The following is a 57,270-nucleotide window of genomic DNA, read 5'->3' as shown; positions in this document are numbered from 1 at the left end:
CTGGCGGATTCCGGCGCCACGGCATTGGTCACGGCCAACGCCCTGCGGTTGCTGAAAAAGCGGGATTAATCCTCGGGTTGACGCCCGGCTCCACGGGCGTCATGACGCGGGCCGCGTCTGCTGCATCGCGCGGCCAGGGAATCAACCCCCTTTGCGCAGTAAATAGCGATAGGGCAATTGCTCGATTGCCTGCGCCAGCAGGTGATGCTCCATATAACGGCAGAATCCGGGAATATCGCGGGTGGTCGCCGGATCGTCCGCCAGGATCAGCAGCGTTTGTCCGGTTTCCATTTGGCGTACCGCCTTGCGCACCATCATCACGGGCTCGGGGCAGCGCAGTCCCTGTGCGTCAAGGGTTTTATCGGGATTGGCGAAAGGATCGGTCATCAACGTTCTCTGTGATTAGCGGGTAATAAAAAAACCGCCATAGTTTACGCCGTGGATTTTCAGGCGCAAGCGACGACAACGTTTGCGCAAAAAACAACCATTGCATTGCCGGCGTAAATGCGTATCATGCGCCCGCGCCGTAATAAAAAACCGCCGCCCGCGGCGTTCCAGAAGGATGGCGGGCAAGGCAAGACGATTCTTGGGTTCCCTCACCCCAATAACCAAAAAGGTCACATATATGTATCGATTTACTCCCCAACAGCGGCTGACGGCGCTGGTATGGCTTTCGTTATTTCACATCCTGATCATTACTTCCAGTAATTATCTGGTTCAGCTCCCGGTATCGATTTTCGGTTTTCATACCACCTGGGGGGCTTTCACCTTTCCGTTTATTTTTCTGGCGACCGACCTGACCGTACGGATTTTCGGCGCGCCGCTGGCTCGTCGCATCATTCTGACCGTGATGTTGCCCGCGCTGCTGGTTTCGTATCTGGTCTCCGTGCTGTTCTATCAGGGATCATGGCAATCGTTCAGCGCGTTGGGGCAGGTAAACATTGTGGTTGCCCGCATCGCCAGCGCCAGTTTCATGGCGTACGTGCTGGGGCAAATTCTGGATGTACACGTTTTCAACCGGCTGCGGCAGCGCAACGCCTGGTGGGTGGCCCCGGCGGCATCCACCGTCTTCGGCAACTTCAGCGATACGCTGGCCTTTTTCTTTATCGCCTTTTATCGCAGCAGCGATCCTTTTATGGCCGCCAATTGGATTGAAATCGCCCTGGTGGACTACACTTTCAAACTGCTGATAAGCATGCTTTTCTTCCTGCCGATGTATGGCGTGATGCTGAATATGGTGCTCAAGCGTCTGAGTGAGCAACCGCTCGACATGCCTGGCTTATCCGTTGCGAACCGCCGCTAAACGCGGTTTTGCCTTTGCCGCCCGCAGACGGCGGCGAAACACGGCATCGCCAGAGGCCCGGATTTATGGTTTGTGACAACAAACCGCTTGTTTTTACATACAGAATAGCGTGCGATAATGTCTTAATCTGTTCCAACGAAAAGAAAGGGAACCCTATGCCGAATGTGGTGAAATATCTCGGAATGAGTCTGCTGGTCGTCATGCTTGCCGCCTGTGACGGCAAGACGGAAGATAGCGCGGCGGCGCCAGCGCAGGATAAACCGGCGGCGGAAGCCTCGGCGGGCGTGGCTGTCGAGCTGATGGCGGGCAAGATCGCCTTTACCCTGCCTGCGGATATGAGCGATCAAAGCGGTAAACTGGGTACTCAGGCAAACAATATGCACGTTTACGCCAACGAAAGCGGACAAAAAGCGGTGATCGTGATTTTGGGCGACAACACCACGGAAGCGCTGCCGGTGTTGACGAAACGTCTGGAAGATCAGCAACGTGAGCGCGATGCCAACCTTCAGGTGGTGACCAACAAATCCATTGCGGTGGATGGCAAGGAAATGCAGCAGTTGGACAGCATTATCACCAGCAGCGGACAGCAGGCCTATTCATCCGTGGTGCTGGGAAAAGTGGACGATAAGCTGCTGATCCTGCAAATTACGCTGCCGGCCGGCGACCAGCAGCAGGCCCAGAGCGATGCGGAAAACATCATTCGCACTTTGAAGTTGAAATAGTCAGACGACCACGATCCCCGCGCGCTGATGCCGCTGCGGGGTATGGCCCGGCGGGTTGGAAATAATCGGTTATTGATTACAGTTTGACATCAGAGCGTTATAATTTTCCAGCAATCTTAAGGCTTCGCGTAATCCCCTCATTGAGCTGATTTTCGCATTCTTCCATTTTAACTTTTGATATCAACATATGACTCGTTCTCCCCGATCGACCGCATGGTTGCGAGTTGTCAGCCTTGCTCTGGCAGCATTCATTTTCAACACCGCCGAATTTGTCCCTGTCGCTCTCTTATCTGATATCGCCGTCAGCTTTTCGATGAGCGAGGCCCAGGTAGGGCTGATTATTACCATCTACGCCTGGGTGGTCGGTCTGATGTCGCTGCCGTTTATGTTGCTTTCCAGCAAGATGGAGCGGCGCGGGTTATTAATTAAAGTTTTTATTCTGTTCGCCGCCAGTAATTTTTTATCCGGCGTGGCGTGGAATTTTTGGGTATTGGTGATCGCCCGTGTCGGCGTGGCGCTGTCTCATGCGATTTTTTGGTCGATCACCGCCTCGCTGGCCGTGCGTCTGGCGCCTCACGGCAGAAAAGCGCAGGCGCTGAGCTTGCTGGCGACCGGCACCGCGCTGGCGATGGTGCTGGGCCTGCCGTTAGGCCGATTGGTCGGCCAGTATTTAGGCTGGCGCAGCACGTTTTCGATTATCGGGATTGTGGCTTGCGCGGTGATGCTGGTGATGATGAAGCTGCTGCCTGTATTGCCCAGCCTTCACGCCGGCTCGTTAAAAAGCGTACCCGAGCTGTTTAAACGCCCGGCGTTGCTTTGCGTTTACGGATTAACGGTGGTGATCGTCACCGCGCATTTTACCGCTTACAGCTATATCGAACCCTTTGTACAGAAGGTGGCGATGCTGAGCGACGGTTTTATTACCGCGCTGCTGCTGTTATTCGGCGGCGCCGGGATTATCGGCAGCATGCTGTTCAGCCGCTATAGCAGTAAGTATCCAACCGCTTTCCTGACCACGGCTATCGGACTATTGCCCCTGTGCCTGATCCTGTTATTGCCGCTTTCCTTCAATAACATCGCGTTGGCGCTGTTATGTTGTGTCTGGGGGATCGCGATTATGGCGATAGGGCTGAGTATGCAGGTCAAGGTTATGACGCTGGCGCCCGATGCGACCGATGTCGCCATGTCCCTCTTTTCCGGTATTTACAATGTGGGGATCGGCGGCGGCGCGCTGCTGGGTAATCAGGTGATTACGCATATGAGCCTGTCGGATATTGGTTTCATCGGCGCGGCCTTAGGCGTGATCGCGTTGGGATGGTGCGTTTGGATCTTCAAGCGCTATGCTCTAGTTTTAAACAATACCGTCATCAATTAAAGGTGGTTTCGGGTTTGAATAGGAGCGTTATGAATTCGCAATACACGCGTCTTGTCACCCTGGCGGCTATCGGGGCGACGACCGTGGCGTGCCTGTTGTTTGTCATGAAGCTGTTCGCCTGGTGGTATACCGGTTCGGTGAGCCTGCTGGCGTCATTGGTGGATTCTCTGGTTGATATCGGCGCGTCGCTGGTGAATCTTCTGGTGGTGCGCTACTCGCTTCAGCCCGCGGATTCCAAGCATACCTTTGGCCATGGGAAGGCCGAATCGCTGGCCGCGCTGGCGCAAAGTATGTTTATCGCCGGCTCCGCGTTGTTTCTTATTCTGACGGGTTTGCAGCATATGGTGACGCCTCATACGCTAAGTTCGCCGGAGATAGGGATCTGGGTGACGGTTATCGCCCTGGCGTCAACGTTGTTGCTGGTGTCATTCCAGCGTTGGGTGGTTAAGCACACCTATAGCCAGGCCGTGCGGGCGGATATGCTGCACTATCAGTCCGACCTGCTGATGTACGGGGCGATTTTGGCGGCATTGGTATTGAGCTGGTATGGGATGACGCATGCCGATGCCCTTTTTGCGCTGGGCATCGGCGCTTATATTCTGTACAGTGCGCTGCGTATGGGATATGAAGCCGTGCAGTCGCTGCTGGATCGCGCGCTGCCGGATGAAGAGCGCGACGCTATCGTCAGGATTATTGCGGGCTGGCCGGGGATCCGCGGCGCGCACGATTTGCGCACCCGCCGGTCCGGGCCGACCCGGTTCATCCAATTGCATCTGGAAATGGATGATGCGCTGCCGCTGGTGCAGTCACACCAGATTGCCGATGACGTAGAACAGGCATTGCTTAAACAATTTCCGGGTTCTGATGTGCTTATCCATCAGGATCCGGTTTCGTCAGTGCCGGAAGCGCAACGGGGGATGTTGAATGTGTAGTCCGGCCCTGTTCCGGGTGACTGTCGGTTGCTTCCGAGACGGCGGTGAAAAAATTATTGCGTAATTTAGCCTGACCTGAATCAATTCAGCGACGGGTATTTGTTATAATATGCTTTATTAAAAATTAGAGGGAGGCTGTCGATAACATCCGTAGGTTTTCAAGTGACCAACGCTTGAAAAAACGAACGGAACAATCGGCAGTCAATTTTCGATAGAAGAATCCTGCGAAATTACATCTACAAGTCCAGAGGTTGTCATGATTAAAAAAATCGGAGTATTGACCAGTGGTGGCGATGCACCCGGCATGAATGCGGCAATTCGCGGCGTGGTGCGAGCTGCGCTGACGGAAGGGTTGGAAGTTTTCGGTATTTATGACGGCTATCTGGGGTTGTATGAGAATCGGATGGTGCAGTTGGATCGCTATAGCGTGTCGGACGTCATCAACCGCGGCGGCACTTTCCTCGGATCGGCGCGTTTTCCCGAATTCCGGGAGGATAACATCCGTGAAGTCGCCGTGCAGAATATGCGGGACCAGGGGCTTGACGCGCTGGTGGTTATCGGCGGCGACGGTTCCTACATGGGGGCCAAGCGTCTGACGGAAATGGGTTTCCCCTGTATCGGTCTGCCCGGCACCATTGATAACGACGTCGCCGGCACCGACTACACCATCGGTTATTTCACCGCGCTGGAAACGGTATTGGAAGCGATTGACCGCCTGCGCGACACCTCTTCATCGCACCAGCGTATTTCCATCGTGGAAGTGATGGGGCGCCACTGCGGCGATTTGACCCTGGCGGCGGCGATTGCCGGCGGCTGCGAGTTCATCGTCCTGCCGGAAGTGGAGTTCAGTCCGAAAGATTTGGTGGAAGAGATCAAAGTCGGCATCGACAAGGGTAAAAAACACGCCATCGTCGCCATTACCGAGCACATTTGCAATATTAGCGAACTGGCTAAATATATCGAGAAAGAGACCGGTCGCGAAACGCGCCCCACGGTGCTGGGGCATATTCAGCGCGGCGGTTCTCCGGTGGCTTATGACCGTATTCTGGCTTCCCGTATGGGCGCGTATTCAATCGAACTGCTGCTACAGGGTTATGGCGGCCGCTGCGTGGGTATCCAGAATGAAAAACTGGTGCATCATGATATTATCGATGCCATTGAGAACATGAAGCGTCCCTTCAAGAAAGACTGGCTGGATACGGCTAAGAAACTGTTCTAATCCCACACGACGCTTTTACCTGAATCACAATCCCGCCGCCATCGGCGGGATTTTTAACGCCTTGATTTTGCTGTTCGTCGGGAAAACACCTCGCCGTCAGGCGGCAATATATAACTGTAAGATATATAAAAAAGGCATTTATTATTTTTTGCCCGCCTCCAAAGCTGTTAGCCTGCAAATTACCCTCTCTCACCTTTATCAGTCTGCCCACTCGCCGCTATGAATATCGATCTTCGCCAGTTGCGCCACTTTATCGCCCTGATTGAACATCGCAATTTTACGTCGGCGGCGCAGGCGACCAAACTTTCCCAGTCCGCGTTCAGCCGTAGTATCCAGTCGCTGGAACAAACCATCGGCGCTCGTCTGATCGACCGTAATAACCAACTGGAGCCCACCCCCAAGGGGCTGATCGTGCTGGAACATGCGCGCCGTCTGATTAATCAGACTCACGATCTGTTCAACGACGTACAGCAGTTCAATGGCAAAGAGGCCGGAGAGGTACACTTTGGCTGCGGTCCCGCGCCGGCGGCCTGGCTGATGCCGCAGGTGATAGGCGCCTTTTCCCGCCAGTATCCCAAGGTAAGGATGGTGTTTCGCGTCGATAACTGGCAGGCGCTGGGCCACCGGCTGGCGGCGGAAGAGCTGGGGTTTATCGTGGCGGATACGCGCAATTTTGAATTCGACGCCCGCTATCAGGTGAGGCCGTTGAGCCAGCACCGCTGGGGATTCTGCTGTCGCGAAGGACACCCTTTGGCGGCGTTTGACGAGATCACCGTCGACCAGCTGTTCGCCTATCCGCTGGCGGCCACCATTCGCCCGCCCAATCTTCATCGCGCGCTGGTGCAACTCAGCGGCAAGCAGGACATTCGCACCAGCATTGAGTGTGAAAACGGCTATAGCCTGCTGGATGTGGTGCGCCATTCGGACGCCATCGGCACCACAAATCATTTCCACATACCGAAACAGCAGGGTATTCACATGTTGAAAATCGCCGGTCTGGATGATGACGCCGATGAGTTTTATACCCACTACGGCGTCATCTGTCTGGCGGACGCCCGCCTGCCGCTGCTGGCACGCAAACTGATTGACACTTTCACGCAGGTCGATCACGACCTGCATGGCTCTACGGCATCATTATAACGGCGTAACGCTGAAATCACTGATGGCGTGCCGCGAGTACACGGTACGAAAACCGAAATAACCCGGCGCGGGCGCCGTCGGATACGCGGCGCGAAAGTAGAGGACGTCATCCACCAGAAAGCGGGTTTCATGGCGATCGACCTCAATAGCCACCCGATAACGATGATTGGGCCGCAGCAGATGGTCGGCGTCGGTATATTCTCCCAGCAGCGCGCGTTCCCCCTGTCCGTTGTAGTAACGAAAGCGCGTGGTGCTGTTCCAGTTGCCGCCCATGCCGACATAGTATAAATCCAGATTGTCGTACTCACTCAGTTGACCGCGGCGCGTGAAAAGGTTGGCGCGGGCCGGATCGCGCGCCGCCCAGAACTGGTTGAGATCGGACAGGCGATCGTGCGGTCCGTCGGCCACCAGCACTTCGCGTACAAAGGCGATGCGGTAGGCGCCGGCAAGCGGCGCGTCGAGCCAGAGCGTTAGCCCGGCCGCGCTTTCCAGCGTCAGGCGTTCGGCATCGGCCTGGATGACGGTGCGCTGGGGATCTTCCTGTTCCACCCGCCAGAGACAGGGCTGACCACGCTGGTCGGTTGACCAGGCGAGCGCATAACGATGCGGATCCGCCGTTGCTTCGCGTTCGTTATCTCCGCCGGCCTGATGCGTTTCCTGGAGTGAAGACAATAGGGTGGTGCTTTCAGTGCAACCTGAATACGTCATTTTGATGTCCTGTTAATCTCCGCCTGCCCGGCGGAATCAATGTGAGGAAGGGATATCGTCTAATAAGGCCAGCAGGGCGATGGCCGCCAACCCCCACTGCGCCACGGCGTTTGTGGCCAGATTGGACGCGATGGCGCTGTCCGAATGTTTGTCGATCAACGCGTCGACAACGGCCTCATCAACCGGGTAGAGCGTCTCGGGCGGCGCAATGCGCCGCAGCTCGCTGCCCGGATTGGCAATGCCGCCGCTGCCGTCGTTAAACTCCGTCCAGGCCCGCTGCGCCAGCGCCCGATCGCGCAGACGCCAGGCGGCGAAGGCGGTCAGCCGGGCGTGGCCCTGCGCCAGATTCAATTTCTTCACGGGTTTGCCGACAACGGCGCTTAACGCGACGGGGTCATTGTAGAGTCGGCAGTAATCGAGCCAGGCGCGGGTAAAGGCAGGATCCGGCAGCACCTCAAGCAGTTCGCCGGCGATCTCCGCCAGGCCGAAGACGGCGCTCAGGTGGGAGATCGCTACCTGATCCGGCGGCGCGGGGGAAAAGCGGCCGCTGTCCGGATCGAATTCGGCGCCGCCGGTGAAAAAGCCGTGAGGCTGGGCGGCGATGGTTTGCATGCTATTCAGCAGGCGTTCGCGCATCGTCGGATCGCCGTGCCGCTCCCAGGCCGTCAGCCAGGCCGCCGCCACGGCGCCCCAGTCGGTGCCGAAATAGAGGCTGACGTGTTGCGGCGCGGCGGGTAGGGTCTGTCCGATCTTGCGGCCGGGTACCACGTCGCGCAAAGTGCGTACGCCTTCGATCTGCTCATCCATCAGTTCGCCGATACGTTCGTCGGCGGTGAGGTAGTAGAGAAAACGGCGGTTGGCCGCGGTGGAGATCCTAAGCTGTTTGGCGCTGTCTCCCCAGTGACGCACGTTGTGCCGCGAGCCCAAAGGACGGAAGCGCCCCAGATGGTAAACGTCCACCTCGCCGGTATGGCGGGTCATGGCTTCCGCCATGCGAAACGCCTCCGCCCGGCCGCTGTGCAGGAAGTAGTGCCACAGCCACAGGTCGGTGCTGAGCTCCGAGTTATCCCAGGCATAGCCCCCGACGTCATACCGCCAGACGTGACGGTCGCTGTCATAGGTGTGCATCACGTCGCCAAAGTCCCAGAAGCCGTACCATTTGCGCTGTTCCACCTCCTGGCGATAGAAATCGAAATACCAGTCCAACTGGTTTTCCAACTGCGCGCGTTGCGGCGTGGGGGCCGAGGCTGAGGCCGGGGCCCATAGCGGGCCGAACGCCCTGGCGCGGGACAGATCCTGCGCCTGCGCCACCAGCAGCGGGGGATGTTGCATGCGCTGCGCCAGCGCGACGAAACCGGCGTTGTCCGGCGTGGCGGAGAGGATATCGATAAACAGCTCGCTGGTGCGGGCCACGCCGAGCGGCGAGGTAAAGCCGGGTTCGTAATCCTCGTAGGTGATCTCCAGCCCTTCCCGTTGCGCGGCGAAGGTATCCTGCCCCAGACCGTCGTGGTAGAAGCGCATATCCATCGGTTCCGCCGTGGGCGACCACAGCCATAGCGTCACCGTCGCAAGGGCGGTGTGGGCGTTATTAATCTCCAGGCAGGCCGGGTAGCTCTGCCAGAAATTGCGGATGCCGAACGCCACGCCGCCCTGCGGCGTACCCAGATAGCCGACGCCCGCCGCCCGATCGCCGGTGGCGGACAGCAGCCAGCCTTGCCCTTCTTTGGTCCGTTTATGGATCTGAAAACCATCGGGGTGATGTTGCGTCAGCCGATAGCTGCCGAACGCCGGGATATGGTGTAGCCGTTTTCCCACCGTCGGGGGAAATTCCGCTACCGGCGGCGTCGCTTTGCCGCTCAACTGCGCGTCGATAACGGCGGCGCCGGCATCCCGACGCAACCCGGTAAGGCCGCGCACCGCTTCGCGGAACACGCCGCCCCGATCGGAGGCGAAGCGCACATGGCGATCGTGCAGTTCCCCCTGCAAAGGGATGTCGAACGCCAGTCCCAATCCTTTCAGACTTTGGTGTGGGTCATCGTGGTCATAGATCAGGGTATGCACCACGCGTAGCGACGCGGAGTCGGCGTAGCCATACAGCCGAATGACAAATGGTATATGGGTGACGCCCTGCCGCTGACGATGATGATGGGCGCCGCGCAGCGCGATAACCGTGCGTTGCGGCCCGCGCTGCTCCACCGTCACCGTCTCGACCTGGCCCTGATACTCATCCAGCGTCAGCACCGTATCGGTCTCCGCGCCGGCCTGCACGCGTAGTACCAGCCGCCCGTGCGTCAATGCCAACCGCCGGTCCTGCCAGATTTCCTCAATCAGATGGGGGCCGGATTTGGGGATCAGGCAGCGAATACGGCCGGTATCCACCGTCCATCCGCGATCGTTCTCGCCGACCATCTCCGCCGCGCGGACGGACGCGGGCGGGGCGGGCCGCAGCGTCAGCTTTTCACCGGGCGGCTGCTGGCCTCCCAGCGCGTGGGCCGACCACTTGATGGAGCCGTCCGGCCAGCGGGCGAGGGGCCAGCTTTGCAGCGAATAGGCGCGCTGCTGCCCGTCGCTCAGTTGGAAATCGCTGTCGCCGCGCACCTGTCCTTGCGGCCAGGGAACGCCCCAGGTGACGCCGGCGAAAGAATGCGGAGCCTGTCCGTCCAGCCAGCGCAGGCGCACCTGCGGCGCGGTGGCGGCGTGCGTGGTATTGCCCATCGATGCGGCGGGCGCCGCCGCGCTTTTCCACAACGGCGTCGATAGCGCCAGCAATGTGCCGTCGCGCAGGAAACGCCGGCGTGAATAGGAGATCTTGCTCATTAAATCAGCCTTTGAAGTCGTAACCGACGGTCACGCCGAACATACGCGGCTCGCCCAATACGCCGCTTGTCGCGCTGGAACCTCTGACAGAGCGGTAATAGGTTTTATCCAGCGCATTCTTCACCCACAGCGACACGTTCCACCGGTTGTCGCCTTGTTTGCCGCTTAACCCTGTCGACAGGTTAAGTACGCCATAAGATGGAATACGGCTGTACTCGGAGTCATCTAACGTTCCATAAGCCCAACTGCGCCATGACCATTGGCCAGATACCGATACCTGTAGGTTATTAGGCGTATCCCATTGGTAGCGTACGCGTGCGTTGTAGCTCAGTTTTGGTGATTTAAACACCCGTTGCCCCGACATATCGCACGTTGTGGCGGTGATTTCAGCCGGGCATCTGGCATTGGGGAAATTCAGGTAACGGGCGTCCAGCAGCGTACCCGCCAGACTGATGCTGAGTCCGTCAAGCGGGCGTAACGTCAGCTGTGATTCGCCGCCGCGTGAACGGAATTTTCCTGCGTTAATCAGGTAGCTGGTATCCGTTTCTTCGTCATAGGCGTTATTCTGAAAGTCTTCGACCACGCTCCAGAACAGCGCGGTATTCCACTCCACTTTACGTTGCAGCCAGTGGGTTTTCACGCCCAGCTCCGCCGAGCGGGTTTTCTCCGGGTCGACATACAGCGAATCTATTCCCAATTGTCTCGCCGCGCCGGACGATACATTCAATCCCCCGGATTTTTCTCCGTAACCCAACGTGGCATAAGGCGTGATATTCGGGGCGGCAAACCAGTTCACGCTGATCATGCCGGACGGCAGACGGTTTTTTTGCGACAGCGGGCCGGAATCAAAAGTAGCCCGGTTTTTACGAACGAATGTTCCTTCTTTTTTCTCGTAGGTCTGGCGTAGTCCGATGATAACGTCCAGCGTATCGGTGGCATGCCAGGTACCGCGGCCATAGAGGGAGTACACGGTGTCGTCCAATGTGCCGAATCGCTGCACGTTGATACCCCGATAGCCGTTGCCTACATAGATGGGTACCCTGCTATCGTCGTAGTAATAGGTGTTCGCTGTGGTATCAAGATTTTCGCCCCAGTAATCGACGCCGAGCGAATAATCGATTTTATTTCCTTTAGGGGAGTCTAGCCAGAGGCTTTGCGACCAGACGCGGTCACGCACATCGGCGCCGCTGTCGTGATATAACGGGATACTCCAGTTATCGGCGGTACGGGGTCGAACCCGGAAATAACGCAGGGACGACAGCGAGTTCACGCTGAAACCATTCTTCAGTTTCCAGTTAGCTTCCACCGAGCCGCCACCTTGCGCCACACGGACGATATTTTCGTCATCCATTGCGACCTGGCGGCCGTTCACGATCTTGAGGCCGTTCTGCTCCGCACGCGCGCGGAACGATTCCATACTATCCAGCAGGACTGACACCGGGCGTTGCGTGGCATCGCTGTAGTCCCCGGTGATTCTCAGGCTAAAGTTATCGTTTGGTTGATAGAGCAATTGACCACGAATGCCATTATTGGTGCTTCCCCCGAGTTTATGACCGTTCTCAATGTTAGTGACATACCCGCCTCGTTCAGTACGGGAAAGGTTAATACGCCCGGCCCAGTGGTCGCTCAACGCCCCTGACGCCATCACTTTGGATTGCAGATAACCGCGCTGCCCGAATGATTGCTCCAGCGAATATTCTGGCGTGAAGGTGGGTTTGCGGGTACGAATATCAATGGCGCCGCCGGTGGTATTAAATCCGAACGCCGCTCCCTGCGCGCCTTTTAATACGCGGATATTCTCAATATCCAGCAAATCGTTGGAAACCATCCCTGGGCGGGATAAATAGACGCCGTCCAGAAACACCCCGACGCTGCCCGGCATACCGATATTGGTTCCACTTTCGCCACCATCACCAATCCCGCGGATAGTCACGGTGGTGTCCATCACATCGACAGTCTCAATATCAAGACCGGTCACCGCCTGGGACAAATCCTCAAAACGATACAGGCGCTCTTCTTCCAGCGTTTTGCCATCGATGATTGAAGCCAGCGTGGTCTGAGGCTGTGCCTGAACACGCTGGGCATTCACCTTCACCCGCTTGAGTTGCACCGCGGAACCGGGCGTTGATTGCGTGCCGTTTTTATCCTCGGCGACGTTTGCGGCCACGGTTGACGTTTCCGCCGATTGCGCGTTCGCCGATAGCGTTAAGGCGCAACTCATTAAGGCTGGATGCAGCCATAAATTACGTTTTTTAAAATTCATGTGTCGTTCCGCATTTAATTAAAAAAGGCCCGCCTGTTGCCGTGAAATTCACGGCAATAATAGGTAAAAATAATATCGGGAGGAGATGATTAGCGTGTGGCTTTCAGATAGGAATCATCCAGCCATTGGTCTACATCGAAAGGCTGCCGAATCAGGCGAGCCTCGTAGGCCAGTTTTACCGCCTGTTTTAATTTCGCCACATAGTCGGCGTCCAATTCCGGCGTCAGACGCTCTGATAATGGCGTCAGGGTATCCCATTCGACGCGTAATATGTTTTCCGGGTAACCGGATTGGCTCGCCAATAATTGAATAAAGGCGTCCTTGTTTTTTTCCGCGCTGCCCCAGGCCGCCGCTTCACGCTGAACTTTGACCAAGCGACGGAGAATATCCTCATTACCCCGGGCGAATTTCTCATCCACCAGCAAAAAGCCGCTTAGCTGCCCCGCGCCCTGTAAATCGCGGCTGGAAAGCGGGATCTCCGCCAAGCCTTTATCGCGCAGCGCGAGGGTATTGCTGCCGCCCCAGGTGGCGTCAATTTGTCCGGCGGCCAACGCCGCGCTGGCCGCCGCGAAGTCGAGATTGATGATTTTGAGGTCGGACGCCTTCAGTCCCTGGGAATTCAGGGCGTTAACGAAGGAAAGCTCGGCCGCCGTACCGCGAAAAAGCCCCACTCGTTTACCTTTTAAATCGGTCAACTGATGGATGCCGGAATCGCGGGCGACCCCCAGATAGTGGTCGATGCCGCGCGCCGCCACGGCGATGACCCGCGTGTCCAACCCGCGGGAGCGGCCGATAATGCTGGCCAGATCGCCGAGGTACGCCACATCCACCTGATGGTTGCCGAACGCCTCGTTGATCACCGGACCCGCGCCTTTGATAAAGGTCCAGCGAATGCTGATGCCATCTTTGCCGAACTCGCGCTCCAGCAGCTTCTGGCTATAAATCACGTCAATCAGCCCGCCGCCGCTGGGTTGCGTACCCGCGCCGATATCCGGCGCGGCGATACGAATTTCACTGATGGCCGCCGCCATGCCTGACCACAATATGCTGACGGCCAGCAGCCCGGTGAACAATTTTTTCCGTCCTAAAGTCATCATGGTGTTGTTTACCCGCTCGCTTGTGTGTTTTTCGAATATATTTATTTTTAAAATCGCGCTATTTTCGAACTGCGTGATGTTGTTGCGTCATAATATTTAAACGGTGAGAAATAAACTAACTAATACAAAAAAAGCATTATCATTTTTGTTAATTAGCTAAGCCAGCTTTCATCGTTATATTTTGCTGGTATGCAGTAAACGAAAAAAAATTATTCCAACTATGCATTAGCCTGAATAGAATTATTCCCCGTAAGCTGATTGCACCATAAATATTATCGGACGAGAGGCTTTCCCATCGCGGTCAAATAAATAAAGGTATATCGATATGCATATACATAATTTGACTTTATTGGATGGGACAGAAAAATCGGATAAACGAATTAATGCTGTCAGGAGTAATAACATCATGACGGAATTACTGTATGCGGGAAACGCCGCGGAGTCCCGGCCCCGTTCCCCGCAGGCGACTCAGGTTGTCCGCTCCCTTGGCGATTTTGCTCTACAGCGATTAAATGCGATACGTCCGTCCCGGCCGCAGTATTGGCTGGCGGCGATATTGACCCTGACGCTGCATGCCGCCGCGCTTTCTCTGCTCAATCGTCCGGCGACGCTCCCCGTGACGGCGCCGCCGCGTCCGCAGCCTGTCAGCGTGGAACTGGTCTCCGCCGTTCCGGAAGAGGCGGTACCCGAGGCCGTCGAACCGGCGGCGCCAAGCGAACCGGAACCGCCGCCGCCGGAAACCAAAACGGTGGATGAGAACGCCTTGCTTTCTCCGGTCGTGGAGAAAAAGCCGCCGCCCGTGGCGAAAAAAAAGGTACCGGTGAAAAAGCGCCAGCCGACGCCAAAACCGCCGGCGGAAGCCAAACCGGCATTGGCCTCGGCGCCGTCGGCGACGACGCCTTCTCCGGCCGCGGCGCCAGCACCGCTCACGCCGCCGCTGGCGAATGCCGACTACCTGCATAACCCTACGCCGTCTTATCCGGATGTGGCGATCAGCCGGGGCTATGAGGGAACCGTGCTGCTCAATGTGCAGGTACGCGCAGACGGCAAGGTGCAAACCATTCGTATTCAAAAATCAAGCGGCTATTCGGCGCTGGACGATGCGGCCAGAGACACGGTGCTGCGCTGGTCTTTCGTTCCGGCTCGCCGCGGTAATCAGGCCGTCAGCGGCTGGGTGATCGTCCCTATCGATTTTTCGCTTAATTCATGAGGTACTCGTTATGACGCTCGGACACATTGAACTGGTCTCCCCGGAGGGAGCGGTTATTCTGCTTTTGCTGCTTTTCTCCGTGGCGACCTGGATGCTTGGGTTGTTGAAGTGGGGACAATACCGACGTTTGCAGCGCCGCGACCAACGCTTCCGCGCCGCTTTCTGGCGGCAGGAAGATTTGAGTCAGACGTTATCCAACACCGCCAGCCTGCCCGGCTCTCTCGCCAATCTGGCGCAGGCGGCGCTCAAGGCCCCGGAGCGTATCCGCGGTAATCTGGCCGCCGCCATCCATCTGCCCGATCGGGTGGAGCGGGCGCTGCAACAACAAATCCAGCGCGAACGTCGTTCGCTGGAAAGCGGGCTGGCGATTCTGGCCAGCATCGGCAGCACCTCGCCGTTTATCGGTCTTTTCGGCACCGTCTGGGGTATTATGGCGGCCTTGCAGGAGATTGGTCTGACGGGCTCCGCCAGCCTTGATACGGTGGCCGGCCCCATCGGCAACGCGCTGATCGCCACCGGGATCGGCATCGCCGTCGCCGTACCGGCGGTGCTGATTTACAACTATTTTCTGCGCCGTCTCAAGCTCGCCGTGGCGGAAATGGATGATTTCGCCCACGATATTTACAGCGTGATGCAGGCGCATGATTTTCAAATCAACGACGAGCAGCCGGCGGCGTTCGCGGTGAAAAACATTCGGGAGGTAGTGTGATATGGCTTTCACTTCCCGTAACGATGACGATGTGATGAGCGAGATGAACATCACGCCGCTGGTGGATGTCATGCTGGTGCTGCTGGTGGTGTTTATCGTCACGGCGCCGATGCTCACCAACGCCATTCCGATCCAGTTACCTAAAACCGCAGCGGTGGCGCCGGCCGATCGCAGCGATCCCCTCGTTGTCAGCATCGACGGCGAACAGCAGATATTTATCAATAAAGAGCGCCTTGATCGTGAACAGTTGATCCCCCGTCTGCAACAGGCCAGGGCCGCCGACGAGAGCCTGGCGGTGCAGGTGCAGGCGGATAAAGAGGCCAGTTACGGCACGGTCGCGGCGTTGCTGGCCGATATGGAGCAGGCGGGCATTACGCGCCTGTCTCTGCTGACGCAGAAATAATGTTGCCGGGTAAGTCTGAAACCATGATGCCCAAATCCGTTTCGCGCAGCGCAGCGCCGTTTCTGTCCGCCGCCGCCGCGGGGTATGTTGCGTTGGTGGTGCCGCTGTTGCTGCTGGCATGGTGGTGGCTTGCCAGCCGACTCGGGTGGATGTCGGAGCAAATTCTGCCTTCGCCGGCGGCGGTGGCGGCAAGCGCGCGGGCATTTATCCCCGAAGAGCTGATTCATCAACTGCCCATCAGCCTGATGCGGCTGGCGCTCGGTTTGGGCGGTGGGATCGCGCTCGGGCTGCTGCTTGGTTGCCTGTTGGGTCTGAGCCGTCGTCTGCATGCGCTGTGTATGCCGTTATTCACCGTTATTGCGCAGATCCCCACTCTGGCCTGGATCCCGTTATTTATGCTGGCGTTGGGCATTGGCGAGGCGCTGAAGCTGGTGATTTTGGTGAAATCCGTCACCGTACCCGTCACGCTGTACAGCTGCGCGGGTATTCAGCAGACGCCGCAGAAGCTGCATGAAATGGCGCGCAGTCTGCGCCTGCCGCCGACGGCATTCCTGCGCCTGCTGATTATCCCGGCGATGTTGCCCTACGTGATGACCGGCATCCGGCTCGCCTTCTCGCAGGGCTGGGTGTCGCTGATTGCGGTGGAACTGCTGGCCTCCAGCGAAGGGTTGGGCTACCTGCTGGTGCAAAGCCGCCAACTGTTTATGCTGGATCTGGTGTTCGTCTGTATTCTGATCATCGGCCTTTTCGGTTTTGCCGGCGAGCGCTTGCTGCTGTGGCTGGAACGACGCTGGGTACACTGGCCCGCGCCGGTGCTGGGCCGCGACGCGATGACTTCTCCGCTTTCCAGCCTGTCGGTGACGCCGTGGCTCTTGCCGCTGTTGCTGATCGTTTGCTGGCAGATAAGCGGCGATCGCGCTTGGATCAACGCCGCCTTCCTCCCGGCGCCGGATCGCGTCGTCGAGACGCTATTTATCGGGCTGGCCAACGGAGACCTGCTGACCGATCTGACCGCCAGTCTGATACGCTCCCTGCAAGGGTTTGCGTTGGGCAGCGCGGCGGGCGTGCTGGCGGGCGCCTGGCTTGGCGGCTGGCACATGGCCGACAGGCTGTTTAATCCGCTATTGTCCGCGCTGCGCAGCGTGGCGATTTTTGCCTGGCTACCGCTTATCACCGCCTGGTTTGGCCTGGATGATGCGGCCAAAGTGGTGTTTATCGCCATCGCCGCTTTCTTTCCGGTGTTGCTGGCGACCCGACAGGGCATCGCGCAACTGCCGCCTACGCTACAGGAGGTGGCGCGCATGCTGCGGTTGCGGCCGCTGCAAAAGCTGCGAATGCTGGTGCTGCCCAGCGTGCTGCCTTCCCTCTTTTCCGGTTTGCGACTGGCGCTGATGCACGCCTGGACCGGCGCCATCGGCGCGGAATATTTTATTCCTTCGGGCGCAGGACTCGGCGGCATGATGATCCGCGCCCAACAACTGCTGGAGTCCGAGCGGATTATCGCCGGCGTGGTGCTGATTGCCGTCGTCGCCGCGATTTTTTCCCGCGTTATCACCTTGTCTGAACGCCATCTGACCGGCTGGCGTTTTAAGTAACCGCGAATGGAGAACCCATGTCCCTGCAATTTCAGCACATTAGCAAACGGTTTACGGTGAATGGTACGTCCCTGACGGTGTTGCAAGAGATTAATCTGGCGCTGCGCGTCGGCGAACTGGTCGCCATTATTGGCGCCAGCGGTTGCGGCAAATCGACGATTTTGCGTTTGGCGGCGGGTCTGGAGGACGCGGAGCAGGGGACGATCCTGCTGGGCGATCGCCCCGTGCAGGGCATTCCCGCCGACGTCAGCCTGGTGTTTCAGGAACCGCGATTGTTTCCCTGGCTCACCGTGGCGGACAATATCCGGCTCGGCATGCTCAATCTCGATCTCTCTGCGGCGGAGACGGCGGGGCAGATCGCCCACTATTTGCAGATGATGGGGCTGGAAAGGTTTGCCGACGCCTTGCCGCACCAGCTTTCGGGCGGGATGGCGCAGCGCGTCGCCATTGCCCGCGGGCTGGCCTCGCGCCCGAAAATCCTGTTGCTGGACGAACCCTTCGGCGCGTTGGACGCGCTGACCAAACAGCAGTTGCAGCAGCGGCTGGCCGATATTCGCCGGCAAACCGACCTGACTATTCTGCTGGTTACGCACGATGTGGAAGAAGCGGTCTTTCTGGCCGACCGCGTGGTGGTGATGTCTCCCCGCCCGGGGCGGATCAGCGCTATCCTGCCGGTGGAGCTCCCTTATCCGCGAATGCGTACCAGCCAGACGCTGCTGACGCAGCGCCAGCGCCTGAGCGAAGCATTGAGTCGGGCGGATCCGCAGGTCGCGGCCTCTTTCTGAACTGAACGACCGCGCATAGGGAACCGCCCGCCGTTTATCGACACTTACCCTCTATAGGCGTTTACGGCGCGTCCGGCGTATCGGGACGGGTTGTGTTTAAGGGGGGGAGCGCATGTCTGAAGCGAACTATGCCAGGGCATTATTGTTACGCTGGATGGAGAAACAGACGGCGGTGGACGGCATGCCCAATCTCGATACGGGCGTTACGGCGATGCTTAACGGGCAGGAACTGTTGTTAAGGCTGCCGGAAACGCGGGAAACCCTGTTTATTTTTACGCCGGTTTATACGTTGGATTTCGCGCGCGACGGCGAACTGCTGGCGCTGGGTCTGATGCTGAATTTGGAACCCGGCCTGATGTGCGGCGCGGCCATCGGGCTGGAAACCCAGCGCCGCCAGTTGATGCTGACGGCGCATCAGGACATCCGCGCTTTTGATGATCGGATGTTGAGCGCATGGCTGGAAAGCGCGGTCGCGCTCGCTCTGCGCATCCGGGAAGAGTTTTCCTCGCTGGCGGGCGGACGCAAGACGTCGACCGCCGCCCATGCCTCGCCATTCTCCGCGGTTTTCCGCACGATGCGTTCCTTCGACGCGGCGAGATAGCGGCCATGCGTATCCACCATACCGTCGCGCCGGCGACGACAACGCCGCCTTCCCGAACGCAAAGCCCTACGACGCAGGCCTCCGGGTTTGACGTAATGCAACGACAGCCGACGTTTACGCCATTGCTCCAGAAAGCGGGGCATGGCGATTTCTCGTTGCGCGGGTTGCTTAACAAACTGCCTTCCATGCCGCATTCCATCTCGCTGCCCGTAACGAGTCATCTTTATTCGGCTGGCAAGAATATGGAGACGCTGGGGAAGAAACCGAGAATTTATGAGTCGAATCTGGAAATCGCCTGCCATGAGTACTCGGGGCAAGCCATTCTGATGGACCAGTTTGACTATACGCAGACGCTGAAAACGCAATTGCCCGCGATGCGGGACAAGGTGGCAGGCGTGGAAAGCGGCGCCTGCCTGGGGTTATCGATGCTCTGGCTGTTGGGGCGTCACAGCAGTCTGGATGATAAAACGGTAATCGATAATTTGCTGGGATACGATGTGGACGACGACAAAGTGATATCGGAGGCCAGAGCGAAAAGCGGATTAGAAAAAGTCCATATCGTGCAGGACACCTTTCAAATCAGAGCGCAGATTAACAGTCAGTTGAAAGACCGGCGGTTTAATAACGTCAGCCCGGTCATTCAACGTTATAATTTGATGCAGCATATTGGCAATATGGCGAGGATGACCGTCGTGCCGGTGAGCGGGGAAACGCCGTTTGTATTGCTCAATCGCCGGGTAAATCTGGGGGACGGGCTGGCGCGGGATGTGCTGCGCGAAGGGCGGGAACAACTGTTGACGGTGCAGTCCGACGGCCACGCCATGGCGATTTACACCAATGGTCACGATCAATACGCGTTTTACGACCCCAATCACGGGATGTTCAATTTTCAGCATAAAGAAAATTTTACCGCCTTTATGAACCGGATAGGAAAAATGCTGGATGTATCGTCCCAGATGCTGGGAAAAGGCGATCCGAACCAATTGATGCTGATGGAGCTCTGCGTTCTTTGAGATACGCAGTAAACCTGGTAATCCCGCTCGCAAGGCGGGATTTCTTATTATTGCCGTCGGTCGATTAACTGGCATAATGCGCCGATCGTTTTCGGTGAATACCTGACTCCGGTATTTCAGTTCAGGCATCGGATGCCTTGTTGACCTAAACTCGTTATGGTCGCTCCCTCCAGGAGCCGACGCGTGACAGTGCTCACTATCGATATCCGCCTGACGCAAGCGGGCGGGTATAATTAGCTATTATTGAGGTTTTCGCATGACAAAAGTTACCGTTGCCGCAACGCAAATGGCGTGCTCCTGGGATCTGTCCAGGAATATTGAGAATGCCGAAAAGCTGGTGCGACAAGCGCATGCCAAAGGGGCGCAGGTGATCCTGATTCAGGAGCTGTTCGCCGCGCCCTATTTCTGTATCGATCAGAGCCCGGAACACTACGCTCTGGCGCAGGCGCTGGAAACCAGCCCGCTGATTAAACATTTCTCCGCGCTGGCGGCCGAGCTGGAAGTGGTGCTGCCGCTGAGCTTCTTCGAACGCGCCAATAATGCTTACTACAACTCGCTGGTGGTGATCGACGCCGACGGCTCGGTGCTCGATCTGTATCGCAAGACCCATATCCCCAACGGTCCGGCGTATCAGGAGAAGCAGTTCTTTATCCCCGGCGATAGCGGTTTTAAAGTCTGGCAGACGCGCTATGCGAAAATCGGCGTCGGCATCTGCTGGGATCAGTGGTTCCCGGAAACCGCGCGTTGTCTGGCGTTGCAGGGGGCGGAGCTGATTTTTTATCCGACCGCGATCGGCTCCGAGCCGGCGTATCCGGAAATCGACAGCCAGCCGCACTGGACCCGGGTTCAGCAGGGCCATGCGGCGGCGAATCTGGTGCCGGTGATTGCCTCCAACCGCATCGGCACCGAAGCCAGTAAATATATCGACGGTCTGGAAATGACGTTTTACGGCTCCTCTTTTATCGCCGATCAAACCGGCGCGCTGGTGGCGCAGGCCAACAAAACCGACGAAACCGTACTGGTGCATACCTTCGATCTGGACGTCATCGCCGCGCAGCGCGCGTCCTGGGGACTGTTCCGCGATCGCCGTCCGGACATGTACGGCGCGATCGCCAGCTCTGACGGCAAGACGCGGAGATAAATGATGTCACAATTGACCACGCCGTATCAGGATGGCTTTACGATGCCGGCCGAGTGGGCGCCGCAGGAAGCCGTGTGGATGCTGTGGCCCTATCGCCGGGATAACTGGCGCGATGATGCGCTGCCGGCGCAGCGAACCTTTGCCGCGGTGGCCGACGCTATCGGGCGGCAAACGCCGGTGATCATGGGCGTCCCCGCCCGTTATCTGGATGACGCCAAACGCATCATGCCCGGCAGCGTCACGCTGGTCGCGATGGAGAGCGACGATGCCTGGATGCGCGATACCGGCCCGACGATGGTGCTGAATCCGGCGGGCGAGCGCCGCGGCATTGACTGGCGATTTAACGCCTGGGGCGGCGAACTCGGCGGTCTGTATGAAGACTGGCGCCAGGATGAAAAGGTCGCCGCGCAGGTGCTTTCCTATCATGGCGATGCACGCTATGCCGCGCCGTTGGTGCTGGAAGGCGGTTCAATCCATACCGATGGCGAAGGAACGTTGCTGACCACGGCGGAGTGTCTGCTGAATCCCAATCGCAACCCGCAGTTGAGCAAAGCGCAGATCGAGCAACTGATGCGTGATTATCTGGGCGTCTCGACGGTTATCTGGCTGGCGGAGGGGGTTTATAACGACGAAACCGACGGGCATATCGATAACATGTGCTGTTTTGTTCGCCCCGGCGAAGTGGCGCTGCACTGGACCGATGATGAAAACGACCCGCAATACTCCCGGTCTGCGGCGGCTTATGAGGCGTTGTCCGCCGCGCGCGATGCGCAGGGGCGTCAGTTGAAGATCTGGAAACTGCCGGCGCCGGGGCCGTTATACGCTACGCCGGAAGAGGCGCGCGGCGTGGATGCGGGGAATGCGATTGAGCGTAATGCCGGATCGCGGTTGGCGGGGTCGTACGTGAACTTCCTGATCAGCAACCGGCAGATTATTTTCCCGCTGCTGGACGAACGTACCGATGATATTGCCCGCGACCTGCTACAGCAGATGTTCCCTGACTATACGATAAGCGGCGTATCGGCCCGCGAGATCCTGCTGGGGGGCGGTAATATTCACTGTATTACCCAGCAAATTCCGGCGGTGAGATAAAGCGGCAAGCGTTATTGATAACCCCCTCCCGGCCTCCCCCTTGTCAGGGGGAGGAGCATTCTCCCTCCCCTGCGAAGGGGAGGGCCGGGGTGGGGTAAGAACCCAGGAAGATAGCGGGCTTAGCCGCGTTTGGCTTCCGCCGCGGCTTTAACGATCACCGCGAAAGCGTCGGCTTTCAGCGATGCGCCTCCGACCAGTGCGCCGTCGATGTCCGGCTGAGTGAACAGTTCCGCCGCGTTGCCCGCATTTACGGAACCGCCGTACTGAATGGTGACTTGTTCGGCAACGGCCTTATCCTGCTTGGCGATATGATCGCGGATGAATTTGTGAACCGCCTGCGCCTGCGCCGGGGTCGCGGACTTGCCGGTGCCGATAGCCCAGATAGGTTCGTAGGCGATGACCGCGTTTTCAAACGCTTTGGCGCCCAGCGTATTCAGCACCGCGTCCAACTGACGTGCGCAAACGGCTTCCGTTTGACCCGCTTCGTTTTCCGCTTCGGTTTCACCGATGCACAGTACAGGGATCAGACCGGCTTCTTTCAGCACACCGAATTTTTTAGCGATGAACTCATCGCTTTCTTTGTGATAGGTACGGCGTTCTGAGTGACCGATGATGATGTATTTTGCACCGACGTCTTTCAGCATGGCGGCGGAAGTTTCACCGGTAAAAGCGCCGGAAAGATTCACGTCCACGTTTTGCGCGCCCAGCGCGATACGGCTGCCGGCCAGCAGATGGTTAGCCATATCCAGATAGATTGCCGGCGGAGCGATGGCGATGCCGCAGCCGTCCACGTCGCTCAATTCTTTGCGCAGGCCAGCGATCAGGCTATTGACCATATCGGTGCTGCCGTTCAGTTTCCAGTTACCCATAACTAATGGATGTCGCATTTTTTTTCCTCCAGACGGAATAGCGAATGAATCAAAATTTTACTGCCTGCCGGCAGTCTGAGCTGCCAACAGTATAAAGATGAAATGTGATCGTGGCTCGGTTTTTCGTCATTAATTACCGTATTGATCACGGTTCAGATAGCGTCAGCTTAATCGGTTCAACAGCAAAAGTTAGCCCCTTTTCGCCGTTATCCGCCACCACATAGCGCAAAGCGCCTTCGGTTTGCTGGTAAAAATGTTGTCCTTTGCCTTTTGCCAGTAATTCGGTGATTTTATGGATGCTCTGTTCCTCGGTCAGCGAAGGCGCGAAAGCCCGCGACAGCGCCGCCATATAGCTGATGGCCTGCGTACGGCGCGCTTCGGTTTCCGTATCCTCCGGCTGTGGGAGCCAGGTAATTTGCAGCGTTTTAATTTTGCCGGTTCCTTTCTCCAGCGCCGTCGAAGCATACAGCCGATCGTTGATGCGGCTGGCGGCGCGGGTCAGCAGGCTGGAGTTATGACCGGCGTCGACGACCCGGAACTCGCCGATCGGCAAGGTTGGGTTACTCAGATTATAGCGTGTGCGAAACTGCACGATCGTCTGGTCGAATGTGGGCGCGCCGGCCAGCAGATAAGGGGCGGCGGACGATGTTTTCGGCGGAAAAACCGGATCGGACCATGCGCCGGGAAGATACAGCGCCAGTGTAGACAGAGCCAACAGGGACACAAGGTATTTTTTTATCATGGGTACATTATCGGATGAATTTTACATTGCGCCAAGCGTGGCGATAACGACGGTACGTTTGATTAAAGCGGTATTTGCCGGCGCTTGTCAAAATTCGCATAAAGATTGCCGGCGGCGCGCGCGCTTAGGGTAAACTCAGCCGCAATCAGACAATAATTCAGGGTGCTGTGCGTAATGACGTTGCAACAATGGTTTTTTTCGTTTAAAGGCCGGGTTGGCCGCCGCGATTTCTGGATCTGGATGGGCATCTGGCTGGCGCTGATGATCGTGTTATTCTCGCTGGCCGGTCAGGACTGGCTGGATACGCAATCCGCCGCTTTTGCTCTGGTGGCGTTGCTGTGGCCGACGTCGGCGATGTTGGTAAAACGTCTGCATGACCGTGATAAAAGCGGCTGGTGGGCCTTACTGTTGATCGTGGCGTGGATACTTGCCGCCGGCAACTGGTCTATGTTGCCGGGCGTTTGGCAGTGGGGGATCGGCCGTTTTATTCCGTCGTTAATCTGCATGATGGTGTTTCTCGACTGCGGCGTTTTCGCCGGTACGTCCGGGAATAATCGATTCGGGGCGCAAGCGGAATCGGTTAAATTCCGCTCCAGATAACGGTTACCAGTAGTGTTCGCTGGTGATATGACCGGGCCTGCGGCGCAGATGCTTGGTCATTTGCCGTTCTTCTTTCAGTATTTGCTGAGTATCGCGCACCATCTGCGGATTACCGCACAGCATGACATGACTGGTCGCGGCATCCATTGGCAGGCCGACGGCGGATTCCAGCGCGCCGTCGGCGATCAGCGCCGGAATACGGCCCGTCAATGAACCGGGTTGCGCTTCACGGCTGATCACCGTTTGAATATGCAACTGGTCGGGATAGCGCTGTTGCAACTGCTGCATCAGCGGCAGATAACTCAGGTCGCGCGCAAAGCGGGCGGCGTGTACCAGCACGATATGTTTAAAACGCGCCAGATCCCGGCCTTCCTGCAAGATGGAAAGATAAGGCCCAATCGCCGTACCGGTCGCCAGCATCCACAAGGTTTCGCATGCCGGAATCTCGTCCAGCACAAAAAATCCGGCGGCGTCTTTGGTCACCATGACTTCATCATCGGGGCGCAACGCATGGAGCCGGGGGCTCAATTTCCCCTCTGGCACGTTAACCAGATAGAATTCGAGATTATGGTCGCTGGGCGCGTTGACATAGGAATAGGCCCGTTGAATACGTTCGCCGTCCACATCCAGCGCAAGTTTGGCGTACTGTCCGGCGGTGAAAGGGACGGTGGCGGCATGAATTCGAATGCTGAACAGACTCTCCGTCCAGTTTTCCACCTGAACCACCTTGCCTGTCACCCATTCAGCCATCGTTCTGTGCTCCTGTATCTGCTTAATCGATGCCTGGCGATAGTCACGCTATTGCCAGAGCGGCCTTCAATCGGCCGCCCTTAAGATACGCTAATTATTAACAATTGTGAAACAACCGATCGAGTAAAACGCCCCCGACCGCCGTCGGACTACAGCAGAAACTCATGCAACGCCCGATCCTTACGGTCGAGGTAGTGCGTGGACTGGATACGGCGGATGGTGCGTGATTTGCCGCGGATCAGCAGGGTTTCCGTGGTGGCGATATTACCTTTGCGGGCGATCCCTTCCAGCAGGTCGCCTTTGGTAATGCCGGTGGCGGAAAAGATCACGTTGTCATTGCGCGCCATATCGCTGAGTTGCAGCACGTTTCCGGCCTCAATCCCCATCTGCCGGCAGCGCGCCAGTTCATCTTCGCCGATCCGGCGGTTCTCTTCGCTATCGCCTTTAACCTGATGACGGGCCAGCAGCCGGCCCTGCATATCGCCGTCGAGCGCTCTGATCACCGCTGCGGAGATAACGCCTTCCGGCGCGCCGCCGATGCCGTACAGCACATCGACTTCACTGTCCGGCATACAGGTAAGAATCGAGGCGGCGACGTCGCCGTCGGGAATGGCGAACACCTTCACGCCGAGCTGCTGCATCTCTGCGATGATGGCGTCATGGCGCGGTTTAGCCAGGGTAATCACCGTTAACTGGCTGAGCGGTTTATTCATTTTGCGGGCGACATTGCGCAAGTTTTCCGCCAGCGGAAGTCGCAGGTCGATAATGCCTTTGGCTTGCGGGCCGACGATCAGTTTTTCCATGTACATGTCGGGCGCATGCAAAAAAGCCCCTTTTTCGCCGACCGCCAGCACCGCCAGCGCATTGGCCTGACCCATGGCGGTCATGCGGGTGCCTTCGATCGGGTCGACGGCGATATCCACCATATCGCCCTGGCCCGTGCCGACCTGTTCGCCGATAAACAGCATCGGCGCCTCATCAATTTCGCCTTCGCCGATAACGATCTGACCGTTGATATCGACCTGATTAAGCATAATGCGCATGGCCTGCACCGCCGCATTGTCGGCGGCGTTTTTGTCGCCGCGGCCTAACCATTTATAACCTGCCAGCGCCGCTGCTTCGGTGACGCGCGAGAATTCGATGGCTAATTCACGTTTCATGGATACCTGTCTGTTATTAAACCGGGGAAGGGAATGTGTGGGCGAGGATTTTATCATACCCGACGGCGCGGCTCGTTGATGTCAGGTGGAAAATTAACGAAAACGGTTGACCCCGCGGGGTGAGCGGCGGTGGTGAATCCTGCTTCAACGCGTTGCGCCAAATGACGTTCAATAGTGAAGTTCAACGGATTTCATGATGGCTAGTTGATTGATTTTTTTAATGAAAACCCTTCTGGTCACTTTACTCATCTCAACGTACGGCCTGCTGAAATGAAAAGCCTGTCGCCAATGGAAGCCGCTGACCGCTGGCGGTATTGATCGCCGTTTTCGTCCGGGCGGGCGGCGGGGTGATTTTATTATATAAATTGACTTACGATTAGATATAAACCAATGCAATTAACGTAAAAGGAGGAAATTTTTCTAATAATTCCTTTATCGACGATGAAAGTTGAAAAAAAATTCTCTCCAACCTGGCATATGATTATTCATAGCGAAAGCCGGCAACTATCGAACAATCACGTTGGGCTGAAGGTATGAATGATGAATAAGCACCAGGACAATCCGTTGTGGGACGCCTTTATCCGCGTCGTACGGCAAGAGGTCAAACCGGCGGTGGGATGTACGGAGCCGATTTCAGTGGCGTTGGCCGCCGCGCTGGCGGCGTCCTATCTGTCAGGAAGGGTGGCGCGGGTGACGGTCAGGGTATCGCCGAACCTGATGAAAAACGGGATGGGCGTCGCGGTTCCCGGCACCGGGATGGTGGGGTTGCCGATTGCCGCCGCGGTCGGCGCCTTCGGCGGCGATGCGCAGGCCGGGCTGGAAGTGCTCCGCTATGCGACGTCTCAGGCGATTGAGGCCGGGAAAGCCCTGCTGGCGCAAGGCGGCGTTCACGTCAGTATGATGCAACCCTGCGAGGATATTCTTTACTCGCAGGTTACCGTCTACAGTCAGGACGCGTCGGCGACGGTGACTATCGCCGGCAGCCACACCCATGTCATCCGCATCGAGAAAAATGGCGCGGTGCTGTTCGATGAGCGGCTGAGCGGCGGCGCTCAGAGCGATGAACCCGTTGCTGGCGGCTTCGACACTGTGACGATGCGTGACGTTTACGATTTCGCCACGCAGGTCGAGTTTGAGCGTATTGGCTTTATTCTGGATTCGGCTGAATTGAACGCGGCGCTTTCCAACGAAGGGCTGAGGAAACATTACGGCTTGCATATCGGCGCGACGCTGGCGCGCCAGCGTGAGCAAGGATTGTTGTCGCATGATTTGCTCTCCGACATCATGATCAGAACGGCTGCGGCCTCCGACGCGCGTATGGGCGGCGCGCTATTGCCGGCCATGAGCAATTCCGGCTCGGGCAATCAGGGGATCGCGGCGACCATGCCGGTGGTGGTGGCGGCGGAGTATACGGATTGCGGCGAAGAGCAACTGGCGCGTGCGCTGATGCTTTCTCATCTAACGGCGATTTATATCCATAGCCAGCTCCCCAGGCTTTCGGCATTGTGCGCCGCGACGACGGCTTCAATGGGGGCGGCGGCCGGTATCGCCTGGCTGATCGCCGGTCGTTATGAACCCGTGGCGATGGCTATCAGCAGCATGATCGGCGATGTGAGCGGCATGATCTGCGACGGCGCATCCAATAGTTGCGCGATGAAAGTCTCGACCAGCGTCTCCGCCGCTTATAAAGCGGTACTGATGGCGCTGGATGACAGCGCGGTCACCGGTAACGAGGGCATTGTCGCCCATGATGTGGATCAGTCGATCGCCAACCTGTGCGCGCTGGCCTGCGGTTCAATGCGGCAGACGGATACGCAGATTATCGAAATTATGGCGAGCAAGGCGCGATGAACGACTGACTCGATATCGCCTGCTCGCATTTGATTCAAGGGCGCAGCGATGCGCCCTTCCTGCATTTGAGCGGGGTTACTCCTCGTGTTCTTCCCATGCGCGGGCGCGGGCGACGGCTTTTTGCCAGCCTTTGTAACGAAAGTTGCGTTCAACCGTTTCGATGCTGGGGCGGAATTCACGTTCAATCGTCGCTTTGCTTTTCACTTCATCCAGATCGTTCCAGAATCCGGTCGCCAGACCCGCCAGGAAGGCGGCGCCCAGCGCGGTGACTTCACGCACTTCCGGACGTTCGACGCGGGTGCCGAGAATATCGGACTGGAACTGCATCAGGAAGTTGTTGGCGACCGCGCCGCCATCCACGCGCAGGGCTTTCAGACGGGTGTCCGCATCCGCCTGCATGGCATCCAGTACGTCACGCGTCTGGTAGGCGATGGATTCCAGCGTAGCGCGGATGATGTGGTTGGCGTTGACGCCGCGGGTCAGGCCGAAGATCGCGCCGCGGGCGTACGGATCCCAGTAGGGCGCGCCAAGCCCGGTAAAGGCCGGGACGACATACACGCCGTTGGTGTCTTTGACCTTGGTGGCGAAGTATTCCGAGTCCATCGACTCGCCGATCAGCTTCAATTCGTCGCGCAACCACTGAATGGACGCGCCGCCGACGAAAACGGAACCCTCCAGCGCGTAATTGACCTCGCCACGCGGCCCGCAGGCGATGGTGGTCAACAGACCATGTTTCGACAGTACGGCTTCCGTACCGGTATTCATCAGCAGGAAGCAGCCGGTGCCGTAGGTATTTTTCGCCATACCGGCGTGTACGCAAAGCTGACCGTACAGTGCCGCCTGTTGGTCGCCGGCGATACCGGCAATCGGAATGCGCGTGCCGCCTTTACCGCCGATATTGGTCTGTCCGTAGACTTCTGAAGAGGCGTGGACTTCCGGCAACATGGCGCGTGGAATATCCAGCGCCTGCAACAGACGCTCATCCCACTCCAGCGTATGGATATTGAACAGCATGGTGCGGGAGGCGTTGGTGTAATCCGTAACGTGAACGCGTCCCTGGGTCATTTTCCAAATCAGCCAGGTATCGACGGTGCCGAACAGCAGTTCGCCGCGTTGAGCGCGCTCGCGCGAGCCTTCAACGTGATCGAGGATCCACTTTACCTTGGTGCCGGAAAAATAGGGATCGACCACCAGACCGGTGGTGTCGCGGATATACTGTTCCAGGCCGTCTTTCTTCAATTGCTCGCAGATTTCCGCCGTGCGGCGACACTGCCAGACAATGGCGTTGTAAATCGGTTTGCCGGTGTCTTTCTCCCACACGATGGCGGTTTCGCGCTGGTTGGTGATGCCGATACCCGCCACCTCATCGGAATTGATATCGGCTTTGGCCAGCACTTCCACCAGCGTGGAGCTTTGCGAGGCCCAGATTTCCATCGGGTCGTGTTCCACCCAACCCGCTTTCGGATAAATTTGGCTGAACTCGCGCTGTGAAACACTGACGATGTTGGCGTCATGATCCAGCACGACGGCACGGGAGCTGGTGGTTCCCTGATCGAGAGCAACTATGTATTTTTTTTCCGGGGTCATAAATTCAATCCTGTCATTGTTAACCGTAAAAGAACGATCGCCGTGGCGTTAAGTTTAACGGCTCTCGGTGCCTACTGTCGTTTCGCCGTCGGCTTCGCAAACATCGCAAGGCAGATGGCGGCCAATCAAGGCGCGGTAGCCGAAGGCCCCCAGGCAGGCGCCGACGATGGGGCCGAAAATCGGCACCAGGAAATAAGGTATGTCGCGCGCGCCGGTGAAGGCGACTTCCCCCCAGCCCGCCAGGAAGGTGAACAGCTTGGGACCGAAGTCACGCGCCGGATTCAGCGCAAAGCCGGTGAGCGGCCCCATGGAGGCGCCGATAACGGCGATCAAAATACCGATCAGCAACGGCGCCAGCGGCCCGCGCGGGATACCGTTGCCATCGTCGGTCAGCGCCAGAATCAGACACATCAGGATAGCGGTAATCACCGTTTCGACCAGGAATGCCTGGATGACGGAAATCTGCGGGTGCGGATAGGTGGAGAAGGTACTGGCGAGATTCAGGCTTTCCACGCTGCCGCGCACCATATGATGCACCTGCTCGAAATCCACGAACAGATTGTAATACAGGCCGTAGACCAGCGCGGCGGCGCAGAAGGCGCCCGCTATCTGGGATAGAATGTAGGGGATGACTTTTCGGCGTTCAAAACAGGCGAACAGCCACAGGGCGATGGTGACGGCCGGGTTGAGATGGGCGCCGGAGATCGCGGCGGTCAGGTAGATGGCCATCGCCACGCCCAAGCCCCAGATGATGCTGATTTCCCATTGCCCGAAGCTGGCGCCCGCCAATTTTAATGCGGCGACGCAACCGACGCCGAAAAAAATCAGTAGACCGGTACCCAGAAACTCGGCGATACACTGGCCTTTAAGCGTTGAATTTTCTGATTGACTCATAATTATTATCCTGCTGATTGTAGGGTACGGCTGGGTGGAAAAGGTGCCTGAACGGCGGCACTCTCTGCTTTAAATGTATTTATGATGTGAATTTATCGTTAATGTTCGAAAACGAGAAATATCGAAATCAAAATGTGTGTTGTTCGTCAAAAAAATGAGCGTATTCGCTTAGGGGATTGCGCGTTGAGGATGAATACGCCTATCTGATGTTAACCATTGGGTTAAATTTATTAACATAAAAAATAGACCGACAGGCGGTTAACTCGCTTTTTCAGGTTGTGCTGATAGAGCTCGGCGGGAAAAGATGTCACACTCGACGTTGTATGGGATGTTTGCTAGACAGGGATACATTGGCTACATACAATTCTGTTATGGTCGGTCCCGCTCAGTTTACGTCTCTGGGCGTATCAAACGGACGCTGTATCAGTATGTCGATGAGCGGATGCTTTGGGCTAGTGTTAACCGGTTTTTATGCCTTGCGATTAAAAGGGGTTTGAAGAATGTCATTTGAAGTATTTGAGAAGCTGGAAGCGAAAGTTCAGCAAGCGATTGATACCATTACGCTATTGCAAATGGAGATTGAAGAGCTGAAAGAGAAAAACAATGCCTTGTCGCAAGATGTGCAGGCTGCGTCGGGCGATCGTGAAGCGCTGGTGCGTGAAAACGAGCAATTGAAAGAAGAACAAACCCAGTGGCAGGAGCGTCTGCGCGCCCTGTTAGGGAAGATGGAAGAAGTCTGACTCTTTCAGAAAAGGGCGAGGCTTCGCCCTTTTCGCACCGGGAGATTGATGGTTACCAAGCCGGGTTATTCGATATCCAGCGCGTCTTCCGCCAGAATGATTCCCGTGTTGTCCGCGTAGAGATGATCGCCTGAGAAAAAGGTTACACCGCCAAAATTAACGCGAATATCGCTCTCGCCGATCCCTTCGCTGGCCGCGCCGACCGGGATCGCCGCCATCGCCTGAATGCCGATATCCAGCTCAGCCAACTCGTCCACCTGACGCACCGCGCCGTAGATGACGATGCCTTCCCATTCGTTCTGGGTCGCCAGCCTTGCCAGTTCCGCGTTGATTAACGCCCGGCGTACCGAGCCGCCGCCGTCGACCAACAGTACGCGTCCGCTGCCGTTTTCTTCCAGCAGGTCATAAAGCAGGCCGTTATCCTCAAAACATTTCACCGTGGTGATTTGTCCACCAAATGAAGTACGCCCGCCAAAATTAGAGAACAGAGGCTCAACAACATTCACCTCTTCGTGATAAATATCGCACAGTTCGGAAGTATCGTATTTCATAGGATTTACGTCAGTTTGCCGCTGGGATAGTGAGTATATCCCTTTCTGGCGGATGTTGGCAAAATCATCAAATGTTAACTTGATGCGTATCAGTAAAGCATCGCATCAGGCTGCGGATACGGTCGGGCTTTACCGTCGTTAGCTGAGTATCACGCCCACGGCGAACAGAATGTTGGTCAGCAGCGCGCACTTGACGGTCTTTTCCAGCATCGGACGCATGCTAAAGGCGCTGGTTTCACGTAACACGTAAATCGCCTGCTTGAGCAACAAAGGCAGCGCCAGGATGAACAACCAGCCGGCCAGGCTATGCAGGTAGAGAATGGCGAACAGGCCGAGGCATACCGGCGCCAATAGCAGCAGCATGGTGTGGTAGCAGCGGGCCTTTTGCGCGCCGAGGCGAACCGCCAGCGTGTTTTTCCCGCTGATGCGGTCGTTATCGATATCGCGCAAGTTGTTGATGTTCAAGACGGCGGTAGCCAGCAGACCGCAGGCGGTGGCCGGCAGCATGACGATAGTGTCGAAGTGGCCGGTTTGCAGATAGTAGGAGCCGGCGACGCTTAGCCAGCCGAAGAATATCAGCACCGAGATGTCGCCCAGCCCGATATAGCCGTAAGGCTTGTTGCCGACGGTATAGGTAATGGCGGCCAGAATCGCCAGTAATCCCAGGATCAGAAAGCCGATGATATCGGTTGGTTTTTCGCAGGCGACGATAACCAGCGAGACGCCGGAAATAATGGTCAGCGCAACGGTGACGATCAGCGCGTTTCTGAGCTGCGTCAGATTAATCGCTCCCGTCTGGATACCACGCAACGGGCCGATGCGGTCTTCGGTATCGCTGCCTTTTATCGCATCCCCATAGTCATTTGCCAGATTGGAAAGAATTTGCAATAACCCGGCGGTAAGCAAAGCCAAGAGTGCGACGCCCGGTTTAAAACTGCTATGCCAGCCTGCAATCGCCGAGCCGGTGACGATGGAAGCGAAAGCCAGCGGCAAGGTTTTTGGACGCAAACTGTCCAGCCAGGCTTGGGTTTTGCTTTTATGGGTTGATAAGGTCATGGTGCGCTTCAATTTTATTGACGATCCCTATAGGAATACATCTATTGTTTATGAATAAAAAGTTTTAACGACATTGCCATAAACACAAGTGGGAGGCCTTGGCCTCCCACTTGATAGTTAACAGGACGATCCGTGTGAACGGATTATAAGATAAATCGGCTCAGATCTTCATCTGCTACTAATTCATCCAGGTGACTACGTACGTAATCTGCGTCAATGGTAACATTTTGACCGCTCATTTCGCTGGCATCGTAAGAGATATCTTCAATCAAACGCTCCAGAACGGTATGCAGACGACGCGCGCCGATATTCTCGGTACGTTCGTTGACCTGCCACGCCGCTTCCGCAATGCGGCGGATACCGTCGGCCGAGAATTCAATGTTGACGCCCTCGGTTGCCATCAATGCTTTGTATTGCTCGGTCAGTGATGCGCTTGGCTCCGTCAGAATACGCTCAAAATCTTCCGTCGTCAGCGCCTGTAATTCAACACGGATCGGCAGACGCCCCTGTAGCTCGGGGATCAGATCCGACGGGCTGGCGACCTGGAATGCGCCGGAAGCGATGAACAGGATGTGGTCGGTTTTAACCATGCCGTGTTTGGTTGACACGGTGCAGCCTTCCACCAGCGGCAGCAGGTCGCGCTGTACCCCTTCACGGGATACATCCGGGCCGGAGCTTTCGCCGCGTTTACAGATTTTATCGATCTCATCGATAAACACGATACCGTGCTGCTCGACCGACTCAATCGCCTGTTGTTTCAGCTCTTCCGGGTTCACCAGTTTGGCCGCTTCTTCTTCCACCAGCAGCTTAAAGGCTTCCTTGATTTTTACCTTACGCGCCTTCTGCTTCTGACCGGCCAGATTCTGAAACATGGATTGCAGCTGATTGGTCATCTCTTCCATGCCCGGCGGCGCCATGATCTCAACGCCGACCGGCGCGGCGGCCAGATCGATTTCAATTTCTTTATCGTCTAGCTGACCTTCGCGCAGTTTCTTGCGAAACGTCTGACGCGTGGGCGAGGGTTCCTGATTATCTTCCGGCTGCCCCCAGTTATTTTTCGCCGGCGGGATCAGCACGTCGAGAATACGTTCTTCCGCCAGTTCTTCCGCCCGATGGCGGTTCTTCTCGATGGATTGCTGGCGCACCATTTTTATCGCCGAATCGGTCAAATCGCGGATGATCGAGTCGACTTCCTTACCGACATAACCGACTTCGGTGAATTTGGTGGCTTCAACCTTGATAAACGGCGCGTTCGCCAGCTTGGCCAGACGACGGGCGATTTCGGTTTTACCCACCCCGGTCGGACCAATCATCAGAATATTTTTCGGCGTGACTTCATGACGCAGCGTTTCTTCCAACTGCATTCTCCGCCAGCGGTTACGCAGCGCGATGGCTACCGCGCGTTTGGCGTTGTGCTGACCGATGATATAGCTATCAAGTTCGCTGACTATCTCGCGCGGGGTCATTTCAGACATAGTTGATCCTTACGCCTTTGAGGCTAATTCTTCAATCGTGTGGAATTGGTTGGTATAGATGCAGATATCGCCAGCAATACCTAACGATTTCTCGACAATCTCCCGCGCGCTGAGTTCGGTATTTTCCAGCAAAGCGCGAGCGGCCGCCTGTGCATAGGGACCCCCGGAGCCTATCGCGATCAAATCATTTTCCGGCTGAACGACATCGCCGTTGCCGGTAATAATTAATGATGCGTTTTCATCCGCTACGGCAAGCAAGGCTTCCAGGCGGCGCAGCATCCGGTCCGTACGCCAGTCTTTCGCCAGCTCTACCGCGGCCTTCACTAAATGCCCCTGATGCAATTCCAGCTTGCGTTCAAAGAGTTCGAACAGGGTAAAGGCATCTGCCGTACCGCCGGCGAAACCGGCAATAACGCGATCGTTATACAGGCGGCGTACTTTACGCACATTGCCTTTCATGACGGTATTTCCCAGCGTCGCCTGTCCATCACCGCCGATGACCACGTGGCCGTTGCGGCGTACACTTACAATTGTTGTCACGAGTCAGTCCCCGTTACCGAATAAAAAGACCCCCGCTGACCGCGGGGCATACTTGATTTTATAGATGGGGATGACGTGGCGTTTTTCAACCCCCGCTGGCGAGCGGAATGCAACTGGATGTCCCTATCTCCTTGAGACGCTGTAGCATTTTGTCGGCGGCCGCCCGATTATTATAGGGGCCGAGGATGATCCGGTTCCATCCGCCATTGGAGGTAATCCGGCTTTCGATACCGGCAAACGCCAGCTGCGCCCTGACCGATTCGGCCGGATCCATACTTTTGAATGACCCGCACTGCACCATCCAGCGCTGCGGTTTTTCTTTCGCGGGTTCAGGCTGCTTCACCGCTTCCTGCTTCGGCGTCTCGGGTTTTGGCGCGACGGCGACCGGCGTCCGGGTCGCCGGCGGCGGCGTTATTGTCCTGGTTTGTTCCGGCGGCTTGATGGTGACCTGCGAACGCGGTATCTGCGTTTGATCGTTATAGGGTACTTCAGAGAGTTGCGTCGGCTGGCGACGCATGTCGGACTGCATCTGCTCCAGCAACTGGCGTTGTTCATCGGTCAACTGCGCCGGCGACTGGATCCCGCCGCCGGAGGACGGCTCCGTGGGGGCAGATACGCCCAACTGACGGTTTTCCAGTTCCTTGATATAGCGCCAGCGTTCTTCCGGCTTAGGCGGCAAGCCGTTGCCTTTGCCTGTATTCTGATGTGGCAATACCGGCGATTCCGCCGGTTTGTTATGGGCGATGAAGTAGAGTCCGCCCGCAAAGGTGACCAAAACAGCGACAGCCAGCGCTATCATGGTTTTGGACATGCCTGACGCGTTGCTTTTTCTCCGGCTGTTTGTCTTTTTCCGACGCGTATTGGAACGCCCCCGGCTGACGTAGTCTCTTTGTGCCACTGTCGTTTCGCTGTGAATTGAATAAATTAATTAGGATGCCATGTTACTGAACACTAAAATATTTGACCAGCTCCTGAAGTCTTAAAGCCGGTTGCGGGAATAATTTAGCGCCGCCGTGCTTTCCCGTATGACCAATTCGCTGGCCAGCAGTCGGGAGCCGCTGTGTACCCGATGCCCGTGCAGTTGCTCTAATAGCAGCAACATCGCTTCGTGTCCGAGCTGGTAACGCGGCTGCGCCACGGTGGTTAATGATGGCGAACAGTACTGAGCCTGCAAGATATCATCAAAACCGACTATTGAGATATCGCGCGGTATATCCAACCCCATTTTTTTTGCCTGCGAAAGCACGCCGATCGCCATGATATCGCTATGGCAGAAAATGGCGCTGGGAGGGGAAGGGTGTTTCATCAGGGCAATCAGACCATTGACCCCGGTTTCATAGGTAAAGTCGCCCCGAATAATATATTGGTTATCGACGGCGACGCCACTGCGGCGCAGCGCCTGAATATAACCCTGTAGACGATATTGGCTCAGGTGCATATGCTCGGGGCCGGCAATGCAGGCGATACGCTGATGGCCTAACTGTTGCAAATAGTGGACGGCCTCAAAGGACGCCGTCAGATTATCAATATGGACGGTCGGTAATTCCAGTTCCGGCGCGAACTCATTGATCATCACCATCGCCGGCAGATTTCGCTGCTCTTCTTTGCTCGCGTCAAACGGCAGATTTGAGCCAAGCAGCAGCATGCCGTCGATCTGTTTGGTAATAATTAAATCAACAAACGTTTTCTTTTTCTGATGCTGATGAGCGCAATCGCCAATCAGCACCAGGTATCCATGTTCAGCCGCGGCTTCTTCGATCCCCCGGAAAATATCGGCAAAGAAGGGATCGCAGATATCGGGAACAATAGCCAGGATGGTTCGTGACTCATTGCGTTTCAGGCTTCGGGCCGAGGCGTGGTGCGAGTATCCTACAGCAATGACCGCCTGTTCGATTTTTTGTCGTGTTGTCGCGGACACTTTTTCCGGATTCATCAACGCGCGGGATACGGTGGCCGTCGATACGCCGGCCTTATCCGCCACGTCTTTCATCGTTGCTGTGGTGATGCCTTTCTTCTGCTCCAACGCTATTCTCCTTGCGTCAGCCTGAACTGGCGCTGTCGAGCGGCAGCGCTATCAGCCTTCAGACTGTGGTTACAGACTGTCATTATCAATGACAGCATTCATGGGTATTATTCGGTTTGTTTAACGCCGTCCTTCAGAATACTGCTTTTCGCGCGTAGTCTTAACAGATTGCGCGCAAATTTTGCTGCTTAATTTGCATAGCAAGTGTGATTGATGTCGGTTTCTGGACGCGTTTCGCAATAGCGACGCGCCGAACGCGTTAACCGTCGGTTGGATCGACATCCAATACCCACTTCACTTTGCGCGCTTGCGGCAGCGTGCCGATTAGCGGTATCGAACTTCTGACCAACCGTTGCAATAAAGCCCGAGAGGGATGTTGCAGCAGCAACTGCCAGCGAAAACGTCCCGCCCGTTTGGGCTGTAGCGCCGGCACCGGACCCAGCAACCAGAGCGATTCGTCCCGCAACGGACTGCTCTCCAACAGATTTTTGAGCTGTTGCAGAAATAACGCCGCCTGCTGATTATCATGATCGTCGGCGCGAAATAAAATGTGATTGGTATAGGGCGGCAGAAAAACGCTCTTTCTCTCTTTCAACGTCTGGCTGGCGAAGGCGTCATAGCCTTGTTGCAGCAGGATTTGCAGCAACGGGTGTTCGGGATGATGCGTCTGCAACACCACTTCGCCCGCCTTGCCCGCGCGTCCGGCGCGCCCTGACACCTGGGTGTAGAGTTGGGCGAAACGCTCGGCGGCGCGAAAATCGGCGGAAAACAGCGAACTGTCGACATCCAGCAGCGCCACCAGCGTCACGTTGGGAAAGTGGTGGCCTTTGGCCAGCATTTGCGTGCCGATCAGAATACGGGCGCCGCCTTGCCTTACCTGCGAAAGCTGCTGTTCGAGCGCGCCTTTGCGGCTGGTGGTATCGCGGTCAATGCGCGTAATCGGTATGTCCGGGAATATCGGCGTCAGCACCTGTTCCAGTCGCTCGGTTCCCATGCCGACCGGCAGCAGATTGGTCGATCCGCATTGCGGGCATTGATCCGGCACCGGGCGATGGCTGTCGCAATGATGGCAGCTCAGAATGTGCTGCTGCTGATGCAGCGTGTAATAATGGTCGCAGCGCGGACACTCGGCGATCCAACCGCATTCGTGACACATCACCACCGGGGCGAAGCCGCGTCGGTTGAGGAATAAAATGACCTGATTATCCTGCGCCAGATGGCGGCGGATACGGCTAATTAACGGTTGAGACAGTCCGGCGGTAAGCGGTTGCCCCTTTAAATCCAGAATGTGCTGGCTGGCTAAGCGGGCGTTGCCCGGCCGTTTGCTGAGCGTCAACTGCCGATATTTACCAATCTGGACGTTATAGAGCGTTTCCAGCGCCGGCGTCGCCGTCCCCATCACGATCGGGATATCTTCTTCTCTGGCGCGAAAGACCGCCAGATCGCGCGCATGATAGCGCCAGCCGTCCTGCTGCTTGTAAGAACCGTCGTGTTCTTCATCAATGACGATCAGGCCCAGCCGCGCAAATGGCGTGAACAGCGCCGAGCGGGTGCCGATGACGATCGCCGCTTCGCCGCTGCGGGCGCGGAGCCAGACGGCGAGCCGTTCGCTGTCGTTTAAACCGGAATGCAGCACGTCGACCGGCGCATTGAAGCGTTCACGGAAGCGGGCGATGGTCTGCGGCGTCAGACCAATCTCAGGCACCAGCACCAACGCCTGTTTCCCCTCGGCCAATACGTTTTCCAGTACGCTGAGGTAAACCTCGGTTTTCCCGGAGCCGGTGATCCCTGCCAGCAGCCAGGCGGAGAAATGTTGATCTTCACTGCGGATAGCCCCGACGGCGGTCGCCTGTTCGGTGTTGAGCCGTAGCCGGTCGCCCGACACGCTGAAATCCTTGCGCCAGTCGCGAACGGCTTGCTCGGCGGCCTTTAAATCGCACAGTCCTTTTTTACGCAGCGCTTGCAATGCGGTTTCCGTCAGTCCGCTTTCGCCGACCTGATGGCGATAAAGCGGCGCCTGAAGCAAGGCGGCCAGCGCCTGTTGCTGTTTGGGCGCGCGCTTCAGCGAGTCCAACGGCGTGGCTTTACCCTGTTCGGTGGCGAACCATTGCCAAAGCGGCGCCCGGTGCGCGGGTTTCCCCTGACGCAGCAATATCGGCAGGGCATGGAACAACACCTCCCCGATCGGATAGTGATAATAGTCCACCGCCCAGATTAAAATGCGCCACAGGCTGGGCGGGAATAGCGGCCGATCGTCCAGTATGGCGTGTATCGGTTTGAGCTGTTCGACGGGCAATTCGCTGGATTCGCTGATGGCGGCAATCAGGCCGATGGCCTTGCGGTTGCCGAACGGCACGCTGACCCGCACGCCGGCCTGGGGTTCGACGCCCGCAGGCAGGATATAATCGAATGTACGTGCCAATGGCACGGGGAATGCGACCTGAGCGACAGACATGACCTCTCCGACTGGGTTCAGAATATGGCGATTTTAACCAACCGCGGCATAGGCGTGAATTACGGCAAGGCGCTAGTGTACATGTTGCGCATGATAATGTGTTGCTGCGATTGCATCGGGTGGTGAGTTTCTGTATGATTCGCCGCCATTATACTGCGTTGTATAATGGTTGATTGACTCAACTTCTTAACTCAACTTTCGTGTGGTGTCTGGCGGAACAGGGCTGGATAGCGACACGGCCTTAACAGAGGTTTCCCATGAAACAAGGTATTCACCCGAATTATGTTGAAGTTACTGCAACTTGCTCTTGCGGTAATGTTATCAAAACCCATTCTACCGTGGGCCACGACCTGAACCTGGACGTTTGCAGCGCTTGCCACCCGTTCTACACGGGCAAACAGCGTGTCGTTGATACCGGTGGTCGTGTTGAGCGCTTCAACAAGCGTTTCAGCGTACCGGGCGCGAAAAAATAAGTTTTGCCCGCTCGGCAGTAACAAAGGCACCTTCGGGTGCCTTTGTTGTTTCTTAAACCTCTACTGACGTTTAAGCAGTAACCCCAGCACAAAAACGCCGCCGAGGCCCGCGGTAATGATCCCGATAGGCAACTCTTGCGGCGCTAGCAATCGACGGCTGAGTACGTCGCCGCCGCACATCAACATCGCCCCCAGAATGGCCGTTAGCGGTAATAGCCGACGGTGGAGCACGCCGCTCAGCGGCCGCGCCAGATGCGGCACCATGAGCCCGACAAATCCAATCACGCCGGTAAGCGCCACCAGCAGCGAGGTGGCGAAAGCGCAGCAGATAAACACTTCGATGCGCAGGCGAGCGGTATTGATGCCCAGGGAAGCCGCGGTTTGTCCGCCGGCCAGCAGTCCATCAAGCGAGCGCCAGCGCAAAATCGTCAGAGCAAACAACAGCAACACGCTGACCAGGGCAAAAGGCAGGTTGTCCCAACGGGCCAGACCCAGCCCGCCAAGCGACCAAAAGAGGATGGAGCTGGCCGCCCGCTGATCGCCGGAAAACACCAGATAGTTGGTCAGCGCGCCGAACAGGAATGAAATCGCCAGTCCGCAGATAATCAGGCGTTCCGCGCCGCGTGCCTGTTGCAGTAAAAACAGCGCGATAACGGCGATGGCCGACAGGATCCCGCCGCTGAACGCCGCTGTCGGCAGCGCCCAATCCCCCAGACGTTCGCCAAAACGAGTAATGACGGCCACCGCGCCGGCGGAAGCCCCCGCGGACAGGCCGAACAGAAAGGGGTCGGCCAGATCGTTGCGAGAGACCGTTTGTAAAAACGCGCCGACCATCGCCAGCCCGGCGCCGGTCAGCGCCGCCAGCAGGCTGCGGGGAACACGCAGCTCCAGTATGATGCGTGAAATCATCGGGGATACCTCGCCTGAGGAGAGCCCCAGCGCCGCCAATACCTGCGATAGCGGAATCGCCGTGCTGCCGGCGGCGATGCTGAACAGCATCAGTCCCGCCAGCAACAGCAGGGCGCAGAATAGCGTTAACGCATAGCGCGATCCGACGGGTATCACTTAAAGGCGTCCGGATACATGGCATGCGCCAGTTTGACGATCGCCGCGATATTGGCCGGTCCCGGCGTAAGCTCCGCGTATTGCAGTTTCAGGTAGCGATGATTTTGTACCGCCGGGGTATATTTCATCAGCGGATGCGATTCCAGGAACTGCCGTAGCGCCGATGCGCCGCTGCCGGTTTGGTAATCCAGCAGAATGATAAAATCCGGTTCGGCGGCGGCCACGCTTTCCCATGAGGTGGTCGCCCAACTGGTTTCCATGCCGTCCATCACATTTTTGCCGCCCGCCGCTTCAATCATGGCGGTCGGGATGGCGAATTTGCCGCTGGTGAAGGGTTTATCCTCGCCGGAGTCATACAGGAACACCTTCAGTCTGGGCCGCTGACCGATTTGCGCCTGGAGGTCGGCAACCTGCTTTTTCCAGTCGTCGACCAGCGTCTGCGCCTGTTCCTGTTTACCAAACACCTGACCTAACTTCAGCATGTCGCCATAAAGCAGGTCCATGCTGGCGCGCGGACGGTTTTGCGTGGTGAACACACAGCTTTCGCTCAGCACCAGCGTTTGAATATCGTATTTTTTCAGCGTTTGCGGCGTGACTTCGCCGCCGACTTTCATTCCGTAATTCCAGCCGGCAAAAAAGAAATCCGGCTGCGCCGCCAGCAGGTTTTCCAGCGTTGGATATTTCGCCGCCAGTTCAGGGATCTTCCCCTGCCGTCGGGTAAATTCGGGGGGCGCCTTGTACCAGCCGGTAATGCCGGTCAGGCCGACGATATTCTTTTGCAGGTCTAGGGCGAACGCCATTTCCGCCATATTGAGGTCATGGATCACCGCGCGTTGCGGCGCCTGGGTAAACGTCAACGGCTGGCCGCAGCTGTCCACGGTGACCGGAAAACCGGAAGCCTGCGTCCAGAAGGACGCTAGCGCCAGTAATCCCAATAACCTGTTTTTTTTCATTATGATTCCTCTGGAGTCGTGATCAGATGGTTTTCGGTGCTTCAAAAATACGTAACGGCGATCCGGTCACCGGGTGGGTAACGGTAAAACTTTCCATACCAAAAACGCGGCGAATACAGTCTGCCGCCAGGGCGTGTTCCGGCGTACCCCAACGCACCAGTTCGCCCTGCTGGAGTACGGCCACCCGGTCGGCGAAAGGCGCGACCAGCGGCAGATCGTGCAGTACGGCCACGGTGGCGATCCCCCGGCTGCGCACCAGCGAAAGCAGTTGGGCGCGGGCTAACGGATCGAGGTGGTTGGTCGGCTCATCCAGCAGCAGCAATTGAGGCGTCTGGGCGAACGCGCGCGCCAGATACGCGCGCTGCCGTTCGCCGCCGGATAAGGTACCCAGCGGACGACGGCGCAGGGAGATCAGACCGGTATCCGTCAGGGATTGCTCAATGATGCGATGATGCTGTTCCGGCGCGCCGTCGCCATGATGAGGAAGACGGCCGAGCGCGACATACTCCTCAACCCGCAGGCGTAAATCCGGCGTGTCGTTTTGCGCCAGAATGGCGATGCGTTTGGCGCGTTCCTGACGGCTGAACGCGTGAAGCGCTTTACCGTTAAGATAAATGTTTCCCGTTTCGGGAGTCAGTTCGCTGGTCAGCGTGCGCAACAGCGTCGACTTGCCGCTGCCGTTGGGGCCGATAAGCGCCAGGCATTCACCGCGGTGGATGGAGAGTGAAATATCGTTGAGCCGGGGGGGATGATACGCACCCGCTACCGTCACATTCTTAAGCTGCAACAGCACATTGCGGTCTTGAATAGAGAGAGTCATTGCGTGGTGCTACCGTAAAATAATATCGTTATGTTATAACATATCAATGCAATGTCGTCATTACTAACTGGTCAGCGGGAATTATTATCAAAACTAACGCGTAGCTTCTTGATCCAGGCACCATTTCACACGGTTTTTCCTGGAAAAAGCGCATCGGCGACGCTGCTTACAAGCGCGAACCCTGCCATGAATATCGGCGCTATATCAGAAATGGCCTGATGTCGCGGGCGATGTTGGATTTGGCGGCGGAGATAGGCTGGTGATATGTCAAACACTAGGCTGGAACGGCGGTTAAACCGTTGCCAGCTAATCTTGTGATGATGGCGAATACAAAGAACGTGGATTCAGTAGTCCCACGTATCAGGATCGATCCCCATCTCGCGCATGATGATTTTGGCGGCTTCGGGAATTTCATCACTGCGCTCTTTGCGTAAATCTTCATCGTTTGGCAGCGGCTGGCCGGTGAACGCGTGCAAAAAGGCTTCGCACAGCAGCTCGCTGTTGGTTGCGTGACGCAGATTGTTAACCTGACGGCGGGTTCGCTCATCGGTTAATATTTTCAATACCTTAAGAGGAATAGAAACAGTAATTTTCTTAACCTGTTCGCTCTTTTTTCCGTGTTCAGCGTAGGGGCTGACATACTCGCCGTTCCACTCAGCCATGGGATACCTTAAAAATAGTCGTAAGAAGACAGCAATCTGTCATGAAATAGCACGATTCTAGCGGTTATTATGCTTATGCTCAATCTATACGCAAAGAAGTTTAGAAGTCTAGATGTATTGACGTCCAAGTCAACTGGGTTTACTCTTTATTCCCTACTTTCAGCTTCCAGCCAGGAAAAGAGCAGATGACGCGTAAACAGGCTACCATCGCAGTTCGCAGCGGGTTAAATAATGACGAGCAATACGGCTGCGTTGTCCCCCCTATTCATCTTTCCAGCACGTATAACTTTACCGGATTCAATCAGCCAAGGGCGCACGACTACTCCCGCCGGGGTAATCCAAGCCGCGATGTGGTTCAGCGCGCGCTGGCCGAACTGGAAGGCGGCGCGGACGCGGTGATGACCAGCAGCGGCATGTCGGCCATTATGCTGGTGTGTACGGTCTTTCTGCGCCCCGGCGACCTGCTGGTCGCGCCGCATGATTGCTATGGCGGCAGCTATCGTCTGTTCGACAGCTTAAGCAAACGCGGCGCGTTTCGCGTCAAGTTTGTCGATCAGGGCGATGAAGCCGCGCTGAAGGCGGCGCTGGAAGAGAAGCCGAAACTGGTGTTGGTGGAAAGCCCGAGCAATCCTTTGCTGCGCGTGGTGGATATCGCCGCGATCTGTCAGGCGGTGCGTGAAGCGGGCGCCGTCAGCGTGGTGGACAACACTTTCCTGAGCCCTGCCTTACAGCAGCCGCTGGCGCTGGGCGCGGATTTGGTGCTGCACTCCTGCACCAAATACCTGAACGGCCATTCCGATGTGGTCGCCGGGGCGGTGATCGCCCGCGATGCGGAAACCGCGACCGAACTGGCCTGGTGGGCGAACAATATCGGCGTAACCGGCGGCGCGTTTGACAGCTATCTGCTGCTGCGCGGTCTGCGTACGCTGGGGCCGCGCATGGCCGCGGCGCAGCGCAATGCCTTACAGCTGGTTGAGTATTTACAGCAACAGCCGCTGGTGAAAAAATTATATCATCCTTCGTTGCCGCAAAATCCCGGTCACGAGATTGCCCGTCGCCAGCAAACCGGTTTTGGCGCGATGCTGAGCTTTGAGCTGGACGGCGATGAAGATACCCTGCGCCGCTTCCTGGCATCGCTGGAGCTGTTTACGCTGGCGGAGTCGCTGGGCGGGGTGGAAAGCCTGATTTCCCACGCGGCGACGATGACGCACGCGGGAATGGCGCCGGAAGCGCGCGCCGCCGCCGGGATTTCAGAAACATTGTTACGTATATCAACCGGGATTGAGGACGGCGACGATCTGGTCGCCGATCTGGCGCGTGCATTTCAGGCCGCAGCGAAGGGGTAAGCATGAGTGCATCAGGAGTAGCGGAAACAGTAACCGGCCGGCAACTGCACAAATTCGGCGGCAGCAGCCTGGCCGATGTGAAGTGTTACCAGCGCGTCGCCGGTATTATGGCCGAACACAGCCAGCCGGGCGATTTAATGGTGGTTTCCGCCGCCGGCGGCACCACCAACCAGCTCATCAGTTGGTTAAAGCTGAGCCAAAACGATCGTCTTTCCGCGCATCAGGTTCAGCAGGCGTTGCGCCGTTATCAGAGCGAGCTGATCGCCGGATTATTACCTCCTGAAGCGGCGGAGCCGCTGACCAGCCTGTTTATACGCGATCTGGAGCGTTTGGCCGGGCTGCTGGACGGTAAGATCAGCGATGCCGTGTATGCCGAAGTCGTCGGCTACGGCGAAATTTGGTCGGCGCGTCTGATGGCCGCGCTGCTTAACCAGATGGATATTCACTCTTCCTGGCTGGATGCGCGTGATTTTCTGCGCGCCGAGCGCGCCGCGCAGCCCCAGGTGGACGAGGCGCGCTCCAGACCGCTGCTGCAACAGCGCCTGGAACAACATAGCGGACAACGTCTGGTGGTTACCGGGTTTATCTGCCGCAACGAAGCGGGGGAATCGGTGTTGCTGGGGCGCAACGGCAGCGACTATTCCGCCACCCAAATCGGCGCGCTGGCGGGCGTTGAGCGGGTGACGATCTGGAGCGATGTCGCCGGGGTTTACAGCGCGGATCCGCGTAAAGTCAAAGATGCCTGCCTGCTGCCGCTGCTGCGGCTGGATGAAGCCAGCGAACTGGCGCGCCTGGCTGCGCCAGTGCTGCATACCCGGACATTGCAACCGGTATCCGGCAGCGATATTGATTTGCAACTGCGTTGCAGCTACCAGCCCGAGCAAGGTTCTACGCGTATTGAACGCGTACTGGCGTCGGGTACCGGCGCCAAAATCGTCACCAGCCATGACGATGTTTGTCTGATTGAAATTCAGGCGGCCGCGGGACAGGATTTCCCACAGATGCAAAAAGACGTCGAGCAGTTACTGAATCGTTCGCAGATTAAACCGCTGGCGACGGGAATTCATCACGACCGTAACCTACTGCAACTGTGTTACACCACGGAAGTGGTCGACAGCGCCTGGCAACGACTGAGTCAGGCCGGGTTATCGGCACAGCTGACCCAGCGTGACGGTCTGGCGCTGGTGGCGATGGTGGGGGCCGGCGTTTGCAATAATCCTTTGCATAGCCACCGTTTTTACCAACAGTTGAAAGATCAGCCGACAGAGTTTATCTGGCAATCGGAAGACGGCATCAGCCTGGTGGCGGTGCTGCGCGTCGGGCCGACGGAACATCTGGTTCGCGGGCTGCATCACTCGTTGTTTCGCGCGGAAAAACGCATCGGTCTGGTGCTGTTCGGCAAGGGAAACATCGGTTCTCGCTGGCTGGAGCTGTTCGCCCGCGAACAGTCGCACCTTTCCGCCCGTACCGGGTTTGAGTTTGTACTCGCCGGCGTGGTGGACAGTACCCGAAGCTTGCTGAACTATGACGGGCTGGACGTCAGCCGGGTGTTGGCGTTTTTCGACAGTGAAGCGCAGGAGCGTGATGGCGAAGACCTGTTTCTGTGGATGCGCGCGCACCCCTATGATGATTTAGTCGTACTGGATGTGACGGCCAGCGAATCCGTGGCGGATTTGTATCTCGATTTCGCCAGCTACGGTTTCCATGTGATCAGCGCGAACAAGCTGGCAGGGGCGTCCGGCGGTAATAATTACCGTCAGATTCGCGACGCTTTTGCCAAAACCGATCGTCATTGGCTATACAACGCCACGGTCGGGGCGGGGTTGCCGGTGAACTTCGCCGTGCGCGACCTGAGGGAAAGCGGCGACAGCATTCTGGCGATCAGCGGTATTTTTTCGGGAACGCTGTCGTGGCTGTTTTTGCAATTCGATGGTTCAGTGCCTTTTATGGATCTGGTGGATCAGGCTTGTCAGCAGGGACTGACGGAGCCGGATCCGCGCGTTGACCTCTCGGGGCAGGATGTGATGCGTAAGCTGGTGATCCTGGCGCGTGAGGCGGGATATGAGATTGAGCCCAGTCAGGTACGGGTTGAATCGCTGGTGCCGGCGGGTTGCGAGGAAGGTTCCGTCGATCAGTTCTTTGAGAATGGGGAATCGCTGAACGAGCAGATGTTGCAGCGGCTGGAGGCGGCTCAGGAGATGGGCATGGTTCTGCGCCATGTCGCGCGCTTTGACGCCAATGGCAAGGCTCGCGTTGGCGTCGAGGCGGTCAGGCCCGATCATCCGCTGGCTTCCCTGTTGCCGGGCGACAATGTGTTTTCGATTGAAAGCCGCTGGTATCGGGATAACTCATTGGTGATCCGTGGTCCAGGCGCCGGACGGGATGTCACAGCCGGCGCGATTCAGTCGGATTTGAACCGCCTGGCGCAGCTGCTTTGATCGAAAAATAGCGATTCTTAACCGTCGTTTTGGCAAATCGTGTGCGCAGCTGTCGGCGCACACGATAGCTTGCGTTACTCAGCTTCACATTGCTCCGCGTTCATCTATTTTCGTCCGCTCTGCCTTGCAAGTCGGTTTCCATCCGCGCATACGCCGTTCATCGACGATGATGAGCTTTTTTCATATACGATGAATAATCATCAGCATGCTGGCGGGTAAAAAGATTGACTCTTTGGGTGGATTGCGTCATTTTTTATATAGACGTCTAAACGTATAGACGGTTATGAGAACGATAACAATAGCACTGGTTAATAGGATAGGCAGGTATGAGTTTTTTTCACGCAAATCAGCGGGAAGCGCTGAATCAGAGTCTGGCGGAATTGCAGGGACAGATTAATGTGTCATTTGAATTTTTCCCTCCGCGCACCAGCGAGATGGAAGAAACGCTCTGGAACTCCATTGACCGGCTGAGCAGCCTTAAGCCGAAGTTTGTTTCCGTGACCTACGGCGCCAATTCGGGTGAACGCGACCGAACCCATAGCATCATCAAAACCATTAAAGAACGCACCGGGTTGGAAGCGGCGCCGCACCTTACCTGCATCGACGCCTCTCATGAACATTTACGCGAGATCGCGCAGGATTACTGGCAAAGCGGTATTCGCCACATTGTGGCATTGCGTGGTGATTTGCCCCCTGGCGGCGGCAAACCGGAAATGTATGCCGCCGATCTGGTCGCGTTGCTGAAAGACGTGGGTGATTTTGATATTTCCGTCGCCGCCTATCCGGAAGTTCATCCCGAAGCCAAAAGCGCTCAGGCGGACCTGATTAATCTGAAGCGTAAGATTGACGCCGGCGCCAATCGGGCGATCACCCAGTTCTTTTTTGATGTGGAGAGCTATCTTCGCTTCCGCGATCGCTGCGTGTCCACCGGTATTGATGTTGAGATCGTACCCGGAATTCTGCCGGTTTCCAACTTCAAGCAGCTACAGCGTTTCGCCACTATGACCAATGTACGCGTACCGAACTGGATGACGTCGATGTTTGAGGGGCTGGATAACGACCCTGAAACCCGCAAAATGGTCGGGGCGTCTATTGCCATGGATATGGTGAAAATTCTGAGCCGCGAAGGCGTAAAGGATTTTCATTTTTACACCCTCAATCGCGCCGAATTGAGCTATGCGATTTGCCATACGCTGGGGGTACGCCCGGCGGTCGGCTGAACGAAGAGATGCTGCGACAAAACGTTGGAAATGTGCAAAACGTCGTTATTAACTTTAAAACCCTGCCGGCGCAGGGTTTTTTTGTGGTTATCTCTCTGCAAAAATTTTTGCGGCGGTTTGTTTTCTTATTCTTAAAAAATGACGCGATTCAGTTTTATACACCGATATTTCCCAACAATTATTTAATTATCCTCTTTTATTGTGGTTAATTGCGATATTTTCCTTGTTATAAAAAATTCCTTAAACATCCGCCTTAAATGTGTCGTTAATAGCAGTACACAAAATGCGATTAGTGCCAAATTGCTTGAATACGCCCGCTAACTCGTTATAGCGTGGCAGATGGCCGGAGGATCTGGCCGCTAAAAGCCTCTGGTGAAGAAAAAGTAATGGCCGTTTTATCATTGAACAACGCGTTTGTCGTAACCCCAATTCGTTGGTCGTCCTTGCGCGTATGGGGAAGTCATCTGTGGATTTTGCTTACCTTTCCGGCTGGGCGGCATCAAGCCGACTGATTAAGAGTAAAAGTGTGGTGTTATCTGGGTAAAAATAAACTGATACGCTTCGATGGAAAGCATGATTCATTTGAATATTGATAGGGAAAACCATCTGTTGCTAATCTTTCTATCGTTAATTGCTATCATGATAAGGAGAATAATAAATGAATATTCGGGATTTAGAGTATCTGGTGGCGCTAGCAGAACATCGTCATTTTCGGCGTGCCGCAGACTCTTGCCACGTTAGTCAGCCGACGCTCAGCGGACAAATCCGTAAGCTGGAGGATGAGTTGGGCGTGATGTTGCTGGAAAGGACCAGTAGAAAAGTATTGTTTACCCAGGCGGGTTTATTGCTGGTTGAACAGGCGCGCACGGTATTACGCGAAGTTAAAGTATTGAAAGAGATGGCCAGTCAGCAGGGTGAAACGATGTCAGGGCCGTTGCATATCGGCTTGATCCCGACCGTCGGCCCCTACCTGTTGCCGCAGATCATTCCGATGCTGCACCGCACATTCCCCAAACTTGAAATGTACCTGCATGAGGCGCAAACCCATCAGCTTCTGGCCCAGTTGGACAGCGGTAAGCTCGATTGCGCTATCCTGGCTCTGGTGAAGGAGTCTGAAGCCTTTATTGAAGTGCCTTTGTTCGATGAACCGATGAAACTGGCGATTTATCAGGATCACCCCTGGGCAAACCGGGAACGCGTGGCGATGGCCGACCTGGCCGGCGAAAAATTACTGATGCTGGAAGATGGGCATTGTCTGCGCGATCAGGCGATGGGATTCTGTTTCCAGGCCGGCGCGGACGAAGATACGCATTTCCGCGCCACCAGTCTGGAAACGCTGCGAAATATGGTGGCGGCGGGCAGCGGCATTACGCTGTTGCCGTCGCTGGCGGTGCCTCATGAACGCGAACGGGATGGCGTGTGCTATTTGCCGTGTCATAAACCCGAGCCGAAACGCACCATTGCGCTGGTCTATCGCCCCGGCTCGCCGCTGCGCGGACGCTATGAGCAACTGGCAGACACCATCCGCGAGCATATGCAGGGCTACATGGAAAACGCGTCAAAACAGGCGGTTTAGTCCATTCAGCGCCGCAACCCGATAGGCTTCCGCCATGGTCGGGTAATTGAAGGTGGTATTAACGAAGTATTCGATAGTATTGCCTTCACCCTTTTGTTCCATAATCGCCTGGCCGATATGAATAATCTCCGCCGCTCGCTCGCCGAAACAATGAATCCCCAGTATCTGTTTCGTTTCGCGGTGGAATAGGATCTTCAGACTGCCCACGTTCATACCGACAATCTGCGCGCGCGCCAGATGTTTGAACTGCGCGCGGCCTACCTCATAGGGAACCTTCATCGCCGTGAGCTGCTGTTCGGTTTTCCCCACGGAACTGATTTCAGGAATGGTGTAAATCCCCGTGGGAATATCCTCAATCAGATGGGCGGCGGCATCCCCTTTGACGATCGCCTGCGCGGCAAGACGCCCCTGGTCGTAGGCGGCGGAGGCCAGACTGGGATAACCGATGACGTCGCCGACGGCGTAAATATGCGCCAGTCCGGTCTGGTACAGGCTGTTGACTTTTATCTGCCCGCGACTGTCGGTGCTTAGGCCGATATTTTCCAAACCGAGCGTTTCCGTGTTGCCGGTGCGTCCGTTGGCGTACAGCAGGCAATCCGCCTTCATTTTTTTGCCGGACTTGAGATTAACGATAACGCCATCCTCCACCCCTTCAATACTGTCGAACTCTTCGTTATGACGGATCACCACGCCATTGTTCCAGAAGTGATAAGAGAGCGCGTCCGACATCTCCTGATCGAGGAAGGCCAGCAGGCGATCGCGGGTGTTGATGAGATCGACCTTGACGTTGAGGCCGCGAAAGATCGACGCGTATTCACAACCAATCACGCCCGCGCCATAAATAATGACGTGCCGTGGTTCGTGGTCGAGCTGCAAAATGGAATCGCTGTCGTAGATCCGGGAGTGGCTGAAATCGACTTCGCCGGGGCGGTAGGGCCGAGAGCCTGTGGCGATGATGATATTGGCCGCCGTCAGCGTGTCGTGAGTGTTGTCCGGATAGTGAATGGCAAGGGTATGTTCATCAATAAAACGGGCTTCGCCAGAGAGCAGATCGCATTGGTTACGTTCATAAAAACCCTGGCGCATTTGGGTTTGCTGGCCGATAACGCTGTCGGCGTGGCGCAGAATATCGGAGAAAGAAGAGCTGATGATGCGCGCGTTGTCGCTGTAGAGCGGGTTCTGGTTAAACTCGATAATACGGCTGACGGCATGGCGAAGCGCCTTCGAGGGGATGGTTCCCCAATGGGTGCAACCGCCGCCGACATTGTAATGCCGCTCAATCACCGCAATTTTCGCCCCTTGTTTGGCTAATCCCATGGCGGCGCCTTCACCGCCGGGGCCGGAACCGATAACGATGGCGTCATAATCGAACTGTTTTGGTATGGTCATGTAGGGTAACCTGTTCTATACAAAACAATAACGTGATTGTAACATCCGCCGGGGCGGAACCCAATAATTCTTATGTTGGTGATGGAAACCTATGATCACATTTTTAATATGACAAACTTTGTCTCAGTATGCTGACAATAAAGTTTGCTATAGTGATTTTTTGGCAAGGAAACGGATGATTTGGGCAGGATAATGGGTGTCAGAGCACAACAAAAAGAACGGACGCGTCGTTCCCTCATTGAGGCGGCATTCAGCCAATTGAGCGCGGAGCGCAGCTTTGCCAGCCTGAGTTTGCGTGAGGTCGCGCGTGAGGCCGGTATCGCGCCGACGTCTTTCTATCGCCACTTTCGTGATGTGGACGAACTTGGGCTGACGATGGTCGATGAAAGCGGGCTGATGTTGCGTCAGTTGATGCGCCAGGCGCGCCAGCGGATTGCCAAAAGCGGCAGCGTGATCAAAACGTCTGTCTCGACCTTTATGGAATTCATCGGCAACAACCCCAATGCCTTTCGACTGTTATTGCGTGAACGTTCAGGGACTTCCGCCGCGTTTCGTGCGGCTGTCGCGCGTGAGATTCAGCATTTCATTGCTGAACTGGCCGACTATCTGGAGGTCGAAAATCATATTCCACGCAGCTTTGCGGAGGCGCAGTCGGAAGCGATGGTCACTATTGTTTTCAGCGCCGGCGCGGAAGCGTTGGATGTCGGTCTGGAACAGCGCAAGCAGCTGGAAGAGCGGCTGGTATTGCAACTGCGCATGATTTCCAAAGGCGCTTACTACTGGTACCGGAAAGAACAGGATAGTGGAGCAAGCACGTCGTAAATCACAGGCACGAGAAGAGAAAAGCTATGACAGAACAATCCCAGCATCATTATCGACAAAAAGGAACGCTGATTTTGGCGTTGGTCGCAGGTTTATCCGTTAACGGTTCATTTTCGGCGTTATTCAGCGCACTGGTTCCGTTTTCGATATTTCCTCTGATTGCGCTGGTGTTATCCGTATATTGCCTGCATCAGCGTTATATGAACCACAGCATGTCTGAAAGCGCGCCGTTGCTGGTGGCCGCCAGTTTCCTGCTGGGATTGTTGCTTTACAGCGCCATCGTTCGGGTTGAATACCCTGCCATTGGCTCAAATTTCATTCCTTCGATTCTTTGCGTGGCGCTGGTGTTGTGGATTGGCTTCAAGCTGAAATTCCGCTCATCGGCCAATGAGGGCGATACCTCGGAAGTATGAGACGCAGGCAGGCGGTTAAGCCTGCCGGAGCATGCGCTTACGGCTGTTTCTCCAACAGTACGCCGCATTCCATGTGGTGGGTGTAAGGAAACTGGTCGAACAGCGCCAGTCGGCTTATGCGATGGGTTTTCGTCAGCGTTTGCAGGTTATGACATAACGTTTCCGGGTTGCAGGAAATGTAAAGAATGCGCGGATAAGCCTGCACCATGTTAAGCGTTTCCGGATCCAGCCCGCTACGCGGCGGATCGACGAAAATGGTTTCGCAGCGATAATCCGTTAACTCAATGCCTTGTAATCGCTTAAACTGACGAACGCCGTTCATGGCCTGGGTGAACTCTTCCGCCGACATGCGAATAATCTGCACGTTATCAATGTGATTGGCGGCAATATTGTATTGCGCGGCCGCGACGGACGGTTTGGCGATTTCGGTCGCCAGCACGCGGTCAAAATTGCGCGCCAGCGCCAGCGAAAAATTCCCATTGCCGCAGTACAGCTCCAGCAAATCCCCGGTTGCATCTTGCGTTGCGTCCAGCGCCCATTCCAGCATCTGAATGTTCATGGTGGCGTTGGGTTGGGTGAAGCTGTTTTCCACCTGCCGATAAATCATCTCGCGGCCGGCGATGGGCAGACGCTCGTCAACATAATCCCGATCCAGGCAAATCTTGGTTTTGGTCGCCCGGCCAATCAGTTGGATCTGGAAACCCTGCGCGCGCAATGCGTCCCGCAGCGTAATGGCATGCTGTCGCCATTCATCATCCAATGCCCGGTGATACAACAGGGAAACCACTATCTCGCCGCTCAGTGTGGAAAGGTAGTCAATCTGGAACAATTTGCGCCGCAAAACGGGGTTGGGGCGCAGGGCGGCAATCAGCACTGGCATCAGTTGGTTTATTAACTCACTGGCGGCCGGAAAGCTATCGACGCGAATACGCTGTTTGGTCTGTTGATCAAACATGATGTGGTAAAGGTCGTCGTCGTCATGCCAGACGCGAAACTCGGCGCGCATGCGATAGTGGCTGGCGGGAGAACGAAATACCGCGGGTTTTGGCGCATTGAATGATGCCATCATGTTGCTAAGACGTTCTGTTTTCTGTGCTAGGTGGTTGTCGTATTGTTCAACGGGCAGGTTCTCTGGCGTCATGGTTTTCTCATCTGAATGGCATCAAAAAGGGCTTTGTTAGCCGGAAAATCCAGGCGATCCGGCTGGGAAGTCCAGTTTCGTAATGTTATTACTCTGTAATGAAATAAGAGACTAGACCTCCGGATAGCGCGATCGTAGCATGAAAATCCGGCCTTTTATTACAAGTTAAAAGGGAATCCAGTGTGAATCTGGAGCTGACGCGCAGCGGTAAGGGAAGTCCGAGCGATAGCATGATGCAGACACTGTCTTATTTAAAGATGGGAAGTCATCGCTCTGTGTTGCTACGAATGGTTGTGACCAACCGTCAGAGACGTAGCGACGGCCCCAAGCCCGAAGACCTGCCGGTATACGTCGCAGTAACCACGATCGCGTGCTATTTATCGTGGTAATGCGGCATCCTGATATATGATTTTGGATGCTCGACTCATGTTTAATAAAACCTTGCTGCTGGCAGCGCTCCCTGTCACAGCTTTTTCCGCCTGGGCGCAAGACAGTGCTTCACCGCAAAAGAATACCGATGAGCTGGTCGTTACGGCGAGCCGGTTCCCTCAACCCGTTTCCTCCGTTCTCGCCCCCATCGATATCGTTACCCGTGATGATATCGACCGTTGGCAGGCGAAAAATGTATTAGAAGCCATGCGTCGGTTGCCGGGCGTGGATATTGTGCAAAATGGGGGCATAGGGCAGTCAAGTTCAACCTTTATCCGCGGAACCAATTCAAGCCATGTACTGGTGTTGATTGACGGCGTCCGTCTTAATCAAGCAGGCGTATCCGGTACTTCAGATCTGAACCAGATCCCCATTTCCCTTGTGCAGCGCGTTGAATATATCCGTGGAGCGCGCTCCGCAGTTTATGGCTCAGACGCCATCGGCGGCGTCATCAATATCATCACAAGCCGTGATAAGGCAGGCTCGACGATTTCCGCCGGCATAGGATCCCATGGATATCAATCTTATGACGGCGCGACGCAGCAGAGGCTGGGGCAGAACACGGTCATTACGGCAGCAGGCAATTACACCTATACCAAAGGTTTCGATGTGGTTGCCGGCTTGCCGTCGGGCTCCACCGCTCGCCAGCCAGATACCGATGGTTTTATGAGTAAATCGCTCTGGCTGGATATTGCTCACCAATTTAGTGAGCAACTGGGCGGCTTCGCCCGCGTATACGGATTTGACAATCGTAGCGACTACGATGGTTATAGTGACTGGAATCATCCAGGCGTGGTTGCGGATACGCGTCAAGTTTATGGTCGTAGTTATTACACCGGCCTGCGTTTTCATGAAGGGATTTACGCCTCGCAGCTAACCGCCAGTTACAGTCGAAGTAAAGATTATAATTATGACCCCGCCTATGGGCCGTATTCGGCGTCAGCCACGCTGGATGATTCCGATCAGTACAACGTGCAGTGGGGAAATACGTTTGCTGTCGGAACGGGACATCTCAGTACCGGCGTCGACTGGATGAAGCAATCGATTCAGCCCGGCACCGCCTCTATTTCTCAAAGCAAGGATATACGCAATACGGGCCTTTACTTAACGTCTCAACAGCAGATTAAGTCTGTCATTGTAGAAGGCGCAGTCCGTAGCGATAACAACTCGCAGTTTGGATGGCATACGACCTGGCAAGCCAGCGCTGGCTGGGAGTTTATTGATGGTTATCGTTTGATCGGATCCTATGCGACGGCCTTCAAGGCGCCCACGCTGGGACAGCTTTATGCCGCCTCTACTTATTATTCAGGAAATGCTGAATTGAAACCTGAAGAATCACAACAGTGGGAGGGCGGCATTGAGGGATTAACGGGGCCGCTTTCCTGGCGGTTATCCGCATATCGTAATGAAATTGATAACCTGATTAATTTTTCAAACAACAGTTATTACAATATTGGTAAAGCAAAAATCAAAGGCGTTGAATGGACGGGGACTTTTGTCACTGGGCCACTGGAACATGAATTAACGCTGGAATACCTTGACCCGCGCAACGCCAAAACCAACGAGGTGCTGGTGCGGCGAGCCAAACAGAAAGCTAAATATCAGCTTGGATGGAATGTTTATGATGTCAATGTTGATATGATTTACCAATATAGCGGCAAACGGTTCGACACGGGCAATAGCCGTCTGCCCAGCTACAGCACGGTCGATCTCGCCGCTTCATATCCCGTCACCCCGCAGTTAACCGTTCGTGGTAGAATCGCCAACCTGTTTGATAAAGATTACGAGACGGCATATGGCTACCGTACGGCAGGGCGAGAATACTATCTCACCGGAAGCTATACCTTCTGACCTGCCAGCCCGACCTACCGTGCTGGTGTTTGATTCCGGCGTAGGCGGGTTGTCTGTTTATGATGAGATCCGGCGGCTATTGCCGGACCTTCACTATATCTACGCATTCGATAATGAAGCATTTCCTTATGGCGAAAAGCCGCAGCAGTTTATTATCGATCGCGTCCTTAACGTTGTTACGGCGATTCAGCAACGTCACCGGCTGGCGCTGGTGGTGATTGCCTGCAATACCGCCAGCACCATCTCTCTTCCCGCTTTGCGCGAGCGTTTCGCTTTTCCGGTGGTCGGCGTTGTGCCTGCAGTTAAGCCTGCCGCCAAGCTGACGCGTAATGGCGTTGTCGGCCTGTTGGCCACGCGCGCGACCGTACAGCGGCCCTATACGCATGAGCTTATCGCCCGCTTTGCCAATGACTGCCGGATATTGTCGTTGGGGTCTGCTGAATTGGTTGAGTTGGCGGAAGCCAAACTTCAGGGAAACAGCATCGCCACGAAAGACCTGCAAAAAATCTTGCGCCCGTGGCTACGACTGCCGGAACCGCCAGATACCGTCGTGCTCGGATGTACGCATTTCCCGTTATTGTCGGAGGAACTGCATTTAGCGTTGCCAAACGGTACTCGTCTGGTAGATTCGGGGTCGGCCATTGCCAGAAGAACGGCGTGGCTGATCGCCAATCTTGAGCAGGCGCCGGTTTCAGCGGAAAAGAATCTGGTTTATTGTCTGGCGATCACGCCGAAAGTGGCGACGCTTTGGCCGGTATTACAGCGTTATGGCTTTGCATCGCTGGAAAAACTACCGCTTTAATAGCCTTATGGGTAAATAATAAGCGCTTGGTGATTTTTTTGCATTTAGCGCTTGTAAGCCGGCGGGAAGTCCCTATAATGCGCTCCCACTGACACGGCAACGGCGATTACGCGGTTGTGACGACAGTAAGAAGCCAGGCAATAATCACTTGACTTCACAGCGGAATTGCATAATATATGCGGCCCGCGCCACGGGATAATGTGGCACTGCTCTTTAACAATTTAATCAGACAATCTGTGTGGGCACTCACAAGACCTATCGGCTAACGATATAAAAAAGTCTTGAAGAGTGACTAGCAGTAAATTCATTACGAATGAACAGTTACTAATTCTTTGAGCACAGCTATTAACTTAGCGAATCAAACAAATCTTAAATTGAAGAGTTTGATCATGGCTCAGATTGAACGCTGGCGGCAGGCCTAACACATGCAAGTCGAGCGGCAGCGGGAAGAA

At 56.2% G+C, this 57,270-nt stretch carries 52 protein-coding genes, 1 rRNA gene, 1 pseudogene and 1 riboswitch (1 of these 55 only partly in view); of the genes and pseudogenes, 29 read left to right on the top strand and 25 right to left on the bottom strand.

The annotated features are described in order from the left end of the window. Nucleotides 1-69: the end of a zinc/cadmium/mercury/lead-transporting ATPase gene (locus tag ABRZ26_RS21295; protein ID WP_319606111.1), read on the top strand. It extends 2,223 nt beyond the left edge of the window; 69 of the gene's 2,292 nt are visible here — the last part of the coding sequence; its start codon lies beyond the left edge, outside the window; it ends in the stop codon at nt 67-69. A 72-nt stretch (nt 70-141) separates the two neighbouring features. Here the strand turns inward: ABRZ26_RS21295 and tusA are convergent, their stop codons facing one another. Next, a complete protein-coding gene (gene tusA / locus ABRZ26_RS21290) occupies nt 142-387 on the bottom strand; it encodes a sulfurtransferase TusA (protein WP_319606110.1) in 246 nt (81 codons plus the stop codon). A gap of 238 nt (nt 388-625) precedes the next feature. Here tusA and ABRZ26_RS21285 point away from each other — a divergent pair, with 238 nt between their 5' ends. The 6 genes from ABRZ26_RS21285 (at nt 626) to ABRZ26_RS21260 (ending at nt 6,691) form a co-directional block, all read left to right on the top strand. Beyond that, nucleotides 626-1,303, top strand: a complete 678-nt coding sequence (locus ABRZ26_RS21285) for a 7-cyano-7-deazaguanine/7-aminomethyl-7-deazaguanine transporter (RefSeq protein WP_319606109.1) — start codon at nt 626-628, stop codon at nt 1,301-1,303. A 155-nt stretch (nt 1,304-1,458) separates the two neighbouring features. Further along, nucleotides 1,459-2,025, top strand: coding sequence for a DcrB family lipoprotein (locus tag ABRZ26_RS21280; RefSeq protein ID WP_319606108.1), 567 nt, complete (start codon nt 1,459-1,461; stop codon nt 2,023-2,025). Nucleotides 2,026-2,212: 187 nt separating this feature from the next. Beyond that, nucleotides 2,213-3,400: a sugar transporter gene (locus tag ABRZ26_RS21275; protein ID WP_319606107.1), complete on the top strand. Its 1,188-nt coding sequence runs from the start codon at nt 2,213-2,215 to the stop codon at nt 3,398-3,400. A 29-nt stretch (nt 3,401-3,429) separates the two neighbouring features. Next, nucleotides 3,430-4,332 carry a CDF family cation-efflux transporter FieF gene (fieF, locus tag ABRZ26_RS21270; protein ID WP_319606106.1) on the top strand — a complete coding sequence of 301 codons (903 nt, stop codon included), beginning with the start codon at nt 3,430-3,432 and terminating at the stop codon, nt 4,330-4,332. A 256-nt stretch (nt 4,333-4,588) separates the two neighbouring features. Continuing rightward, on the top strand, nt 4,589-5,551 hold the full coding sequence (pfkA, locus tag ABRZ26_RS21265) for a 6-phosphofructokinase (RefSeq protein WP_319606105.1): 963 nt from the start codon (nt 4,589-4,591) through the stop codon (nt 5,549-5,551). A gap of 219 nt (nt 5,552-5,770) precedes the next feature. After that, nucleotides 5,771-6,691 carry a LysR family transcriptional regulator gene (locus tag ABRZ26_RS21260; protein ID WP_319606104.1) on the top strand — a complete coding sequence of 307 codons (921 nt, stop codon included), beginning with the start codon at nt 5,771-5,773 and terminating at the stop codon, nt 6,689-6,691. Here ABRZ26_RS21260 and ABRZ26_RS21255 read toward each other — a convergent pair. The 4 genes from ABRZ26_RS21255 to ABRZ26_RS21240 all read right to left on the bottom strand — a co-directional run bounded on the left by ABRZ26_RS21255 (nt 6,686) and on the right by ABRZ26_RS21240 (nt 13,576). After that, a complete protein-coding gene (locus ABRZ26_RS21255; protein ID WP_319606103.1) occupies nt 6,686-7,399 on the bottom strand; it encodes a DUF6250 domain-containing protein in 714 nt (237 codons plus the stop codon). The genes ABRZ26_RS21260 and ABRZ26_RS21255 overlap by 6 nt on opposite strands. A gap of 36 nt (nt 7,400-7,435) precedes the next feature. Beyond that, on the bottom strand, nt 7,436-10,216 hold the full coding sequence (locus ABRZ26_RS21250; protein WP_319606102.1) for an exo-rhamnogalacturonan lyase family protein: 2,781 nt from the start codon (nt 10,214-10,216) through the stop codon (nt 7,436-7,438). A 4-nt stretch (nt 10,217-10,220) separates the two neighbouring features. Next, entirely contained in the window at nt 10,221-12,479 is a 2,259-nt protein-coding gene (locus ABRZ26_RS21245; protein WP_413556367.1) for a TonB-dependent receptor, read from the bottom strand. A gap of 89 nt (nt 12,480-12,568) precedes the next feature. Further along, nucleotides 12,569-13,576, bottom strand: a complete 1,008-nt coding sequence (locus ABRZ26_RS21240) for an ABC transporter substrate-binding protein (RefSeq protein ID WP_319606101.1) — start codon at nt 13,574-13,576, stop codon at nt 12,569-12,571. A gap of 406 nt (nt 13,577-13,982) precedes the next feature. Between ABRZ26_RS21240 and ABRZ26_RS21235 the strand changes: the two genes are divergently transcribed. The 9 genes from ABRZ26_RS21235 (at nt 13,983) to aguA (ending at nt 22,125) form a co-directional block, all read left to right on the top strand. Continuing rightward, the gene (locus tag ABRZ26_RS21235) at nt 13,983-14,786 is read left to right on the top strand and encodes an energy transducer TonB (protein ID WP_319606100.1); all 804 of its coding nucleotides are present in this window, start codon (nt 13,983-13,985) and stop codon (nt 14,784-14,786) included. Between the two features lie 10 nt (nt 14,787-14,796). Continuing rightward, nucleotides 14,797-15,495: a MotA/TolQ/ExbB proton channel family protein gene (locus ABRZ26_RS21230; RefSeq protein WP_319606099.1), complete on the top strand. Its 699-nt coding sequence runs from the start codon at nt 14,797-14,799 to the stop codon at nt 15,493-15,495. 1 nt (nt 15,496) lies between these two features. After that, nucleotides 15,497-15,898 carry an ExbD/TolR family protein gene (locus tag ABRZ26_RS21225; protein WP_319606098.1) on the top strand — a complete coding sequence of 134 codons (402 nt, stop codon included), beginning with the start codon at nt 15,497-15,499 and terminating at the stop codon, nt 15,896-15,898. 23 nt (nt 15,899-15,921) lie between these two features. Continuing rightward, nucleotides 15,922-17,493, top strand: coding sequence for an ABC transporter permease (locus ABRZ26_RS21220; RefSeq protein ID WP_319606097.1), 1,572 nt, complete (start codon nt 15,922-15,924; stop codon nt 17,491-17,493). Nucleotides 17,494-17,510: 17 nt separating this feature from the next. Next, nucleotides 17,511-18,278, top strand: a complete 768-nt coding sequence (locus tag ABRZ26_RS21215; RefSeq protein ID WP_319606096.1) for an ABC transporter ATP-binding protein — start codon at nt 17,511-17,513, stop codon at nt 18,276-18,278. Between the two features lie 112 nt (nt 18,279-18,390). Continuing rightward, entirely contained in the window at nt 18,391-18,879 is a 489-nt protein-coding gene (locus ABRZ26_RS21210) for a CesT family type III secretion system chaperone (RefSeq protein WP_319606095.1), read from the top strand. 5 nt (nt 18,880-18,884) lie between these two features. Further along, nucleotides 18,885-19,892: a YopT-type cysteine protease domain-containing protein gene (locus ABRZ26_RS21205; protein ID WP_319606094.1), complete on the top strand. Its 1,008-nt coding sequence runs from the start codon at nt 18,885-18,887 to the stop codon at nt 19,890-19,892. 256 nt (nt 19,893-20,148) lie between these two features. Next, complete coding sequence (aguB, locus tag ABRZ26_RS21200) at nt 20,149-21,033, top strand: N-carbamoylputrescine amidase (protein WP_319606093.1); 885 nt, start codon at nt 20,149-20,151, stop codon at nt 21,031-21,033. Continuing rightward, entirely contained in the window at nt 21,034-22,125 is a 1,092-nt protein-coding gene (gene aguA, locus ABRZ26_RS21195; RefSeq protein WP_413556364.1) for an agmatine deiminase, read from the top strand. Between the two features lie 119 nt (nt 22,126-22,244). Here the strand turns inward: aguA and tpiA are convergent, their stop codons facing one another. Continuing rightward, the gene (gene tpiA / locus ABRZ26_RS21190; protein ID WP_319606092.1) at nt 22,245-23,012 is read right to left on the bottom strand and encodes a triose-phosphate isomerase; all 768 of its coding nucleotides are present in this window, start codon (nt 23,010-23,012) and stop codon (nt 22,245-22,247) included. A 127-nt stretch (nt 23,013-23,139) separates the two neighbouring features. Next, on the bottom strand, nt 23,140-23,736 hold the full coding sequence (locus ABRZ26_RS21185) for a DUF1454 family protein (RefSeq protein WP_319606091.1): 597 nt from the start codon (nt 23,734-23,736) through the stop codon (nt 23,140-23,142). A gap of 174 nt (nt 23,737-23,910) precedes the next feature. On the opposite strand from ABRZ26_RS21185, the gene ABRZ26_RS21180 reads away from it, so the two are divergent. Further along, complete coding sequence (locus tag ABRZ26_RS21180) at nt 23,911-24,336, top strand: DUF805 domain-containing protein (RefSeq protein WP_319606090.1); 426 nt, start codon at nt 23,911-23,913, stop codon at nt 24,334-24,336. Nucleotides 24,337-24,339: 3 nt separating this feature from the next. Here the strand turns inward: ABRZ26_RS21180 and fpr are convergent, their stop codons facing one another. Next, nucleotides 24,340-25,086 carry a ferredoxin--NADP(+) reductase gene (gene fpr, locus ABRZ26_RS21175; RefSeq protein WP_319606089.1) on the bottom strand — a complete coding sequence of 249 codons (747 nt, stop codon included), beginning with the start codon at nt 25,084-25,086 and terminating at the stop codon, nt 24,340-24,342. 149 nt (nt 25,087-25,235) lie between these two features. Then, nucleotides 25,236-26,246, bottom strand: coding sequence for a class II fructose-bisphosphatase (glpX, locus tag ABRZ26_RS21170; RefSeq protein ID WP_319606088.1), 1,011 nt, complete (start codon nt 26,244-26,246; stop codon nt 25,236-25,238). A gap of 540 nt (nt 26,247-26,786) precedes the next feature. On the opposite strand from glpX, the gene ABRZ26_RS21165 reads away from it, so the two are divergent. After that, nucleotides 26,787-28,097 carry an L-cysteine desulfidase family protein gene (locus ABRZ26_RS21165; RefSeq protein ID WP_319606137.1) on the top strand — a complete coding sequence of 437 codons (1,311 nt, stop codon included), beginning with the start codon at nt 26,787-26,789 and terminating at the stop codon, nt 28,095-28,097. Between the two features lie 75 nt (nt 28,098-28,172). On the opposite strand, the gene glpK is transcribed toward ABRZ26_RS21165, so the two are convergent. Then, the gene (gene glpK, locus ABRZ26_RS21160) at nt 28,173-29,684 is read right to left on the bottom strand and encodes a glycerol kinase GlpK (protein ID WP_319606087.1); all 1,512 of its coding nucleotides are present in this window, start codon (nt 29,682-29,684) and stop codon (nt 28,173-28,175) included. Between the two features lie 54 nt (nt 29,685-29,738). Next, nucleotides 29,739-30,578 (bottom strand): MIP/aquaporin family protein, encoded by an 840-nt coding sequence (locus tag ABRZ26_RS21155; RefSeq protein WP_319606086.1) that lies wholly within the window; start codon nt 30,576-30,578, stop codon nt 29,739-29,741. A gap of 500 nt (nt 30,579-31,078) precedes the next feature. On the opposite strand from ABRZ26_RS21155, the gene zapB reads away from it, so the two are divergent. After that, nucleotides 31,079-31,318, top strand: coding sequence for a septal ring assembly protein ZapB (gene zapB / locus ABRZ26_RS21150; RefSeq protein WP_319606085.1), 240 nt, complete (start codon nt 31,079-31,081; stop codon nt 31,316-31,318). A gap of 65 nt (nt 31,319-31,383) precedes the next feature. Here the strand turns inward: zapB and rraA are convergent, their stop codons facing one another. The 7 genes from rraA to priA form a co-directional block, all read right to left on the bottom strand. Further along, nucleotides 31,384-31,869 carry a ribonuclease E activity regulator RraA gene (gene rraA / locus ABRZ26_RS21145; protein WP_319606084.1) on the bottom strand — a complete coding sequence of 162 codons (486 nt, stop codon included), beginning with the start codon at nt 31,867-31,869 and terminating at the stop codon, nt 31,384-31,386. A 138-nt stretch (nt 31,870-32,007) separates the two neighbouring features. Next, nucleotides 32,008-32,925 carry a 1,4-dihydroxy-2-naphthoate polyprenyltransferase gene (locus ABRZ26_RS21140; RefSeq protein WP_319606083.1) on the bottom strand — a complete coding sequence of 306 codons (918 nt, stop codon included), beginning with the start codon at nt 32,923-32,925 and terminating at the stop codon, nt 32,008-32,010. Between the two features lie 143 nt (nt 32,926-33,068). Continuing rightward, a complete protein-coding gene (gene hslU / locus ABRZ26_RS21135; protein ID WP_319606082.1) occupies nt 33,069-34,400 on the bottom strand; it encodes an ATP-dependent protease ATPase subunit HslU in 1,332 nt (443 codons plus the stop codon). A gap of 9 nt (nt 34,401-34,409) precedes the next feature. After that, complete coding sequence (gene hslV / locus ABRZ26_RS21130; protein WP_319606081.1) at nt 34,410-34,940, bottom strand: ATP-dependent protease subunit HslV; 531 nt, start codon at nt 34,938-34,940, stop codon at nt 34,410-34,412. A gap of 85 nt (nt 34,941-35,025) precedes the next feature. Next, nucleotides 35,026-35,838 carry a cell division protein FtsN gene (ftsN, locus tag ABRZ26_RS21125; RefSeq protein WP_319606080.1) on the bottom strand — a complete coding sequence of 271 codons (813 nt, stop codon included), beginning with the start codon at nt 35,836-35,838 and terminating at the stop codon, nt 35,026-35,028. Between the two features lie 81 nt (nt 35,839-35,919). After that, nucleotides 35,920-36,963, bottom strand: coding sequence for a DNA-binding transcriptional regulator CytR (gene cytR / locus ABRZ26_RS21120; RefSeq protein ID WP_319606079.1), 1,044 nt, complete (start codon nt 36,961-36,963; stop codon nt 35,920-35,922). 259 nt (nt 36,964-37,222) lie between these two features. After that, nucleotides 37,223-39,418, bottom strand: coding sequence for a primosomal protein N' (gene priA / locus ABRZ26_RS21115; RefSeq protein ID WP_319606078.1), 2,196 nt, complete (start codon nt 39,416-39,418; stop codon nt 37,223-37,225). 257 nt (nt 39,419-39,675) lie between these two features. Between priA and rpmE the strand changes: the two genes are divergently transcribed. Next, nucleotides 39,676-39,891: a 50S ribosomal protein L31 gene (gene rpmE, locus ABRZ26_RS21110; protein WP_048636604.1), complete on the top strand. Its 216-nt coding sequence runs from the start codon at nt 39,676-39,678 to the stop codon at nt 39,889-39,891. A gap of 60 nt (nt 39,892-39,951) precedes the next feature. Here the strand turns inward: rpmE and ABRZ26_RS21105 are convergent, their stop codons facing one another. From ABRZ26_RS21105 to metJ, 4 genes are all read right to left on the bottom strand, one after another. Continuing rightward, nucleotides 39,952-40,956 (bottom strand): FecCD family ABC transporter permease, encoded by a 1,005-nt coding sequence (locus ABRZ26_RS21105; protein WP_319606077.1) that lies wholly within the window; start codon nt 40,954-40,956, stop codon nt 39,952-39,954. Beyond that, entirely contained in the window at nt 40,953-41,909 is a 957-nt protein-coding gene (locus tag ABRZ26_RS21100) for an ABC transporter substrate-binding protein (RefSeq protein ID WP_319606076.1), read from the bottom strand. Before ABRZ26_RS21100 ends, ABRZ26_RS21105 begins: the two co-directional genes overlap by 4 nt. A 22-nt stretch (nt 41,910-41,931) precedes the next feature. Next, nucleotides 41,932-42,729 (bottom strand): ABC transporter ATP-binding protein, encoded by a 798-nt coding sequence (locus ABRZ26_RS21095; RefSeq protein WP_319606075.1) that lies wholly within the window; start codon nt 42,727-42,729, stop codon nt 41,932-41,934. Nucleotides 42,730-43,073: 344 nt separating this feature from the next. Next, nucleotides 43,074-43,391 carry a met regulon transcriptional regulator MetJ gene (metJ, locus tag ABRZ26_RS21090; RefSeq protein ID WP_319606074.1) on the bottom strand — a complete coding sequence of 106 codons (318 nt, stop codon included), beginning with the start codon at nt 43,389-43,391 and terminating at the stop codon, nt 43,074-43,076. Between the two features lie 185 nt (nt 43,392-43,576). Here metJ and metB point away from each other — a divergent pair, with 185 nt between their 5' ends. The 3 genes from metB (at nt 43,577) to metF (ending at nt 48,395) form a co-directional block, all read left to right on the top strand. After that, nucleotides 43,577-44,737: a cystathionine gamma-synthase gene (gene metB, locus ABRZ26_RS21085; RefSeq protein WP_319606073.1), complete on the top strand. Its 1,161-nt coding sequence runs from the start codon at nt 43,577-43,579 to the stop codon at nt 44,735-44,737. 2 nt (nt 44,738-44,739) lie between these two features. Then, complete coding sequence (locus tag ABRZ26_RS21080) at nt 44,740-47,175, top strand: bifunctional aspartate kinase/homoserine dehydrogenase II (RefSeq protein WP_319606072.1); 2,436 nt, start codon at nt 44,740-44,742, stop codon at nt 47,173-47,175. Between the two features lie 326 nt (nt 47,176-47,501). Beyond that, entirely contained in the window at nt 47,502-48,395 is an 894-nt protein-coding gene (gene metF, locus ABRZ26_RS21075) for a methylenetetrahydrofolate reductase (protein ID WP_319606071.1), read from the top strand. Nucleotides 48,396-48,650: 255 nt separating this feature from the next. On the opposite strand, the pseudogene ABRZ26_RS21070 reads toward metF, so the two are convergent. Continuing rightward, nucleotides 48,651-48,895, bottom strand: a pseudogene (locus ABRZ26_RS21070) (glutathione peroxidase); the annotation flags it as partial. A 158-nt stretch (nt 48,896-49,053) separates the two neighbouring features. On the opposite strand from ABRZ26_RS21070, the gene oxyR reads away from it, so the two are divergent. Next, complete coding sequence (gene oxyR / locus ABRZ26_RS21065) at nt 49,054-49,971, top strand: DNA-binding transcriptional regulator OxyR (RefSeq protein ID WP_319606070.1); 918 nt, start codon at nt 49,054-49,056, stop codon at nt 49,969-49,971. On the opposite strand, the gene sthA is transcribed toward oxyR, so the two are convergent. Next, nucleotides 49,954-51,354: a Si-specific NAD(P)(+) transhydrogenase gene (gene sthA / locus ABRZ26_RS21060; protein ID WP_319606136.1), complete on the bottom strand. Its 1,401-nt coding sequence runs from the start codon at nt 51,352-51,354 to the stop codon at nt 49,954-49,956. The two genes, oxyR and sthA, sit on opposite strands and share 18 nt — an antisense overlap. A 198-nt stretch (nt 51,355-51,552) precedes the next feature. Between sthA and fabR the strand changes: the two genes are divergently transcribed. Continuing rightward, nucleotides 51,553-52,182, top strand: coding sequence for an HTH-type transcriptional repressor FabR (gene fabR / locus ABRZ26_RS21055; protein ID WP_319606069.1), 630 nt, complete (start codon nt 51,553-51,555; stop codon nt 52,180-52,182). Nucleotides 52,183-52,208: 26 nt separating this feature from the next. Further along, nucleotides 52,209-52,595 (top strand): YijD family membrane protein, encoded by a 387-nt coding sequence (locus tag ABRZ26_RS21050; RefSeq protein WP_319606068.1) that lies wholly within the window; start codon nt 52,209-52,211, stop codon nt 52,593-52,595. Nucleotides 52,596-52,632: 37 nt separating this feature from the next. Here the strand turns inward: ABRZ26_RS21050 and trmA are convergent, their stop codons facing one another. After that, complete coding sequence (trmA, locus tag ABRZ26_RS21045) at nt 52,633-53,736, bottom strand: tRNA (uridine(54)-C5)-methyltransferase TrmA (protein WP_319606067.1); 1,104 nt, start codon at nt 53,734-53,736, stop codon at nt 52,633-52,635. Nucleotides 53,737-53,866: 130 nt separating this feature from the next. Beyond that, a riboswitch (cobalamin riboswitch) is annotated at nt 53,867-54,096 on the top strand. A 66-nt stretch (nt 54,097-54,162) separates the two neighbouring features. On the opposite strand from trmA, the gene btuB reads away from it, so the two are divergent. The 3 genes from btuB to ABRZ26_RS21030 all read left to right on the top strand — a co-directional run. Next, a complete protein-coding gene (gene btuB / locus ABRZ26_RS21040) occupies nt 54,163-56,016 on the top strand; it encodes a TonB-dependent vitamin B12 receptor BtuB (protein WP_319606066.1) in 1,854 nt (617 codons plus the stop codon). Continuing rightward, nucleotides 55,961-56,818: a glutamate racemase gene (gene murI / locus ABRZ26_RS21035; RefSeq protein ID WP_319606065.1), complete on the top strand. Its 858-nt coding sequence runs from the start codon at nt 55,961-55,963 to the stop codon at nt 56,816-56,818. Before btuB ends, murI begins: the two co-directional genes overlap by 56 nt. A 371-nt stretch (nt 56,819-57,189) precedes the next feature. After that, nucleotides 57,190-57,270 (top strand): 16S ribosomal RNA (locus tag ABRZ26_RS21030); the annotation flags it as partial.

It is taken from the genome of Brenneria sp. L4-2C (assembly GCF_040240335.1).
Classification (GTDB): Bacteria; Pseudomonadota; Gammaproteobacteria; order Enterobacterales; family Enterobacteriaceae; genus Brenneria.
The sequence above is the reverse complement of the archived record's forward strand: the minus strand, read 5'-3'. Positions and strand labels throughout refer to the sequence as shown.

Excerpts from the sequence above, each read along its gene's own strand:
- ABRZ26_RS21280 (WP_319606108.1), top strand. The coding sequence starts at position 1,459 with ATGCCGAATGTGGTGAAATATCTCGGAATGAGTCTGCTGGTCGTCATG.
- fabR (WP_319606069.1), top strand. The coding sequence starts at position 51,553 with ATGGGTGTCAGAGCACAACAAAAAGAACGGACGCGTCGTTCCCTCATT.
- ABRZ26_RS21050 (WP_319606068.1), top strand. The coding sequence starts at position 52,209 with ATGACAGAACAATCCCAGCATCATTATCGACAAAAAGGAACGCTGATT.
- oxyR (WP_319606070.1), top strand. The coding sequence starts at position 49,054 with ATGAATATTCGGGATTTAGAGTATCTGGTGGCGCTAGCAGAACATCGT.
- zapB (WP_319606085.1), top strand. The coding sequence starts at position 31,079 with ATGTCATTTGAAGTATTTGAGAAGCTGGAAGCGAAAGTTCAGCAAGCG.
- trmA (WP_319606067.1), bottom strand. The coding sequence starts at position 53,736 with ATGACGCCAGAGAACCTGCCCGTTGAACAATACGACAACCACCTAGCA.
- ABRZ26_RS21100 (WP_319606076.1), bottom strand. The coding sequence starts at position 41,909 with ATGAAAAAAAACAGGTTATTGGGATTACTGGCGCTAGCGTCCTTCTGG.
- ABRZ26_RS21165 (WP_319606137.1), top strand. The coding sequence starts at position 26,787 with ATGAATAAGCACCAGGACAATCCGTTGTGGGACGCCTTTATCCGCGTC.
- metF (WP_319606071.1), top strand. The coding sequence starts at position 47,502 with ATGAGTTTTTTTCACGCAAATCAGCGGGAAGCGCTGAATCAGAGTCTG.
- ABRZ26_RS21155 (WP_319606086.1), bottom strand. The coding sequence starts at position 30,578 with ATGAGTCAATCAGAAAATTCAACGCTTAAAGGCCAGTGTATCGCCGAG.
- ABRZ26_RS21275 (WP_319606107.1), top strand. The coding sequence starts at position 2,213 with ATGACTCGTTCTCCCCGATCGACCGCATGGTTGCGAGTTGTCAGCCTT.
- ABRZ26_RS21260 (WP_319606104.1), top strand. The coding sequence starts at position 5,771 with ATGAATATCGATCTTCGCCAGTTGCGCCACTTTATCGCCCTGATTGAA.
- ABRZ26_RS21255 (WP_319606103.1), bottom strand. The coding sequence starts at position 7,399 with ATGACGTATTCAGGTTGCACTGAAAGCACCACCCTATTGTCTTCACTC.
- metJ (WP_319606074.1), bottom strand. The coding sequence starts at position 43,391 with ATGGCTGAGTGGAACGGCGAGTATGTCAGCCCCTACGCTGAACACGGA.
- ABRZ26_RS21205 (WP_319606094.1), top strand. The coding sequence starts at position 18,885 with ATGCGTATCCACCATACCGTCGCGCCGGCGACGACAACGCCGCCTTCC.
- glpX (WP_319606088.1), bottom strand. The coding sequence starts at position 26,246 with ATGAAACGTGAATTAGCCATCGAATTCTCGCGCGTCACCGAAGCAGCG.
- ABRZ26_RS21240 (WP_319606101.1), bottom strand. The coding sequence starts at position 13,576 with ATGATGACTTTAGGACGGAAAAAATTGTTCACCGGGCTGCTGGCCGTC.
- fpr (WP_319606089.1), bottom strand. The coding sequence starts at position 25,086 with ATGGCTGAATGGGTGACAGGCAAGGTGGTTCAGGTGGAAAACTGGACG.
- ABRZ26_RS21080 (WP_319606072.1), top strand. The coding sequence starts at position 44,740 with ATGAGTGCATCAGGAGTAGCGGAAACAGTAACCGGCCGGCAACTGCAC.
- btuB (WP_319606066.1), top strand. The coding sequence starts at position 54,163 with ATGTTTAATAAAACCTTGCTGCTGGCAGCGCTCCCTGTCACAGCTTTT.
- priA (WP_319606078.1), bottom strand. The coding sequence starts at position 39,418 with ATGTCTGTCGCTCAGGTCGCATTCCCCGTGCCATTGGCACGTACATTC.
- ABRZ26_RS21220 (WP_319606097.1), top strand. The coding sequence starts at position 15,922 with ATGATGCCCAAATCCGTTTCGCGCAGCGCAGCGCCGTTTCTGTCCGCC.
- glpK (WP_319606087.1), bottom strand. The coding sequence starts at position 29,684 with ATGACCCCGGAAAAAAAATACATAGTTGCTCTCGATCAGGGAACCACC.
- pfkA (WP_319606105.1), top strand. The coding sequence starts at position 4,589 with ATGATTAAAAAAATCGGAGTATTGACCAGTGGTGGCGATGCACCCGGC.
- tusA (WP_319606110.1), bottom strand. The coding sequence starts at position 387 with ATGACCGATCCTTTCGCCAATCCCGATAAAACCCTTGACGCACAGGGA.
- ABRZ26_RS21225 (WP_319606098.1), top strand. The coding sequence starts at position 15,497 with ATGGCTTTCACTTCCCGTAACGATGACGATGTGATGAGCGAGATGAAC.
- ABRZ26_RS21180 (WP_319606090.1), top strand. The coding sequence starts at position 23,911 with ATGACGTTGCAACAATGGTTTTTTTCGTTTAAAGGCCGGGTTGGCCGC.
- murI (WP_319606065.1), top strand. The coding sequence starts at position 55,961 with ATGGCTACCGTACGGCAGGGCGAGAATACTATCTCACCGGAAGCTATA.
- ABRZ26_RS21185 (WP_319606091.1), bottom strand. The coding sequence starts at position 23,736 with ATGATAAAAAAATACCTTGTGTCCCTGTTGGCTCTGTCTACACTGGCG.
- ABRZ26_RS21215 (WP_319606096.1), top strand. The coding sequence starts at position 17,511 with ATGTCCCTGCAATTTCAGCACATTAGCAAACGGTTTACGGTGAATGGT.
- ABRZ26_RS21230 (WP_319606099.1), top strand. The coding sequence starts at position 14,797 with ATGACGCTCGGACACATTGAACTGGTCTCCCCGGAGGGAGCGGTTATT.
- tpiA (WP_319606092.1), bottom strand. The coding sequence starts at position 23,012 with ATGCGACATCCATTAGTTATGGGTAACTGGAAACTGAACGGCAGCACC.
- ABRZ26_RS21210 (WP_319606095.1), top strand. The coding sequence starts at position 18,391 with ATGTCTGAAGCGAACTATGCCAGGGCATTATTGTTACGCTGGATGGAG.
- hslU (WP_319606082.1), bottom strand. The coding sequence starts at position 34,400 with ATGTCTGAAATGACCCCGCGCGAGATAGTCAGCGAACTTGATAGCTAT.
- ABRZ26_RS21285 (WP_319606109.1), top strand. The coding sequence starts at position 626 with ATGTATCGATTTACTCCCCAACAGCGGCTGACGGCGCTGGTATGGCTT.
- ABRZ26_RS21235 (WP_319606100.1), top strand. The coding sequence starts at position 13,983 with ATGACGGAATTACTGTATGCGGGAAACGCCGCGGAGTCCCGGCCCCGT.
- ABRZ26_RS21140 (WP_319606083.1), bottom strand. The coding sequence starts at position 32,925 with ATGACCTTATCAACCCATAAAAGCAAAACCCAAGCCTGGCTGGACAGT.
- ABRZ26_RS21250 (WP_319606102.1), bottom strand. The coding sequence starts at position 10,216 with ATGAGCAAGATCTCCTATTCACGCCGGCGTTTCCTGCGCGACGGCACA.
- aguA (WP_413556364.1), top strand. The coding sequence starts at position 21,034 with ATGATGTCACAATTGACCACGCCGTATCAGGATGGCTTTACGATGCCG.
- rpmE (WP_048636604.1), top strand. The coding sequence starts at position 39,676 with ATGAAACAAGGTATTCACCCGAATTATGTTGAAGTTACTGCAACTTGC.
- metB (WP_319606073.1), top strand. The coding sequence starts at position 43,577 with ATGACGCGTAAACAGGCTACCATCGCAGTTCGCAGCGGGTTAAATAAT.
- aguB (WP_319606093.1), top strand. The coding sequence starts at position 20,149 with ATGACAAAAGTTACCGTTGCCGCAACGCAAATGGCGTGCTCCTGGGAT.
- ABRZ26_RS21245 (WP_413556367.1), bottom strand. The coding sequence starts at position 12,479 with ATGAATTTTAAAAAACGTAATTTATGGCTGCATCCAGCCTTAATGAGT.
- rraA (WP_319606084.1), bottom strand. The coding sequence starts at position 31,869 with ATGAAATACGATACTTCCGAACTGTGCGATATTTATCACGAAGAGGTG.
- ABRZ26_RS21095 (WP_319606075.1), bottom strand. The coding sequence starts at position 42,729 with ATGACTCTCTCTATTCAAGACCGCAATGTGCTGTTGCAGCTTAAGAAT.
- fieF (WP_319606106.1), top strand. The coding sequence starts at position 3,430 with ATGAATTCGCAATACACGCGTCTTGTCACCCTGGCGGCTATCGGGGCG.